This window comes from Pseudomonas sp. R37(2017) (genome assembly GCF_002113375.1).
GTDB lineage: Bacteria > Pseudomonadota > Gammaproteobacteria > Pseudomonadales > Pseudomonadaceae > Aquipseudomonas.
On record NZ_NEHO01000014.1, the window covers coordinates 115,343 to 159,662 of the forward strand.

Below are 44,320 nucleotides of genomic sequence, written 5' to 3' on the forward strand. Positions count from 1 at the left end.
TTTCCACAGTGTTTTCAGCTCTGTTCAGGTGGCGTTCGCCGCGGCGATTCGGGCAGGTGGCGAGTTTACCAGTTTGTCCTGACTAAAGGGTCAGCAAGCGTTCGCCGAGGCGACCGTTGGCGGCAAGCTCGAGGAATTCGTCACCCATGCGGCGGCTTTCCTCCATGGTCGTGCGCCAGTACTTCTGCCGGCTCGGGGCGTCGCCCATGAAGCGCTTGAAGTCGCTGCGGTCCGGCAGTTTGCCGTAGGGCAGGCGCGCCAGGTACTCCTTCGACGGCGCCAGCAGCAGTACGTTTTGCAAGCGAACCGGGCAGGCGCGGCGCCACGGCAGGGTCTTGTCGAACCAGCCGGGAATCACCCGGTCGGTGAAATGCGGGTAAAGCACGATGTCATTGCCGCTGTAAGGCAGGTCCAGGTGGTAATCCAGCAGGCCGCCGTCGCGGAAGGTGCCGGCGCCGGCTCCCGGCAGGTCGCGCACGCCTTGCATCACCATCGGGATCGAGCCCGAAGCCAGCAGGGCCTGGCGCAAGTTGCCGGTATCGAGGGCGACGAAGCGCGACGGGAAGTCGTTCAAGGCGTCGACCGGCGGCGCCAGGCGCGGGTCGTGGATGATCAGGCGTTCGAAGTGCCGGGCCAGCCGCGCCCGGCCGCGCAGGTTGTCGGCGATGACCGATGACAGGCCCAACCCCAGGCGGCCGCGATGATCGTCGGCGAGCAGGCCGTGGCTTTTGACCACCATGATGTTCAGGCGGTAATCGCTGTTGGTCAGGATCGAGGCGTCGCGACCGTCGAGCAGCTCATTGAGCATGCGCTGTGAGCTCTGGCTGATCTGCGCCATGGTCACGCCCTTGGCGAAATTCTGCTCGGTGTACAGCTGCCCGAGACGCCGGATGCCCTCGGCGGCGTCCGGCAGGCAGGCGCTGGCGAAGCGCCAGGAACCCACCGATGCACCAATCAGCGAGCGTTCCCGTGGTGCGGCCGGCAGCCACTCGCCGAACAGCGCCAGGTCCAGACCCTGAATCCCCAGCGCCTTCGGGCCACCGGCCGCGCCAGGCAGGGTGCCGACCTCGGTGGCGTTCAGGCCGTTGGCGCGGATGTGTGCGAAGGCACGCGGACCGGCCTTGAGGGTCAGGGAGGGGAATTTGATGTGGATGGCGGTCATTAGGGGCTCGATGTGTGGCAGCGGACAGATTATGTGGGAGGCGATGATGGCCATTCAGTTTCAATTAAGTTCAGCCGGTTAAGGTGGCCCGCCTGGACCCCGACAGAACGCTGAGGCAGCGCGACGCTGGTACCATAGTGGCTTTCAAGCAGCTCACACCACTGGCACCGACCAGGTATCCCGGTGATCGGCAGCGGGGCATCGACCGGGATCTGGAATTAGACGCTGTCAGCGGGCAGGTGCTCAAGGATCATCAGGATTCGTAATGAAGGTGTTTTTATTCAATCGATGCAGCGGCAGCCGGATGGCGCTGGTGCTCCTGGCATTTTGCTCGGTCGTGATGGCCCGTGACCTGGACCAGGATGAAGCGCTGCGCTTGCGTCAGCAGGGTGTGATCCTGCCGCTGGAGCAATTGCTGCAGCAGGCGATGGATCGCTACCCTGGCGCGAAACTGCTCGAAGCCGAGCTCGAACAGAAGCATGACGCCTACATTTATGATGTCGAGCTGCTGACCCCTGAAGGCGTGGTCCGCGAGCTGGACATCGACGCCACCACCGGCCGTTTGCTCAAAGACAAGGAAGACTGATCCATGCGTTTGCTTCTGGTGGAAGACCATGTGCCCCTGGCCGACGAATTGCTGGCCGGTCTCAACCGCCAGGGGTATGCGGTGGACTGGTTGGCCGATGGTCGCGATGCTGTGCATCAGGGCAGTACCGAACCCTACGACCTGATCATCCTCGATCTCGGCTTGCCGGGTGTGCCGGGGCTTGAGGTGCTGGGGCAATGGCGTGCGGCGGGGCTGGTCACGCCGGTGTTGATCCTGACCGCCCGTGATTCCTGGGCCGAGCGTATCGAAGGCCTCAAGGCCGGCGCCGACGATTACCTGACCAAGCCCTTTCACCCCGAAGAGCTGTTCCTGCGCATCCAGGCGCTGTTGCGCCGCTCCCATGGCCAGGTCAACCAGCCGACGCTCCAGGCCGCCGGGTTGCATCTGGATGAAGGGCGCCAGTGCGTTGTCCGCGAGGGGGCGGACATTCAGCTGACCGCCGCGGAGTTTCGCCTGTTGCGGTATTTCATGCTGCACCCCGAGCAGATCCTCTCCAAAAGCCACCTCGCCGAACACCTCTACGACGGTGAAACCGAACGCGATTCCAATGTGCTGGAGGTCCACGTCAACCACTTGCGCCGCAAGCTCGGCAAAAGTGTGATTGAAACCCGTCGCGGCCAGGGCTACCTGTTCGGCGGGCAAGCCCGGTGAGATCGATCCAGCGTCGCTTGAGCCTGGGCCTGATCAGCGTGATGGTGGTCGTTGGCCTGGTGCTGGCGCAAACCAGCCTGTGGCTGTTCGAAATGGGGTTGCAGCGCTACCTTGAAGCCGGGTTGCGCAATGACAGCGAGAACCTGCTGACGGCACTGGTGCGCGGGCCCCAGGGCTTGCAACTGGATGAGCGACGTCTGTCGCCAGCCTATCAGCGGCCGTTCTCCGGGCATTATTTCCGCATCGATTTCGCCGACGGCCATTGGCGTTCCCGTTCGTTATGGGATCAGGAACTGCCGCCGCTTGATCACCCCGGCCTGCACGACAACCTGCAACTGGGGCCGGAAGGGCAGCAACTGCTGGTATTGCGTACGGACTATCGACGTCTGGGACTGCCGATTTCCATCAGCGTCGCCGAGGACTACACCCCCATACGCGAAAGCTTCCGGCGCATGCAACAGATCGGCCTGGGCCTGGGATTGACCGGGCTGCTGCTGATTCTATTGCTGCAACGGATCACCGTGCGCCGTGCCTTGCGCCCGCTGGAGCAGGCGCGCGAACAGATCGCGCAGTTGCAACAGGGCCAGCGCTCGCAACTCGATGACCGGGTGCCGGTGGAACTGGAGCCGCTGGTGGCGCAGATCAACCATTTGCTGGCCCACACCGAAGACAGCCTCAAGCGCTCACGCAATGCCCTGGGCAACCTCGGTCACGCCTTGAAAACGCCGCTGGCGGTGCTGTTGAGCCTGGCTTCAAGCGAACAACTGGACGCGCACCCCAAACTGCGCAAAGTGCTCAAGGAGCAATTGGAGCAAGTCGGGCAACGACTCAATCGCGAACTCAATCGCGCACGGCTGTCCGGCGATGCGTTGCCTGGTGCGCTGTTCGATTGCGATGGTGAACTCCCCGGATTGCTGGCCACCCTGAACATGATCCATGGCGAACATCTGGCGCTGAGCTACCGCGCGCCGACCGGCCTGCAATTGCCCTGGGATCGCGAAGACCTGCTGGAACTGCTGGGCAACCTGTTGGATAACGCCTGTAAATGGGCGGATGCCGAGGTTCGCGTGAGTGTCGTCGAAACGGCGGGCGGGTTTGAACTCAGTATCGAAGATGACGGCCCGGGCATCCCCGAAGAGCGCCGTGACCAGGTGTTCAGTCGAGGGACGCGGCTGGACGAGCAAACGGAGGGGCATGGACTGGGGCTGGGGATCGTGCGCGACATCGTCGATAGCTGGGGCGGCAAACTGTCGTTGCTCGAAAGCGAGTGGGGTGGGTTGAAGGTTGTCATCGAGTTGCCCAGACACGCTTGAAGCCAGGCAAGGAGCCCTGTAGGAGCGGGTGCCCGCTTGCGGCATGCTCGCGATTGCGGTATGTCAGCCGCGATCAATGTCGACTGACACGGCCTCATCGCGAGCATGCTCGCTCCTACAGGACCCCGCTCAGGTGTGATGAATCTCCCTATCCTTGGTTTCCGGCATGAAGAAAATGCCCAGCACAGCCGTCATCACCGCGATGACGATCGGATACCACAGCCCGTAGTAGATGTCCCCCGTGGCCGCCACCATGGCGAACGCCACCGTCGGCAGGAAGCCACCGAACCAGCCGTTGCCGATGTGATAGGGCAGTGACATCGAGGTGTAGCGGATACGCGCCGGGAACAGTTCCACCAGCCAGGCGGCGATCGGGCCGTAGACCATGGTCACGTAGATCACCAGGACGGTCAGGAGCAGCAGCACTATCGGGTAGTTGGTCTTGGCCGGGTCGGCCTTCTCGGGGTAACCGGCCTCCTTGAGGGCGGTGGCGAGCGTGGCGGTAAAGGCGTCGTTTTTCGCCTTGAAGTCGGCGGCCGGCATGCCGGTGCCCTCGAAGCTCTCGATCACTTTGTCGCCAATGCGCACCTGCGCTACAGCGCCTGGTTCGGAGTTTTCGTTCTTGTAGGGGATCGCCCTTTTGGCCAGCACGGACTTGGCCAGGTCACAGGAACTGGTGAATTTGGCCTTGCCCACCGGGTCGAACTGGAAGGAACACTGGCCGGGATTGGCGATGACCGTGACCGGGTTCTTCTCCTGCGCAATGAACACATCGGGGTTACCGTACTGGGTCAGCGCATGGAAGATCGGGAAATAGGTCACGGCCGCGAGAATGCAGCCGGCCATGATGATGCCCTTGCGTCCGATGCGATCGGACAGGCCGCCGAACAGGACAAAGAACGGTGTACCGAGCAGCAGCGAGCCGGCGATCAGCAGGTTGGCCGTCTGCGCATCGATCTTCAGTGTCTGCAGCAGGAAGAACAACGCATAGAACTGCCCGGTGTACCAGACCACCGCCTGGCCGGCGGTGCCGCCGAGCAGGGCCATGATCACGATCTTGAGGTTTTCCCAGCGGGCGAAGGACTCGGTGAGGGGGGCCTTGGACGCCTTGCCCTCGGCTTTCATTTTCTGGAACACCGGTGACTCGCTCAGTTGCAGGCGGATGTACACCGAGACGATCAACAACAGGATCGACAGCAGGAACGGAATCCGCCAGCCCCAGGCCTCGAACGCTTCGGTGCCGAGAGCGGTGCGGCAGGCAAGGATCACCAGCAGCGACAGGAACAGGCCAAGGGTCGCTGTCGTCTGAATCCACGAAGTGAAGAAGCCGCGCTTGCCCTTGGGGGCATGTTCGGCCACGTAGGTCGCCGCGCCGCCGTACTCGCCGCCCAAGGCCAGGCCTTGCAGCAGACGCAGGCTGATCAGAATGATCGGCGCGGCTACGCCGATGCTTGCATAGCCCGGCAGCAAGCCCACGACTGCCGTCGAGACACCCATGATCACAATGGTGATGAGAAAGGTGTGTTTGCGTCCGATCATGTCACCCAGCCGGCCGAACACGATGGCGCCGAAGGGCCGAACGGCGAAGCCGGCGGCGAAGGCGAGCAGGGCGAAGATGAAGGAAGTCGTCTCGTTGACGCCGGCGAAGAAGTGCTTGGCGATGATCGCGGCGAGGGAGCCGTACAGGTAGAAGTCATACCATTCGAACACGGTGCCCAGGGATGAGGCGAAGATGACCTTGCGCTCCTCCCGGGTGATGCCGCGGTTGGGCGTGCTGCCCGTGGTTGCATTGTCGATTGCTGCCATGAGTATTCTCCGTCTTGCTCTTGTCGTAGGCCGGAGTTCCCACCAACACTTACCGCACCCTGGCCCTGAGGCTGATGTCATCGGATTACGGGTCTTGCTTTGAGGTTGACGCCTGGAAACGCTGCAAGGTTCCTGAAAGCATAATCGGCTTGCAGCAGATATCCACTTGCCACTATTTGTTTGAGCCACACGAGACCTGTAGGAGCGAGCATGCTCGCGATGGATGTCAACGATAACGTTGACATCCTGAATGAACGCGGTGTCTGTGCGTTCATCGCGAGCATGCTCGCTCCTACAGAGGGGATGTTTGCAGGGTTTAGACGCGGAACTGGTCCATCAAACTCTGTTGCTGGTTCGCCAGGCTGTTGAGCGACTGGCTGACCCGCGCCGATTCATTGGCCTGGCCCGACAGCGACTCGGTCACATCGCGGATGGTCGCGACGTTGTTGTTGATCTCCTCGGCCACCGCGCTTTGCTCTTCGGCGGCACTGGCGATCTGCATGTTCATGTCGTTGATCACGGTTACCGCGTCGCCGATCTGGCGCAGCGCCGTCACGGCCTGGCCAACCTGCTCGACGCTGCCCTGGGCCTGGCGATGGCTGTTGTTCATCGACCCCACCACCTCCTGGGTGCCGTTTTGCAGTTGTTCGATCACCACGCGGGTTTCTTCGACGGATTCCTGGGTGCGTCGCGCCAGGTTGCGCACTTCATCGGCCACCACGGCAAAACCGCGCCCGGCCTCACCGGCACGGGCCGCTTCGATCGCGGCGTTGAGGGCCAGCAGGTTGGTTTGCTCGGCAATCGCGCGGATCACCTCCAGTACCGTGCCGATCTTCTCGCTGTTGGCTGCCAGGCCTTCGACCTGGACCATGGCCGCGCTCATGTCGGCGGCGAGGTTGTCGATGCTGGTGGTGGTGCGGTCGATCACGGTCAGGCCCTGACGGGTCGCCTGATCGGCATCCCGTGCGGCATGGGCCGCTTGCGCGGCGCTGCGGGCGACGTCCTGGGCGGTGGCGCTCATCTCGTGGGAGGCAGTGGCGACCTGGTCCACCTGACGGTATTGCTGCTCCATTCCGGCGCTGGTCTGGCTGGCGATGGCGGACGACTGGTCAGCCGTACTGCGGGCGTCCTGCACCGAGCGTTTCACTTCGGCAATGATCGGTTGCAGCTTGTCGAGGAAGCGGTTGAACCAGCCGGCCAGTTGGCCCAGTTCGTCCTTCTTGTCGTAAGCCAGGCGACGGGTCAGGTCACCTTCGCCGCTGGCGATGTCTTCGAGCATGTGCGCCACGCCGAGAATCGGCCTGGTCACGCTGCGGGCCATCAGCCACACCAGTACCAGGCCCAGCAGCGCGGCGAGTACTCCCAAGCCGAGTTCCACCAGCGTGCCGGCGGTGTTGCTGTCATCGAGTTGTTTTTTCAGGGCTTCGGCGGGGCCGACCAGGACTTTCTCCGGCACGTCGAGCAGCACGCCCCAGGATTTGCCGCCGGGAATCGGCTGGAAGGGCGCCAATACCTTCAGTTGCTGATCGCTGTGCAGGCTGGCGGTTTTGCTGCTGGCGCCGAGCATGCGCAGCAGTTCGCCACCGCTGGTCTTGTCCACGGCATCCAGGCGCTGGCTGAGTTTGCTGGCGTCCGGGCTGTAGCCGGCGAGCAAACCGGCCGGGCTGATGATGCTGACGCTGGTCTGGCCGTCGTAGAGCTTCTTGCTTGCGCCCAGGCTGACGGCTTGCAGGCTGTTGAGGTTGATGTCCACCGACAGCGAGGCGATGACCTTGCCGTTGACCATCAGCGGGAAAACGATGCTGGTCATCAGCACGTTCTGGCCGTCGATCTCATAGAAGTAGGGTTCGATCACGCAGGGCTTGAGTGTGGTGCGCGGGCAGGTGAACCAGGCGTTGGCCGCTTCGCCGCTGGGGCCGGTGCTGGTGTCGGCCATGTCCTTTTCCGGCAGCGCCATCGAGGTCACCTTGCCTGGCGTCGGCTGCGACCAATAGAGGGCGAAACGGCCCTTGTCGTTGCTGCCCAGTTCGGCCTGGCCAGTGAACAGGTCGTCCTTGCCGTCCAGCCCGTTGGGTTCGAACACCAGGGACAGGCCGAGCAGCTCCGGGTTGGCCTGCAGGGCTGACTTGACCTGGCGGGTCAGGTCTTCGCGCAGGTCGAAGGCATCGAGAAAGCGCTTTTCGGCCTGCTCGCGCAGGAACAGCACCTGCCGCGAGAAACCGTGGCCGTATTGATAGGCGTCCATGAACTGCTGGCGAATCCCCAGCGCCTGGTTTTCGCCCTGGGATTCGATCCGCGCCTGGGCCGCCTCGGTCAGCATCTCCATGCTCGAGGTTTTCACCAGCGCGGAGCTGTGCTCCATGCGATACAGCGAAAGACCCACCAGCAGGGTCACGATGCCCGCCAGGCACAGCCCGGCCAGCAGGGTGATTTTCCATTGGATGGAAAGTTGTCTGAGCGACATGGAGACGTCCTTATTCGATAAATATCTGAGACTTTGCACTGTAGCGGCCGCGATTGCGTTTTCTTTATCCCGCCTATCAAACTCTTCCCCCTGTAGGAGCGAGCATGCTCGCGATGGTCGTCAACGATGATGATGGAAGTCTGATGCCCCGAGGTGTCTGGTCCACCATCGCGAGCATGCCGCAAGCGGGCGCTCGCTCCTACAGGTCATCATTTGCCATTACCTGGCTTTGACATGGGGGGGACTCTGCGGCACAGTGCGCGCCTTCTAATAAAACCCATTCCTTAATCCGCTGGCGGCTCTTCGCAGACTGCCGGACGGAGTCTTTTCGTTTGTCTCGAGGTAATGAAATGAATGCAGTGATTGCCGCGGTCGGCATCATGCTGGTACTCAGCCTGTCCCGCGTGCATGTGGTGATCGCCCTGATCGTCGGTGCGCTGGTCGGGGGCCTGACTGGCGGTCTGGGTATCGAGGCGACACTCAAGGCTTTCAACAGCGGCCTTGGTGGCGGGGCTACGGTGGCGTTGTCCTACGCTTTGCTCGGCGCTTTCGCGGTGGCGATTGCCAAGTCCGGCATGGCCCATGCGCTGGCCGACAAGGCTCTGGCGATGGTCGATCGCCAGCACGCCAGCGGCGGTGGCCAGGTCAAATGGTTGCTGATCGGCCTGCTCTGGGTCGTGGCCATCGCCTCGCAGAACATCCTGCCGATCCATATCGCCTTCATTCCATTGCTGGTGCCACCGCTTCTTTATGTGCTGACCAGGCTGCAACTGGACCGTCGCCTGATCGCCTGCGTCATGACCTTCGGCTTGATCACCCCCTACATGTTCCTGCCGGTGGGCTTTGGCAACATCTTCCTCAATGAGATCCTGCTGGCCAACGTCGCTCGCAGCGGTGTGGACATCAGCGGCATCAATGTCACCCACGCCATGGGCATCCCGGCCCTGGGCATGGTGGCGGGCCTGCTGATCGCGTTTGTCAGCTACCGCAAGAAGCGTGTCTACGACCTGGCCAGGATCGAGCAAGTCGAGCAAGTGGCGGTGCAATACAACCCGCTGAGCCTGATGGTCGCCGGCGTGGCCATCGCGGCGGCATTCATCATTCAATTGTTGCTCGATTCGATGATTATCGGTGCACTGGTAGGCTTCCTGATTTTCTCCGTGTCGGGCATCGTCAAATGGCGCGACACCGATGACCTGTTCACCGAAGGCATGAAAATGATGGCGATGATCGGCTTCATCATGATCGCAGCCTCGGGGTTCGCCGAAGTGATGAAGGCCACCGGTCAAGTGCAGACGCTGGTCGAGTCCTCGGCGGCGTACATCGATCACAGCAAGGGCATCGGAGCCTTGCTGATGTTGCTGGTGGGGTTGCTGGTGACCATGGGCATCGGCTCGTCGTTCTCCACCGTGCCGATCCTGGCGGCGATCTTCGTGCCGCTGTGCGTGCAACTGGGCTTCAGCCCCTTGGCGATCGTGTGCATCGTCGGCACGGCCGGTGCCCTGGGCGACGCCGGCTCGCCGGCGTCGGACTCGACCCTGGGCCCGACCTCCGGCCTGAACATCGACGGCCAGCACCATCACATCTGGGACACCGTGGTCCCGACCTTCCTGCACTACAACCTGCCGCTGCTGGCGTTCGGCTGGGTGGCGGCGATGGTGCTGTAACCCCGATACCCTCTGTGGGAGCGAGCCTGCTCGCGAAGGCGGCAGCACATCCAGCATCGATGTGACTGACACTCCGCTTTCGCGAGCAGGCTCGCTCCCACAAGGGATCTTCAGTGTCTCCGACGACCGCGTTCAACTTTTGTCCCGGCGTGCCGTTAAAGCGTTTAACCACGCCAACAAAATCAAAAGAGTGAACGTCATGCGCATGAGCCTCAAGGCCAAAGTCCTGTCCCTTGCCGTCCTCCCGGTGTTGCTGTTTGCGCTGGTCATCAGCCTGACCACGCTGTTCATTCTTCAGGATCAGGCGCGCAAGGAAGTCGAGCAGACCCGCGAACGCTTGCTCACCGATGCCAAGGCGACCTTGCAAGGCTACGTGGCCGTGGCCATGACCACGATCAAGCCGCTTTACGACGCGGCCGCCCCCGGCGATGTGGCGGCGCGGGCCCAGGTGATCAAGCTGCTGTCGAGCATCACCTATGGCAAGGAAGGCTACTTCTTCGGCTACGACTCCAACACCGTGCGCCTGTTCAAGGCCAATAGCCCCGAGGGCGTGGGCCAGAGCTTCAAGGACAATCGAGACCCGAACGGTGTCTACGTCAACCGCGACCTGGTGAAGGTGGCGAAGGACGGTACGCACTACCTGCAATACAGCTCGCCACTGCCCGGCAATACCCAGGTGCTGGTGCCCAAGCTCGGTTACACCGAATACCTGCCGAAGTGGGACATGGCGGTCGGCACTTCGGTCAACCTCGATGGCATCGAAGCGCAAGTGGCGGTGGTCGAAGCCAAGGTCCAGGAGCGCATGCAAGGCATGGTCCTGAGCATCGTCGGCGTGGCGCTCGTGGTGCTGCTGCTGATCGCTGCTGCCGGGATGTTGCTGGCCAACACCATTCTGCGTCCGCTGCATTTGATGAAAGACAATCTCGATGACATCGCCGCGGGCGAGGGCGATCTGACCCGTCGCCTGACCCTCACCAGCCAGGACGAACTCGGTGAACTGGCCGGCTCGTTCAACCGTTTCGTCGACAAGATCCACGGCCTGGTGCGGCAGATCACTGAAATGACTTCGCAACTGACCGGGCTGGTGAATCAGGTGTCCGACCAGGCCACTCGCTCGGATCAGGCCATGGAACGCCAGCGCCACGAAACCGATCAGGTGGCCACGGCGATCAACGAAATGTCGGCGGCGGCCCAGGAAGTGGCCAAGAGTGCGCAGAACGCCGCGGTGGCAGCCCAACAGACCGATGAAGAAGGGCAGGCCGCTAAGCGTGTGGTGGCGGGCAGCATCGAAAAAATCCATGCCTTGGTGGACGACATCCGCAGCAGCGGCGTCTCCCTCGACAGCCTGCAAAAAGACGTGTCGTCGATTGTCAGCGTGCTTGGGGTGATCCGCTCGATTGCCGAGCAGACCAACCTGCTGGCGCTCAACGCGGCCATTGAAGCCGCCCGTGCCGGCGAGGCCGGGCGCGGCTTTGCGGTAGTGGCCGATGAAGTGCGGGCGCTGGCCAGCCGCACGCAAATCAGCACCCAGGAAATCCAGGGCATGATCGACCGCCTGCAGGCCGGTACCCAGTCGGCGGTGGAGGCGATGCGTCGTTCCAGCGAGGCCGGCGATGGCACTTCGGCCCAGGCCAACGAGGCGGGTGCATCGCTGGACACCATGGCTCAGTTGATCGCCACCATCAATTCGATGAACGCGCAGATCGCCAGTGCCGCCGAAGAACAGACCGCCGTGGCCGAGGAAATCAACCGCAGCGTGCATCAGATTGCCGTGGCCGTGGACAAAGTCGCCGACGAAACCCAGCTCGGCGCGCAGACGTCGCGCAGCCTGGCCGACCTCGGTCAACGCCTGGGCAGTCTGGTGGGGCAGTTCCGGATCTGACGGGTTTGCAACCTGTGGGAGCAAGCTCCCACAGGGATTTGTGACCGATAGGAGGGACAGCCACTACACTTGTTTTGTGCATCCGAGCACTGGACGACCTTGCTAGAGGAGCCAGTTCCATGATTGACCGTGAAAGTATCTGCGATTGTCCGAAATGTTCCTGCAAACTCGGCGAACATCCGATTGCCCGCCACGGCAAGCATTACTGCTGTGAAGCCTGCGCCAAACACCATGAGCACGGCGAGGAGTGCGCCAATAAAGGCTGCAAGTGCTCACAGGGCTGACGGCATTCGCGACACGCCATAAAAAAGTGGAGCCTAATCCGGCTCCACTTCCAGCCTGAGGCTGCCGTCTTCCAGGCATTCGCTGCGGCGAACGGTGCCCTGCAAGCGCCGTCCCTCCACCCGCACCACCAGGGTCCTGGCTTGCTCAAGATCTTCCGGCAGGGGCGCCGGCACGCGTATGGCGAAGCAAAATGGGTCATTTTCGACCTGTTCCAGGCCGATCCGGCACTCGACGCTTCTGGTGGTGCTGCCCAAACCGTACTCCAACTGCGCAAGGCTGCTGACGGATTTCGCGGTCATTATCCTTCCCCCCGGCCCTGATGGTTGCCAGAGCTTAGTTCGCCGGCCGCCACTTGACGTTTTCCACGCCGAATTTTTCCGCCATCGGCTTGCTGGTCTTCTGCACCTTCTCGCGTCCGAATCGGGGGATTCGCCCCACCCCCGCGTCACAGCTCGCCCAATGCCAGGCTTCTGCGTTATCCATTTTTTCCAGTCGGATAATGAATGACTTCGGAGCGCCATGGAGGGTGTACTCAATGACGAACAATTTTGCGCTGTTCATAAACATCCTGTTTCTCCCTGTTGTACCTAGAAGGATCGCGCGCCATCGGGAAAATTCATTCGAATCTTCCCGATGGCGGCAGTTGCTGGCGACAAGCCCGGCGCCTCGTTACCATGCAGGCTTGCCGATCCCCAATGAACATTGACCATGGCCCTTGCCGCACCGCCCGACCTGAGTGACACCGATGTGCCCGTGCAACCGCTGGCCCGCACCTATCCGCGCGGGTTGTACATCGAGCCCCATGAGCACGTCTGGGGCCAGTTGCTCTATGCAATGAGCGGGGTGATGTGGGTCGAGACACCGCACGAGGCGCTGGTGGTGCCGCCGCAACGGGCGGTGTGGTTGCCGCCCGGCGTACCCCACGGGATTCGCGTGGTGTCTGACCTGCAGATGCGCAACATCTACCTGCGTCCGTCCCTGGCGGCGACCCTGGATGACAGTGTGCAGGTCATCGAGGTCGGTGGCTTGCTGCGAGAACTGATTGTCGGCCTGGTGGAGCAGGGCAACGACGGATCACCCGAGTATTACGACGCGTTGGTGGGCCTGGCGCTGCTGGAGCTCAAGCGGGCCAGGCGTTCGCTGCTGAAAATCCCGCTGCCGGACGATTCCGACCGACGGCTGATGAACCTGTGCCAGGCGGTCATGTCCGCACCCTCGCTGGAGATTGCGTTCGAACAGCACGCGGAAAATGCCGGTGCCAGCGTGCGGACCCTGGCGCGGCTGTTCAAGGACGGTCTGGGCATGGGTTTCGCCGAGTGGCGGCGTCAGGTGCAACTGGCGACGGCGGTGGCCGAGTTGATCCAGGGCGTACCGGTCAGCGCGATCGCCCGGGACCTGGGCTATTCGCCGAGCAGTTTCAGCGACATGTTTCGTCGTGAGCTGGGCGTTGCCCCCTCGCAGTTTCCCGTGGCGCAACGCCAGGACTGAATTGGCCGGCAGCCTGCTTTGGCCGAAATTCAGAAGTACTTGGCCGATGCCCGAACGCGTCGCCCTCTAGACTCTACGCATACCTCAAATTGCCCCGGAGTCTGCCATGAACCTCCTCATGTCACTGGCCATCGGTCTGGGTGTCGGTCTGCTCTACGGCGCCCTGGATTTTCGTTCTCCCGCACCCCCGGCCATCGCGCTGGTGGGCCTGCTCGGCATGCTCGCCGGCGAGAAACTCTGGCCGATGGGGCGAGAGCTGGTGGCCGGCTGGATCTCCTGAAGCCTTTTTTACCTGGTGGATATGCCCATGAAAGCTCTGCAATTCGATAAAACCGGTGATCTCTCGGCCCTGCGCTATGTGGAGGTGCCTACGCCTGTGCCCGGCGCCGATGATGTGTTGGTCGAGATCAAGGCCGCGGGCCTCAACCCCAGCGATGTGAAGAACGTGCTGGGACGCTTCCCCTACACCACCTTGCCGCGGATTCCCGGTCGTGACTTTGCCGGTGTGGTCGTGGCTGGCCCGCAAGCGCTGATCGGCCAGGAAGTCTGGGGGACGGGGCGGGAACTGGGCTTTTTCGCCGACGGGTCCCACGCGCAGTTCGTCAAGCTGCCGGCCAATGGCGTAGCGCTCAAACCCACGCACCTGAGCTTCGCCCAGGCCGCCAGCCTCGGCGTGCCGTACACCACGGCGTGGGATGCGCTGGAGCGCAGCCTGGTGACGGCCGAAACCCGCTTGCTGGTCATCGGTGGCGGTGCGGTCGGCAGTGCCGCGCTGGCCCTGGCCAAGGTGCGCGGTGCCCGAGTGCTGGCGGCCGCGCGGCGTGCCGAGCAGGTCAGGGACTTGCAGGAACAGGGCTATCAGACCTTGCAACTGGATAAACCCGAAGACCTCGGGGCCCAGGTCGATGCCGTGTATGCCGGCGGTGCCGACGTGATTTTCGACACCACCGGATTCTGGCTGCCGGCCTCTGTGCCTGCCCTGGCTGCGTTCGGCCGCATCGCAATCATCGCGGCGCCCGTGGACGGTCACGTGCAGTTGCCGGCCCTGGCGTTGTATCGCAAGGGCGGCTCGGTGGTGGGGATCAACTCGTTGCTGTACGGGGTACAGGCGTGTGCGGCGATGCTCGAGCAGTTCGGCCGCTTCTTCGACCAGGACCTGTTGCCATTGCCCCAGGGCTTGTTCGAGTCGCCATTGGCCGAAGGGCTGGAGCGTTACGCCGAAGTGGATCAGGGCAGCGGCGACAAGGTGATTCTGTTGCCTTGACTGCAATCAATGTGGGGGCACTGTTCACCCTGCATCTCCTACAAAGGAAAGGGTCCGTTGCTGTAGGATTAGCGACCTGAACTCCAAGAGGTGCCTCCATGAGCGAGCCGATTCGCCTGACTCAATACAGCCACGGCGCTGGATGCGGTTGCAAGATTTCTCCCCAGGTGCTGGAAGTGATCCTGGCCGGCAGCGGGGCGCAGAACCTCGACCCGAAACTCTGGGTCGGCAACGCTTCGCGTGACGACGCCGCGGTGTATGCCATCGACGAAGCACGCGGCGTGGTCTCGACCACGGACTTTTTCATGCCGATCGTCGATGATCCCTTCGATTTCGGCCGAATTGCCGCCACCAATGCCATCAGCGACATCTACGCCATGGGCGGCGATCCGTTGATGGCGATTGCGATTCTGGGTTGGCCAGTGAACGTGCTGGCACCGGAAATTGCCCGGGAAGTGATCCGCGGCGGTCGTTCGGTATGCGACGCGGCGGGCATCCCGCTGGCCGGTGGACATTCCATCGACGCACCTGAGCCGATTTTTGGCCTGGCCGTCACCGGTCTGGTGGAGAAGCGCCACATGAAGCGCAACGATACCGCCACGGCCGGTTGCCTGCTCTATCTCACCAAGCCCTTGGGCATCGGCATCCTTACGACGGCCGAGAAAAAGGGCAAGTTGCGCAACGCTGACATCGGCCTGGCCCGGGACTGGATGTGCACCCTGAACAAACCCGGCAGCCGCTTCGGCAAGCTCGACGGCGTGACCGCGATGACCGACGTCACCGGTTTCGGCCTGCTCGGGCATTTGGTGGAAATGGCCGATGGCAGTCAGCTCACCGCACGTATCGAATATGACCGCGTACCGCGCCTGCCGGGCGTCGAGTATTACCTGGAACAGGGCTGCGTGCCGGGCGGGACACTGCGCAATTTCGACAGCTACGCCAGCAAGCTCGGACGCCTTCAGGAGCTGCACAAACGCGTGCTCTGCGACCCGCAGACCAGCGGCGGCCTGCTGATTGCCGTGACGCCCGAAGGTAACGAGCAATTCCTTGGCGTGGCCGCCGAACTGGGCCTGAGCCTGGAACCGATCGGTGAACTGGTCGAGCGACAGAGCAACGCGGTCGAGGTGTCTTGATGTCTGTCGATTACACCGATTACCGCGACATCTTCATCAACGACCGGCCGATGATGGACACCCGCGCGCCGGTCGAATTCAACAAGGGCTCGTTCCCCGGCGTGATCAACCTGCCGTTGATGAATGACCATGAACGCCAACGGGTCGGCACCTGCTACAAGCAGCACGGCCAGCAAGCGGCCATTGTGCTTGGGCATCAACTGGTGTCGGGCGCGGTCAAGGCCGAACGCCTCCAGGCCTGGGCCGATTTCGCCCGGGCGCATCCCGATGGCTATCTGTACTGTTTTCGCGGCGGCCTGCGCTCGCAGATTGTCCAGCAATGGCTCAAGGACGAGGCCGGCATTGACTACCCACGGGTGGGCGGTGGCTACAAGGCCATGCGTACCTTCCTGTTGGATACCCTCGATCAGGCGGTTGCCCAGTGCGATTTCGTCCTGTTGGGCGGGATGACCGGCACCGGCAAGACCGAACTGCTCATGCAACTGAACAACACCGTGGACCTTGAAGGTCATGCCAACCACCGCGGCTCCAGTTTCGGCAAGCGCGCCACCGGCCAACCCTCGAATATCGATTTCGAAAACCGCTTGGCGGTGGACGTGCTGAAAAAGCGCGCCCGGGGCATCGAACAGTTCGTTCTGGAAGACGAAAGCCGCGCGGTGGGCAGTTGTGCGCTGCCGTTGCCGCTGTACCAGGGCATGCAGCAGTTTCCGATGGTCTGGCTGGAAGACAGCCTGGAAGGTCGGGTCGAACGGATCCTGCGCGATTACGTGGTGGATCTGTGCGCCGAATTCATCGACGTGCACGGCGAGGAGGGCTTTGCGCTGTTTTCCGAGCGGCTGCTGGCGAGCCTGAACAATGTGCAGAAACGCCTGGGTGGCGAACGTCATCGGCGCATGTTGATGTTGATGGAGGAGGCATTGGCGGAGCAGGCCCGCAGTGGCGCGGTGGATCTGCACCGGGGCTGGATCGATGGCTTGCTGCGCGAATACTACGACCCGATGTACGCGTTCCAGCGGGAGAAGAAAGGCGCACGGATCGAGTTTGCGGGGGAGCGGAAGGCGGTTCTCGAGTATCTGCGGGAGCGGGGTAGCCAGAAAGGTTGAGGGTGTTTTTGCCGGCCCCATCGCGAGCATGCCGCAAGCGGGCACCCGCTCCTACAATGGATTTGTAGTGCGCTCAAGAAGGCATGAACACTACAGAACCCTGTAGGAGCGAGCATGCTCGCGAAGAGGCCCGATCAAGCAACGCACAACCTCAAGTCGGACAGGTTTGCGCGCCATTATCCAGCCCCTGCTTGTACACATTGCTCTGCAAGCTGGCCTTGCCGTTGTGCCAGGTCAGGGTCAGCACATACAGCGAATCGTAGTCGCTGGACTCCCAGTCTTCGGTGATTTTCATGTTCTTGCCCGTGGCGTCGCCGGCGACCTTGTTGATCAGTTCAGGCAGGTAGCCGTGGGACCAGGCGGTGTAGATGACCGAGTTGTGATACTTGTCGTGAAGCAGTTCATCGGCCAGGTCACTGGTGTCATTGGCGGAGAAATCGATGTTCACCGGCAGGCCGAGCTTGATGGCGCTGGGGCCGATGGTCATCAGGGGGCGGATGTAGCTGTAGGAATTGTCGAACTCGCCTTCCTCGACGTTACGGGTCGGGTTCGCGGCAAACACGTAGTCGGCCTTGCCGAACTTTTCCGGCAGCAGCGTGGCCAGGTCGATGGCGCGGTTCAGCCCCTGGCAATTGAGCTGGCCCAGGCCTCCGGCGGGTTTTTCCCCGTGGCGCAGGAACACCAGCGTCTGGGTGCCATCGATCGGTTGGGCGCGACTCAGGCCGGATTCCAGCAACAGGAACACCGCGCTGACCACCAGCAAGGCGGGCAACAGCAGATAAGCGCGATGTTTAAAAGGTTTGGCAGTGTTGAACAGGTTCATGAATAAAAGGTTCTTCAGCGCAATTCGGTTAAGGCTGACAAACCTTTACACCACGATTTTCCTGCGTCGGGTGTTTTCCATGTCGTTGAAACCGGTCCGTTCTCAAAGCGATGCTGCTCAGAGTCCTCTGAGCCCGTTTGGTTCGATTCCGGTCGAGAGCGCAGCAATGTACCGGTAACCTTCAACGGTTTGCAGTGAAGGTTATCGACAGGATGTTGCGGATTTATTGACAAGCTACACCTGATGGCGTCGAAAACGTCGTGATCTCTGTTGATCTCCTCTATCAGTGAGAATGATGGCGCCAAGGGCTCGCTGAGCCGATATCTCCATTATGATCGTCACTCTCAATGTCTTCTTGGATCCAGCCCATGACCGATCTGTCCGCATTCCCCATCACCCGCAAATGGCCTGCCCAGTACCCTGAGTGGATCCAACTGTACTCTTTGCCGACACCCAATGGCGTCAAGGTCTCGATCATGCTCGAAGAGATCGGCCTGCCCTATGAGCCTCATCGGGTCGGCTTCGACACCAACGACCAGATGTCCCCGGAATTCCTGTCCCTCAATCCCAACAACAAGATCCCGGCGATCCTCGACCCCCAGGGTCCGGACGGCCAGCCGCTGGCGCTGTTCGAGTCGGGCGCGATCCTGATCTACCTGGCCGACAAGAGCGGGCAACTGCTGGCCCGGGAATCGGCGGCACGCTACGAAACGATTCAGTGGCTGATGTTCCAGATGGGCGGTATCGGCCCGATGTTCGGCCAGCTCGGCTTCTTCAACAAGTTCGCCGGCAAGGACTACGAAGACAAGCGCCCCCGCGATCGCTACGTCGAGGAGAGCAAACGCCTGCTCAAGGTGCTCGACGGCCGGCTCGAAGGGAGGGACTGGATCATGGGCGAGCGCTACACCATCGCCGACATCGCCACTTTCCCGTGGGTGCGCAACCTGATCGGCTTCTATGAAGCGGGCGATCTGGTGGGCATCCAGAATTTCCCTAACGTCACGCGGGTGCTCGAGCGCTTCCTGGCACGGCCGGCGGTGGTGCGCGGATTGCAGATTCCAAGCCCGGTCGCGGGCTGATACACCGCATCACCTGTGGGAGCGAGCCTGCTCGCGAAGGCGTAGTGTCAGGCGACATTTATAGTGACTGACTCACCGCCTTCGCGAGCAGGCTCGCTCCCACAGGGGATCTTTGTTGGGTCAGGAAACGCCAAAAAACGACCGGATCCCGTGATCGCGGAAATACCGTTCGATCACTTTCGGGTCCGAGCACGTCTCGGCGATCGCGACATAGGTATCGGGGCGCAACAGATAAAAGCCGTTGCGCCCCAGGCCCGCCACTTCGAACGCCGGTCGCCAGTCGAACACCTGCAGCGGCAGATGGTGTTCCTGGCACCAGGCGATCATCTCGTCGCTGGTGTCGCCATAGACATGCACCTGCCAGGTCAGGCATTTGAGCGTTTCAAAATTATCCCCCTCACCGTCATGGGCCCAGGGCAGCCGATCACCGCCATGCACATGCCCGGCAACGCCCGTGCTCAGCGGCATGCCACGATAATTCAGGGTGATCTGCGAGACCGTGCGAAACAGGAACTGGCGGGAGGTCTCGAACGAGGTCATTTTCGGCAACAGGTACGGGGCCAGGCGTGTGCGCAGCAAATCGGCAATCGGCCCGTCGGCGGTGACGAAAGTGAAGACCCGGTCGGTGGTGGCCACCAGTTTGCGAGCGAAGGCGATGCGCTCGGTTTCATAGGTGTCGAGCAGCCTGGCCTCGGCTGCACCGCTCAACACGGCCGCGAGTTTCCAGGCCAGGTTGATGGCATCGCCAATCCCGGTGTTCATGCCCTGGCCGCCCGCCGGACTGTGGACGTGGGCGGCATCGCCCAGCAAAAACGCCCGACCGTTGCGAAAGTGATCCGCCACCCGGTGATGCACGCGGTAGGTCGAAAACCAGTTCAGTTGCTCGATCTGCACCTTCATATGCTCGATGGCCCGGCTGCTGACGTCCTCGAAGCGCAGGGTCTCGGCGTGTTCGGCACGCTCGTCGCGAACCGTGCCGATCAGACGGGCTCGACCACTGTCTCCCAGCGGAAACACGGCGAGGAAGTCCGCCTCGTCGAGGTCCACATGCAGTTCGCCGTTGAAGGTCGGGCCGCTGGCCTGCACGTCGGCGACGTAGAAAATCTGCTGGTAAGTGCCGCCGGGAAATCCGGTATCCAGGGTCTTGCGCACAATCGACCGGGCACCGTCGCAACCGGCCAGGTAACAGGCTTGGCAGGTTTCCAGCTGACCATCGGGCAGGCGCAGTTCGGCCGTGATGCCGTCTGCGGTTTGCTCGAAGCCTGTCAGTTCAGTGTCGCGTTCCACCGTGATGCCGAAGGCTTCCAGGCGCTCGATCAGCAGCCGTTCGTGTTCGTCCTGGGGGAAAATCTCGAGAAACGCGTAGGGCGTCAGCCCCTCGCCGATCTGGCTCAGTGGCAAGCGCGCCACCGGCTCGCCCTTGACCCAGAAGTTGCCGGCCAGCACTTGATGGCCATTCTGCACCACGGCGGCGTCCAGTCCGAGCTGGCGATAAAGCTCCAGCGTCCGCGCCTGGACGGCCAGCGCCCGGGACGTGGTGCCCGGAGTCGAGGTCTTGTCGACAATCCGCACGCGAACGCCCAGTTTGCTCAGCCACAACGCCAGGACCAGCCCGGTCGGCCCGGCGCCGATGATCAACACGTCGCTTCTGTGCATGATCCTGTCCTCTTCGGTGTATGGATCAAGTATGGTCCAGTCGGGGAAGGCAGCCACCAACAGCACCATAGCCTGGAGCCTGCCATTGGTCGTATGGTTAGCCCGGACCAATGGAGTTGAATGGAACGACATGCAAATCAGATTGATCTCGAGCATCGCCGCTTTGTTGGTACTGGCCGGTTGTGGCAGTCAACGGACCCAGGAACCGGCGGCGCGTACGCCGGTTCAGGTGAAGGCCGAGATTGTGCGTCTGTTGCCGGCGAAAGCTGCCGACCCCCAAGGGTGGGCCACGGATATCCAGGTGGCATTCACCGCGCAGGATATCTCGCCGACCACGCAAAACCTGTGCTCGGTGCTGGCCGTGACCGAGCAGGAGTCGACCTTTCAGGTCGATCCGAGTGTACCGGGCCTGGGCAAGATCGCCCGCGACGAGATCGACCGTCGCGCCGCCAAGGCTCACATTCCCGGCCTGCTGGTCAGTGCTGCGCTGAAGCTCGATTCGCCCACGGGCAAAAGCTATAGCGACCGCCTGAACGCCGCGCGCAGTGAAAAGGAACTGAGCGCCATTTTCGACGACTTCATCGGCATGGTGCCGATGGGCAAGACCCTGTTCGGCGGCTTCAACCCGGTGCATACCGGTGGGCCGATGCAGGTCAGCATCGATTTTGCCGAGCAGCAGGCCAAGGGCTATCCGTACCCGGTGCGGGGTTCCATTCGACATGAGGTGTTCACCCGGCGCGGCGGCATGTATTTCGGCATTGCGCATCTGCTTGGGTATCCGGTGAGCTACCCGCAGCCGTTGTACCGTTTTGCGGACTTCAACGCGGGTTGGTACGCCAGTCGCAACGCGGCGTTTCAGAACGCGGTGAGTCGGGCTTCCGGTATCAAGTTGGCGCTGGATGGCGACCTGGTGCGCTACGGTTCGATCATGCCCGGCAGCACGGAGCTGGCCGTGCGTAGCCTCGGCAAGCAACTGGACATGCGCAATCCGACGATCCGCGAGCAACTGGAGGAGGGCAACACCCTGGCGTTCGAAAACAGCAAACTCTATCGACGGGTTTTCGAACTGGCTGAAAAGGCCGAGGGCCGGCCGTTACCCCGGGAGGTGTTGCCCGGGATCATGCTGCAAAGCCCGAAAATCACCCGCAAACTCACCACGGCGTGGTTTGCCAATCGGGTCGATGAACGTTACCAGCGCTGCATGGCGCGGGCAGGACTGTAATCTCGGTGGATGAGACCCTGTAGGAGCGAGCATGCTCGCGATGGACGTTAACGATTACGCGGGTTTACTGGATAAACGCGGCGTTCTTGAGTCCATCGCGAGCTTGCTCGCTCCTACAGGGGATCTTCGGTGTGTCGGGTTATTCCCCGCGAATGTACTGCTCCAGCTGCTTGATCAGCTCCGCCTGTTCGGCAATGGCTTCCTTGACCAGGTCGCCGATCGACAGCAGACCGATCAATTTGCCGCCTTCCACCACTGGCAGGTGACGCAGGCGTTTGTCAGACATGATGCCCAGGCAGGTATCCACGGTTTGATGGGTGTCGACGGTAATCACTGGCGACACCATGATGTCGCGTACCGGCGTACCCACCGACGAACGGCCGTGCAGCACCAGTTTGCGTGCATAGTCCCGTTCGCTGATGATGCCCAGCACTTCACCGTTGTCCACCACCAGCAAGGCGCCGACGTTTTTCTCGGCCATCTTCATCAGCGCTTCGAGCACCATGTGATCGGGTTTGATCTGGTGCACTTCCTGATTTTTCTGATCTTTGAGCTTGAGCAGTTGGGCGACGGTTTTCATGGTGGTTACTCGGGTGTTGTCGTTGTTCATGAAGAATCGTAGACGCAAGCCTTCAGGGCAAGGGCGAAAGCGGCAGATAACACGCAAAAAACGTCATTCGACGGTTTTTCCCTGGCAACCCCCCACATTTCAAGCCAGCACCTTTGCTGTGGGAGCGAGCCTGCTCGCGAAAGCGGTTCAACATTCAACGATGATGTTGGCTGTAATACCGCCTTCGCGAGCAGGCTCGCTCCCACAGGATCGGTGTCTGCCTGATATAACGGTTAGAATCCCCCTCTGAATCAACGTTGAGGTTTCCAGTGGTGGATCTACAGCAGGGCTTCGTCCTGACCCGGCATTGGCGCGATACCCCGGCCGGTACGGAAGTCGAGTTCTGGCTGGCGACCGACAGCGGTCCCCGGCGCATCCGCCTGCCCCTCCAACCGTCGGTGGCGTTCATCCCCGCTGAACAGCGTCAGGCGGCCGAAAGCGTTCTGCACGACGAGAAAAACGTCGAGCTCAGGCCGCTGGCCCTGCTGGATTTCGACCATCGCCCGGTCCTGGGTCTTTACTGCCGGCTACACGGGCAGTCGATGCGCCTGGAAACCGCGCTGCGCCGGGCCGGTGTCGAGGTGTTCGAAGCCGACGTGCGCCCGCCGGAGCGCTACATGATGGAACGCTTCATCACCGCGCCGGTGCGTTTCAGTGGCACGCCGAATGCCGAGGGCCTGCTGCTCGACGCCCAGATGAAAGCCGATGCCGATTACCGGCCGAGCCTGAAACTGGTGTCCCTGGACATCGAGACCACCGCCCAGGGCGAGTTGTATTCCATCGCCCTGGAAGGTTGCGGCGAGCGTCAGGTGTACATGCTCGGCCCGCCCAATGGCGACGAAAGCCAGGTGGATTTCCAGCTCGAATACTGCGATTCGCGGACCCTGTTGCTGAAAAGACTCAATGACTGGTTTGCCCGCTTCGACCCCGACGCGATCATCGGCTGGAACGTCGTGCAGTTCGACCTGCGGGTGCTTCACGAACACGCCCGACGCCTGGCGGTGCCATTGAAGCTGGGGCGTGGCGGCGAGGAAATGCAGTGGCGCGAACATGGCAGCGGCAACCATTACTTCGCCTCAGCCGCTGGTCGCCTGATCATCGACGGTATCGAGGCCCTGCGCTCGGCAACCTGGAGTTTCCCTTCGTTCAGCCTGGAAAACGTCGCGCAAACCTTGCTCGGCGAGGGCAAGTCGATCGACAACCCGTACCAGCGCATGGACGAAATCAACCGCATGTTCGCCGAGGACAAACCGGCGCTGGCCACCTACAACCTCAAGGACTGCGAACTGGTTACGCGGATCTTCGCCAAAACGCAGCTGCTGACCTTCCTGCTGGAGCGGGCCAGCGTCACCGGTTTGCCGGCCGATCGCATGGGCGGTTCGGTAGCGGCCTTCACTCACCTGTACATGCCGCTGATGCACCGTCAGGGTTTCGTTGCGCCGAACCTCGGTGGCAAGCAGCCCCAGGCCAGCCCCGGCGGTTTTGTCATGGATTCGCAACCGGGGCTGTACGAATCGGTGCTGGTACTCGATTACAAGAGCCTCTATCCGTCGATCATCCGCACCTTCCTGATTGACCCTGTGGGGCTGATCGAGGGGCTCAAGCATCCTGACGACAGCGAGTCGGTGCCGGGTTTTCGCGGTGCGCGCTTTTCCCGCACCCGGCATTGCCTGCCATCCATCGTCGCGCGGGTGGCCGAAGGCCGGGAAACCGCCAAGCGCGAACACAACGCGCCGCTGTCCCAGGCGCTGAAAATCATCATGAACGCGTTCTACGGCGTACTCGGCTCCAGCGGTTGTCGGTTTTTCGACACGCGCCTGGCTTCGTCGATCACCTTGCGCGGACACGAAATCATGCTGCGCACACGGCAATTGATCGAGGCCCAGGGGCATGCGGTGATTTATGGCGACACCGATTCGACGTTCGTCTGGCTGCGTCGCGCCCATGGCCAGCAGGAGGCCGCACGGATCGGTCGCGAGCTGGTGGAACACGTCAATCAGTGGTGGCGCGAGCACGTACAGCGGGAATACGGCTTGCAGAGCGTTCTCGAGTTGCAGTTCGAAACCCACTACAAGCGTTTCTTGATGCCGACCATTCGCGGTGCCGAAGAAGGCAGCAAAAAGCGATATGCCGGCTTGGTCACCCGTGACGATGGCAGCGACGAAATGGTCTACAAAGGCCTGGAAAGCGTGCGCACCGACTGGTCGCTGCTGGCCAGGCAATTCCAGCAAGAGCTGTATTCGCGGATCTTCCTGCGCAAGCCCTACCGGGATTATGTGCGTGACTACGTGCGCAAGACCCTGGCCGGTGAGTTCGATGACCGGCTGATCTACCGCAAGCGCCTGCGCCGCACGCTCGACGACTATCAGCGTAACGTGCCGCCCCATGTGCGTGCGGCGCGCCTGGCCGACGAGTACAACGACCGCCAGGGCCGCCCGCGGCAATACCAGAACGGCGGCTGGATCAGCTACGTGATCACCGTCGCCGGCCCTGAGCCGCTGGAAGTGCGCAGCGCGCCCATCGATTACGACCACTACATCACCCGGCAACTGCAACCGGTGGCGGACGCGATACTGCCCTTTGTCGACGACGACTTCTCAACCCTGATTGGGGGGCAACTGGGCCTGTTTTGAGTCCAGCAGCGACAAGGTCCAGTCATCCAGGATGCCATGGAAGTATTGGTTCAGGGCTTGCTGGAAAAGGCTGTCGGCGGCGGCGACCTGGGCAAACAGGGTCATCGAGGAATGAAACTTCAGGTCGTCGGGATGACCGAAAATCCCGGCCACCGAGCGCTCCCTGATGTTCAGCACTTCCTGGGTACAGGTGCGCAGCCGGGCGCCCAGCAACGGGTGCTCGAGGTAGGCCTGGGCTTCCTCCCGCGAGTGGATGGCAAAGCGGCGTGACATCTCGCTGCCGCCGAGCCCGGCAAACTGCGGAAAAATGAACCACATCCAGTGACTGCGCTTGTGCCCGTTGTTCAGCTCGGTTTGAACCCGGTCGAACACAGGGTCCTGAGCCTTGAGAAAACGTTGCAGGTTGAACGGGTCCTCGTGGTCGGTGCTTCTCATGGCGAAGCTCTCCGGCAGACTGCGGTGGTTCAGACCATGGCCAGCCGCTGCTTGCGTTTTGGCGCGTGAAACGCTTGGTCCAGCGCCTCCAGATCCCCGGCGTCGAGCTGCAATCGGGCAGCCTGGGCATTGAGCCGCACATGCTCGGGACGGACCGCTTTGGGGATGGCGATCACGTCGTCCTGACGCAGAATCCAAGCCAGCGCGACTTGTGCCGGCGTCATGTCGTGTCGGGCGGCCACCCGTTTGAGCGTGGCATTGGCGAGCATTTTTCCACCCTGGCCGATCGGGCAGTAAGCCATGACCGGCAGCCGCTGCCGTTGACTCCAGGGCAATAGATCAAATTCTATGCCGCGCTGCTCCAGATTGTAGAGCACCTGATTGGTGGCGCAGGCGGGGGCATTCAGCTCCTGCAGGTCGTCGAGGTCGAAATTGGACACCCCCCAACGCACAATCTTGCCGGCTGCGCGCAGGCGTTCGAAGGCATCGACGGTTTCTTCCAGGGGGTACTGGCCGCGCCAATGCAGCAGATACAGATCGATGCAATCGGTGCCCAGCCTGCGCAGGCTTCGCTCGCAGGCCTGGGGGATACCCTGGCGGCTGGCGTTGTGCGGGTACACCTTGCTGACCAGAAAGACGCTGTCGCGCTGGCCGGCGATGGCATCGCGGACCACTTCCTCGGCACCGCCCTCGGCGTACATTTCAGCGGTGTCGATCAGGGTCATGCCCAGTTCGATGCCCAGGCGCAGCGCCGCGACTTCTTCGTTGTGCCGTGAGCGGTCTTCACCCATCTGCCAGGTCCCCTGGCCGATAACCGGGACATGGGTGCCAGCCAATTCAAGCGTGCGCATGCAAACCTCCTTCATGGATACCGATGTAATTTCAGTGGGCAGCAGAATAGTCCATCGGTTCCCCCGCAGGGCTTGCCGCGTACTGCGATCCTTTGAGCGGGACCTTGCCGGTGATCGATTGCTTTGCGCCGATACTGCACTTTTTGCAAATGTCCGGCTCTATCCATGGCAGCCTGCGGCGATCCCCACCGTCGGCCCATGCCCAAGTCCAGGAACCCATGGCTCGAGCTTCACCCACGATCACCACACACATCCGCCGTCGTTGCCTGCTGTTGGCCGGTCTGTCGATGTGCTTCGTCACCGGTTGCAGCCAGCAGCAAGGCGGCGACATCATCGACCAGATGCGCGAAGGCAACCCCCGGGAGTTCCTGCAAACCAGTGTCGACCGCATGGCCACCCTGACCATGCGTGACAACCTTGACAGCCTCTACCTGCTGATGAGCAAGCTCTACCTGCGCAACCCCGATGAGCTGAAAAAGTCCGGCTTCCTCGATGCCCGCACGGCCGGCAAGCAAGTGCGCATGGCTATTGAGCAGCAGCAACCCTTACCGACCCTGGGCGGCAAAAAGGACCTCGCGGCCCTGCGTTTCGCCATGAGCCCGGAGTTTCTCGGCGATCGGGTCGGGGCGTTCATCTATGCCATCGGCAGCATGCTGGTGACCGCCCATGGCAATCGCCTCGAGTTCTACATGACCGATACGATCAACCCGGTATTCGTCGGCAATGCCGCGCGCAACATCGAGATCGCCACCTGGATACTCGGCCAGCGGCAGAACAAAGAGGGCCAGCCCCTGTTGTTCTCCAACGAGATCTCGGAGGAGGGCAGCAACCTGAGTTTCGCCGTCGAGTTCGGCAAGATCGTCGCCCGGCTGGACCTGTTGACCCAGATGCTCGACGAACGCTACCGGCGCATCGGCCTGAATTATGCGCAGAGCCTGCTGTTCCTGAATTTCCTGCCGGTGCAATGAATCCAGTGGTTATCCCTGTGGGCGAGAACCCTGTGGGAGCGAGCTTGCTCGCGATGGCGGTGTATCAGTAGACATTGATGTTGACTGACATTCAGTCATCGCGAGCAGGCTCGCTCCTACAGTGAGGCGTGGTGCTTCCGGTATAAAGATAGATCGCATCGATATAACTGGTTATAAGAAAAATCGCTATGCTGCGGACCAGATTTCCCCTGCGATCTTTGTGGACGTATTCATGGATTTAGTGAACATCGGGTTGGTCGTTGCCGGATTGGTGGTGGGCTTCATCGTCGGTATGACCGGGGTGGGTGGCGGGTCGTTGATGACCCCGATCCTGCTGTGGTTCGGCATCAACCCTGCGACGGCGGTCGGTACCGACCTGCTGTACGCCGCCATCACCAAATCCAGCGGTGTACTGGTGCACCGCAAGAACAACAACATCGACTGGGCGATTACCGGTTGGCTGACCCTTGGCAGCGTGCCGGCGGTGGCGTTGACGTTGTGGTTCCTCAGTACCTTGCACTCCAGCCCCGATGCGATGAACGCGATCATCAAGCAGGCTCTCGGCTTTGTGTTGTTCGCCACGGCGCTGGCGATTCTGTTCAAGAAACGCCTGCTGGATTTCGCCCACAAACGTGCCGGTGGCAGCTACAACCCCAGCGGGTCGCGCCTCAATGTCCTGACGGTCATCACCGGCCTGGTCCTCGGTACCATGGTTGCGCTGACGTCCATCGGCGCCGGTGCACTGGGCACCGTGGCACTGTTCATTCTCTATCCGATGCTGCCGACCCGTCGTCTGGTAGGCACTGAAATCGCCCACGCCGTGCCGCTGACCCTGGTCGCAGGCCTTGGCCATGCGAGCATGGGCAACATGGACTGGCATGTATTGGGTTACCTGCTGGTGGGCTCGTTGCCGGGGATTTACCTGGGCAGCCACCTGACCGGGCGCATTTCCGACGAACTGCTGCGCCCTTGCCTGGCGACCATGCTGTTGTTGATCGGTTACAAGCTGGCGTTCTGATCCAGGCCGCCACGCCAGCTTCATTCGCGGGTGAATATTTCCAGCAGATGCCCGTCCGGGTCATCGAAATACACCCGCCGTCCTCCCGCATAATCATTGATTTCCCCTGATCGCTGCTTGCCCGGGTCGGCCCACCATGGCTGACCGTTGGCTTGCAGGCGCGCGAAGGCCGCATCGAAATCCTCGTCGCTCATCAGGAATGCATAGTGCTGGGACGCTATCGGCGGGTCGTTGTCGTAGAAATCCAGCGATACGCCGTTTTCCAGTTTGACGATCAGCATGGGCCCGAAAGGTTGAGGGGCGGGCAGGCCAAGGAGGTCAGCCAGGAAGTTCGCCGAAACCTGCTTGTCCCGGCACCAGACGATGGTGTGGTTCAACTGAGCGCTCATGCACAAGTCCTCGCGACGGATCAGGCGGGTGGTCCTGAGTCTTCAGATTAGCCCAGGCTGTTGCGCAATGACCGCCCTGACCTAAGCTTGGGGCAAGGCGAAAATTTTTTGCAGTTCGTCACCCGGAACAATCGCCGCGATGCGCAATCATTAGAGCGTGGATATCAAAAAGGAGATGCGCATGCTCATCAGGTCACTGACCCTGGCTACCTTGCTGGCGATTGCCGGCCCATTATTCGCCGCTGATGACGGCTCACCGCTGGACATGGACAAGGGCAGGGCCCGACCCCTGATCGTCATCGCCCCGAGTACAGTTGATCCGGCCTGGGTCAGCCTGAAAAAGTCGCTGGATGAGCCAGCCAATCGCAAAGGTTTCACCGATCGCAGCATGGTGCTCTACACGGTGCTCAATCTGATGGGCCAGCGTGATGGCAAGGACCTCGGGCCGCAGGACACGGCGGCGCTGATCCGCTCCCTCAAGCTGGGTGCCGGTGCCAAGACCAAGGTGATTCTGGTCGGCAAGGACGGCGAAAAGAAACTTGAACAATCCGACGCCTTCAAGCTGGACGAGATTTTCAGCGCAGTGGATCAGTTGCCGGCGGCCGAGAAAGAGTTCACGGCGACAGTGGCCGCGCCCGTAGCGGAAGCCGAGCCAGCGGCCAAAGGCACCAAACCCGGAAAAAACAGTAAACCGGCCAAGCCCGCCAAGCCGCCTGAAATGCCGGATGATTGATTCCTTTTCAGCGCAGCAGCGTTACCCGTATCTGAAGAGTCGCTGAGTCTGGCTCAAGGTTGAGCCAGAAATTGCTGGATGACATTGACCAGCACGGGTGAAAACGGCTGAAGGCATTGAGCCGCATCGGGAACCTTCAGATCCTCCAAAAGCAGGCTCAGGAATTCTTCGTCTTCAAATTGCAGGTCTTCGGGAAGTACGCTCTGGCTAAACATGAGTGCATCAACCATCGCTTTTCGTTTGCCAACAAGTCCTTTGTTACTTTGCTCGGTATGACCCAGATTCAATGTCTGGATTGATACCTTGGCTCGCTCGGTTTTCCCCTCGACCAAGCCGGACAAGTAGAATTTCAATTCGGACTCGCATTCGCCCATCAAGGGCGTAAGCGGCAACACTCGTGTTCCTCGACCATGACCGCATTGATGAGGGCGCTGGCAACTGGCGACGATGTTGGAAAAGTCCAGCGTTCGATTCGGCGCATGGTCCTGGGCTTCAATATGTTCGTTATGGGCATCATCGATCGTAATCGACTGGCAGCAATACGCGCATAAACCGTACTGTTCCGAGATGCACGATGCTCGAACGAGCCGTCTTTCATCCGGTGGCAAATCCTGATAGCGCGAGGTCTTGTTTGAGTGTTTGAAACGAGTCAACGATGGCGGCTCCATGCCTTTGTCGATCTTACGCACGGCGCAACTCCAACTTGCGAATCAACAAGGCCGCCTTCGCCAGCTCCAGATGTCCCTCTGGCAACTCCAGCGAGAGCTCGGAGTACAGTTTTTTCGCACCGTCCAGATCACCATCCTGCAAATGCTTGAGCAATAGATTCAGGCGTTGTTGCACTTCGCTGTTGCGCACATCGGTGTCCATGACCTCCAGCAACACCTGATTGGCATCCAGCCCATACAGGCCTGATTGTTCATGCAGTTCCCCGTCATTGAGCACGTAGCACAGCACGTCTTTCGCGTCGCTGATGACCAATGGCGAGTGAGTGGTCAGGACGAACTGGCAATTGGGGAAGGTTTCGCTCAACTGTCGAATCAGGCGGCGCTGCCATTTGGGGTGCAAGTGCAAATCGACCTCATCGATCAGGACGATGCCGTCACCCTCCAATGGGTTGTCCAGAGACTGGTTCATCATCGCCAACCGGCGAGCGATGTCGCCGACCAGCGCCATCATCGACTTTTCGCCCTGTGAGAGCTGGGAGACGTTAAGTGTCGCGCCGTCCTTGTCGATTGCCATGTGCAGGCGTGGTTTGCGCTGCACTCGCAAGTTGCTGAAGCCGGGCATGAATGCGGCGATAGCTGAGCGAACAGCAGTCAATTGACGGTCGCGGGATGAAGCCTTCAATTGGGAAAGGGTTTTCCATATGTCACTGTCCTTGCCGAATTTTGCGGAAATTTCGGCCAATGCAGTGGCGGAGACGCCGGTTTCGTTCTCGCTGTCTTCGCGTTCTCGGAACCATTCGAAGAATCGACGGAAATCGACGCCACGATTCAAAGCGTTGTCGTAGCCGTCGAGTTGATCAAAGGTGTGTTTGGTACGGATTTTTAGCGGGATTTCGAGAACAGAGCGTTCGACGGGGTAGTAAGCGATCAAAGGGAGTGAGGCGTTGTCATCTGCTGTCAGTTGGTTGCGGTAGTGATCAGCCAGGCGAGTGGCATCCACTAATTCGCTATGCAAGGCAGTTTTTCGACCCTGCTTGCCACGGGCAAGACTCCAAATGAACAAAACCTCTTCGATGGCGGCGTCGGGAAGATTTGATTGTCTTTGTGAATAGTCTGTTACGGCAATCGTGGTGACAGTGGATTTGGCACCGTTTCGAATATCGTCTTCTGCAATATGACTGCCACTGCCTTTTTCTGTGCGGATTCTGGCAACTAACCAGCTCAGTGAGGTGGCGAGAGATTTTAGAAGTGTGGTTTTCCCTGCACCGTTGTTCCCCACCAATATCGTCACATTCGAGGAGTGGTTGGGTGTCGGGGCGAAGTGAATGTGCATATCGGTAAACCGACCGACATCCTTTAGCATGAGACTTCTGATTTCCATTACAACGCCCTTCGAGGGTCAGTCGGTTTGAGTACTTGAGCGCGCATTATGTCATTCCCGGCCACGGATTGATCCGATGCCGTTCGCAGGCTTGGGAGGTCCATTAGATACAACGGTTTCACCTGCATCACAACGGTCATGAGCAAAAAGATGTTTGTAACTGGCTGCTCAGAAAATCGAGCGTAGGCAAAGGACTTCAATTGCGTCGGAAGTTTCCTGCATGACGTGGCGCACCCCGTGAACTGGTGCCTGTTGGGTCATCTCGATAACCTTCTTCAGCCGCTGCAAAATCAGCGGCCGGATGTGGAAGTCCGTTTTCAGCGAAAGAGATCAACGCCATAGAGCGCATGTCGGCATTTTTTTATGTCAACATTGCTGCGTTTTGGTGGCTGTGCGCGGGGCACTTTCGAGTGCGCCGGGTTTGGTACTCTTTCCCTGGTCTTCCACACCTGCGTACAGCTACCACCTTATTTGTGGAAATGAGATGGGCAGCTCCTTGAAAACAAAAAGAGCGCCGCACATGAAAAAGATCACGCCCGATCCCCCTGAGTCTTCAACCGATTCCGATCTCCACGTCCCACTCTCCGACATCACCGAACCCGCCGTCAGCGCCCGCTTGCGCAACCCCAAACACGCCGACCCGGTCAGCCACATCTTCACCATCCTCCCAAACGTCGACACTCCAACACTGCTGTGCCACGCCTGCGAAACCCTCGCGTCCCTGAACGTGCTGGTCACCGATCTCGCCTGTAACCTGGAAAGCTCCAACCGCAACGTGGCGCTGTCGATTCAGCAATTGGCAGTGGTGGGCGAATTGTTGGTGAACCGCGCTCTGGACAATATCGATCCGCCCGAGGGTGCGCCGACAAAGTAAAAAAGGCGACCTTCAGAGGTCGCCCTTATCTATAGAGAAGGCAGCAAGGTTTATTGGGCAAGCGCACTCAAAACCTGATGAGCGATCCTGATCCGCTGCGCATTGGGATAATTCTTGTTGGCCAGCATCACAATGCCGATGCCCTTCGATGGCACGTACGCCACGTAAGCACCAAAGCCACCGGTTGAGCCGGTCTTGTTGATCAGTATGTTCTGCGGTTGCGCTTGTGGCGGGTTCAGCCATTGGACTTTGTGCGCCTCCATGGCCATCGGCGTGGAGTTGCCTTCCAGCAAGCGCTCCAGTGTGATCGGGTAGCGATACATCTCCCAGCCCAGGCCCTGGGTCATGTCGCCAACGGTGTAGTAACCGCTATGGGTCAAGGCGATGGCTTGTTGCAATGGCTTTTCCAGAGACGCCGGTTTCATGTTCGCACCGACATAGTCCAGCAAGTCCGCCGCGCTGGTCTTTACCCCGTACGCCTCGGAATCCAGCGCCCCCGGAGTGACCCGTACCGGCTTGCCGTCCTTGTTGTAGCCCTGGGCATACAGCGCCATCTGGTCCGGCGGCACATGCACGTAGGTGTGCTTGAGGCCCAGTTTCGGCAGCAGGGTTTTTTCCATCAGCCCGTCGAACGGCTGGCCCATGCTTTGCGCGGCAAGGTAGCCGAACAGGCCCAGGCTGGGGTTCGAATACAGTCGGTGGCTGCCGGGGGCGTAGAGCGGTTGCCATTGTTTGTAGTAGCCGAGCATTTTGTCGGCCGAATCATATTCGGCAGGGAATTGCAGGGGCAGGCCGCCAGTGCTGTAGGTACCCAGTTGCAGCACGCTGATGTGGTCGAACGCACTGCCGCGCAAGGCTGGCAGGAGCTGGCTGGCCTTGTCCGCCAGCGACAGCTTGCCCGTGGCCTGGGCGTAAGCGGCGAGGGTGGCGGTGAAGGTTTTGCTGACGGAGCCGATCTCGAACAGGGTGTCTTGGGTGACAGGGCGGCCGGTTTCAGTCGAGGCAACGCCATAGTTGAAGTAATGCGCCTGGCCGTTGACGGTGACGGCCACCGCCATGCCGTGAATGCCTTCGGCCTGCATCACCGGTTGCACGGCGGCGTTGACCACTGTCTCGATTTGATCCTGCGCCATGCATTGGCCCGCGGCGAATATCGCCATGCAAGCGGCGATGGTTTTCAGCCTGTCCATATTGGTTTCATCCGTCGTTGATTCAGTTGCGCGCCATTTTAGGCGGATAAGCGCCAGGCTCCGAGCGCTTTCTAAAATCGGCCGCCAGCAGACGGCCGCGCGCAACCTTTGATTCAACGCTCCAGGCGATTCAACGCACCAGGCACGGCCGCTTGTTATCGAACTTCCAGCCGGGAATCAGGAACTGCATCGCCACGCTGTCATCCCGCGCCCCCAGGCCCATGCCTTTGTACAGCTCATGAGCCTTGGCCACCTGATCCATATCCAGTTCCACCCCCAGCCCCGGTTTCTGCGGTACCTGCACGCAGCCGTCGACGATTTGCAGCGGGGCCTTGGTCAGGCGCTGGCCGTCCTGCCAGATCCAGTGGGTGTCGATGGCCGTGATCTCGCCCGGCGCGGCCGCCGCGACATGGGTGAACATCGCCAGGGAAATGTCGAAGTGGTTGTTGGAGTGCGAACCCCAGGTCAGGCCCCATTCGTGGCACATCTGCGCCACGCGCACCGAACCTTGCATGGTCCAGAAGTGCGGATCGGCCAGGGGGATGTCGACCGATTGCAACTGGATCGCGTGGCCCATCTCGCGCCAGTCGGTGGCGATCATGTTGGTCGCGGTTTTCAAGCCCGTGGCCCGGCGGAACTCGGCCATGACTTCGCGCCCCGAGTAACCGTTTTCCGCCCCGCACGGGTCTTCGGCATAGGCCAGCACGCGGTGTTGATCGCGGCACAGGCGGATGGCCTCTTTCAGTGACCAGGCACCATTGGGGTCGAGGGTGATGCGTGCCTCGGGGAAGCGTTCGGCGAGGGCCGTGACTGCTTCGATTTCGGCATCGCCACTGAGTACGCCACCCTTGAGTTTGAAATCCTTGAAACCGTAACGGGCATGGGCGGCCTCGGCCAGGCGCACCACGCCTTCGGCGGTCATGGCTTGCTCATGGCGCACGCGGAACCAGTCGTTGTCGGCGTCGGGCTCGCAGCGGTAGGCAAGGTCGGTCTGCTTGCGATCACCGACATAAAACAGATAGCCGAGCATCTTCACTTCATCGCGCTGCTGGCCTTCGCCGAGCAGGGCGGCCACCGGCACGTCCAGGTGCTGGCCGAGCAAGTCGAGCAATGCGGCTTCCAGGCCGGTGACGGCGTGAATGGTGATGCGCAGGTCGAAGGTCTGCAAGCCGCGGCCGCCGGCATCGCGGTCGGCGAAAGTCTGGCGTACCTGATTGAGGATTTTCTGATACGTGCCAATCGGGCTGCCGATCACCAGGCTGCGTGCGTCTTCGAGGGTCTGGCGAATCCGTTCGCCCCCCGGTACTTCACCGACGCCGGTGTGGCCGGCATTGTCCTTGAGGATCACGATGTTGCGGGTGAAAAACGGACCGTGGGCGCCGCTGAGGTTGAGCAACATGCCATCGTGGCCGGCCACCGGAACCACTTGCATGCTGGTGATGATCGGGGCTTTTGCAGTGTCTTGAGCGTTCATTTTCCAATCCTTAAAAAAGCGCAATTCAGGCGTGGTTGGGCGTGGACTTGGCCAGCGCCACGGCGGGGGCGGGCTTGGGTGTGTTGCGGGCGGCGAAGACGATGATGGCGGCGATGATCGAGGTCGCGGCCAGGCCGTACAGCCCGCCCTGAATGGAGCCGGTGCGTTGTTCCAGCAGGCCGAAGGTGGTCGGCGCAACGAAGCCGCCGAGGTTGCCCACCGAGTTGATCAGCGCGATGACGGCAGCCGCGATTCGCGCATCCAGGTAGGCCTGGGGGATCGGCCAGAACAGTGACGAGGCCGACTTGAAGCCCAGTGCCGCAAAGCAGATCGCAACGAAGGCGAAGACCGGCCCGCCGGTGGTGGACATGAACATCCCGGCGGCCGCAATCAGCAGCGCGGCGGCGACCCAGGCCTGCTGGTATTTCCATTTGGCGGACAGGGACGCGAAGGCGTACATGCCGACAATCGACAGCAACCATGGAATGGAGTTGAACAGCCCGACCTGGATGTCACTCAGGTCGCCCATCTTCTTGATGATGCTCGGCAGCCAGAAGGTCGCGGCGTAGATGGTCAGTTGGATGAAGAAGTAGATCAGGCAGAACAGGATGATCTGGCGGTCCTTGAGCAACTTGCCCAGTGACGGCTTGATCGGCGTCGCCGCTTCCCGGGCCAGTTGTTCATCGTCGATGGCCTTGACCAGCGCGTCCTGCTCTTCGCGGCTCAGCCATTTGGCGTCCTGGGGCCTGGAGTCGAGCCAGAACCAGACGAACACGCACAAGCCCACCGAAAACATGCCCTCGATGAAGTACATCCATTGCCAACCGTGCAGGCCCAGCCCTTCGATTTGCAGGAGCAATCCGGACAGCGGACCGGAGATCAACGACGCGACCGCCGAACCACTGAGGAAGATGGCAATTGCCTTGCCACGCTCCACACCGGGCAACCAGCGGGTGAAGTAGTAGATCACCCCGGGAAAGAACCCGGCTTCGGCCACGCCCAACAGAAAACGCAGGATGTAGAAGTGGGTTTCGTTCTGGATGAACGCCATGCCTGCGGCGACCAGGCCCCAGGTCAGCATGATGCGGGTCAGCCAGATACGCGCGCCGACTTTTTGCAGAAGGATGTTGGAGGGCACTTCGAACAGCGCGTAACCGATGAAGAACAGCCCGGCACCCAGGCCATAGGCGGCAGCGCCAATGCCCAGGTCGTGTTCCATATGGGTGCGGACAAAACCGATGTTCACGCGATCAATGTAATTGACGATGAACATGATGACGAACAGCGGCAAAACGTGACGTTTGACTTTGGCGATGGCGGACTTCAGCGCTGAATTGGCGTCGTCGTGCATCCCGGGGGTGGATGTATTCACTGCGTTTTCTCCCACTCGTTATTTTTATGCGGGGTGAAGCTGGGTGCTGCGTTGTTGATAGACATCATACAACTACGATTTTTCATCGTGCAACCCTGTTCGTCCAACAAAATGGCGCTTTTGTAGAGTGTTTTTATTCTTGTTGCGGTGCTGGCAGGTGTTTGTTTTGGCTAAGTAGGGGCGTGTTGTTGAGTGTTGTCATACAAGTTTGGCAAGATTTTCCGGGATTCCCGCCCAGTGCGGTGCTACGATTCGATGGCCCAGATTTGCGGACACCCTCATGCAAGAAGACCTCGAAATACCTGCTCGCAAGCGCAGCCATAACCTGGCCCATGACCTGGTGGAGAAGCTGACCCAGCGCATCCTGCTCGGCCAGATGCTGCCCGGTGACAAGTTGCCGTCGGAGAACACCATCGTTCAGGAGCATGGGGTCAGCCGCACGGTGGTGCGTGAGGCGATCTCGAAGTTGCAGGCCTCGGGGCTGGTGGAAACCCGCCATGGCATCGGCACGTTTGTGATCGAGCGTGCTGCGGAGCAAGGGCTGCGGTTGAATGTCGATACGGCGTTGGGGGTGCGCAGCATTCTGGAGTTGCGCATGGGCCTGGAAACCCAGGCGGCTGCACTGGCGGCCACTCGCCGCAGCGATCTGCAACTGGCGCAAATGCGTGAAGCGCTGGATGACTATCAAAGCCTGCTGGCCAACAACGACAGTTGTGTCGAAGCGGACCGGCGTTTTCATCTGTTGATTGCCGAAGCCACCGGCAATCTGTGCTTCACCGAGATCATGCAGCACCTGGGCAACGCCATGATCCCGCGCACCCGAGTCAATGCCGCCGAGCGTGGCGCCGTGGACTTGAGCAAGCTGGGCCAGTTGGCCAATCTGGAGCACGAAGCGATCCTCAATGCCATCAAGCGCCAGGACCCGGACGCGGCGCGGGCGGCGATGTGGCTGCACCTGACCAACAGTCGCGACCGGTTTGCGCCCAGTTGATGGTCAGTGACACCGAGTCATCGTTCTTCGCGAGCAGGCTCGCTCCCACAGGAGATGTGTAATGTTCATACGATCAATGTGGGAGCGAGCCTGCTCGCGAAGGCGTCAGTCCAGGCAATAAAAAGCATGGATCAGACTCGGGCAACCTGAGCAATCACCACCCGCCGTTCCAGATTCAACGCCAGCACACTCGCCAACACCACCAGCCCGCCGACCACGATCATCAGCGTTGGCTGCTCGCCAAGGGCACAAGACGCGATCACCATCGCCGTCGGCGGCGTCAAATACAGCGTCATCGTCGCCCGGCTCAGGTCCACATGGGCCAGTACATAAGCCCAGGCCAGGTACGCGAGGGCACTGGGGAAAATCCCCAGGGCGATCACCGCGAACTGCACGTGCACCGGCGCGGCAGTGACCTGATCTGTCAGGCCTGGCAGATAAACCAACAGCAGCACCGTCCCGGACCACACCGTGCAGCACACCAGCGTCAGCCCGTCGTAACGCCCGGTGTGATGCTTTTGCAGGGCAAAGTAGAGGCTCCAGGACACCGCCGCCAACAGGATCAGCAAGCCGTGGGCGTCGATGCTGCCCAGGCCATGATCGCCGGCCACCACAATCAGCACGCCAAGCAAACCGAGCAGCACACAACCCCAGCGCCACAGGCTTACTCGATCCTTGAACACGAAGCGCGCAATCAGCGTGCTGAACAGTGGCGTGGTCTGGGCCAGGACGCTCGAAGCGCCAGCGCTGACACCCTGCTGCCCGAAGTTGATCGCCACGTGGTGCAGGCTGACGGCAAAGAAACCCAGGCCGAACATCAGCGGCAGATCGCGCAAACTCGGCAGGCGTATGCCTTTGAATATCGCGACCACGGCCATGAATACCGAAGCCAGCAGGAAGCGCAGGAGCGCCAGGTGCACGGGGTCGTAGGCCTGCAAGCCGATATGGATGCCGGTCGGGGAATAGCCCCAGCACGTCACGACAAATGCCATGGCCAGGATGATTTTCCAGGGTGAAACGGGGGAGGGTGTGAGCGGCGTCATGGGGGTGCACCTGTGGGCTGATGCACCGAGTATCGGAAAGCGCATAATTCGCCACAACTGACTTATACTGCGCTAATCGTTCACTTTTGGTGATGTATGGAGCTGGCACAGATTCGCATGTTCAAGACCGTGGCCGACGTCGGCAGCATCGCCCGCGCGGCTGAAGTGCTGCATTGCGTGCCATCGAACATCACGGCTCGCATCAAGGCCCTCGAGGCTGAACTGGGTGTCGCGCTGTTTCTGCGTGAGGGCCGAGGCTTGCGCATCAGTCCGTCGGGGCAAACCTTCCTGGCCTACGCCGCGAAAATCCTTGCCCTCACCGCCGAGGCCAAGCGTGCGCTCGACCCTTGCGCCGAACCCTCCGGCCCGTTGCGCATCGGGGCCATCGAGTCCTCGGCCACCGGGCGATTGCCGCGCCTGCTGGCGAAGTTCCACAAGCGATTCCCGCAAGTGGCGCTGGAGTTGACCACTGGCACCTGGGCTCAGTTGCTCGATGACACGCTCAATCACAAGCTCGACGGTGCCATCGTTGCGGTCGACGTCGAGCGCTCGCACCTCAAGCGCACGCCGATGTACCGCGAAGAGTTGCTGTTGATCGCCTCGACATCCCTCGGACCGCTGCACGATGTGGCGGACTTGCATGACAAGACGATGTTCCTTTGGCCCCAGGGATGTCCGTACCGGGCGGCGATGGAGCATTGGTTGTTGCGCAATGGGCTGGCACTGCCGATTGTCAGCCTGGCCAGCTATGGCGCGATTGTCGGTTGCGTCAGCGCCGGGGCCGGCGTGGCGCTGGTGACCAAAGGGGTATTCGATCAATACGCCAAGGGCGCCGGGTGCGTAGCCTTTGAGTTTCCCGAACTGACGGCAATCGAGAGCCTGTTCTACTGGCACGAAAACGCCGGGGTGCATCCGGCGCGAGAGGCGTTTGTGGCGATGCTGCGCGAGGAATTTGCCTGACACGGTACCCTGTAGGAGCGAGCATGCTCGCGATAGCGTCGGCCCATCCGGCATTGATGTGCCTGACAGTCCGCCATCGCGAGCATGCTCGCTCCTACAGGGTTTGGTGTAAATTTGAAGGTCAGTTCACACCCACATCCCGCATCAACAATCCAAATTCCAGTTCCACCGCGTCCGGTATCGGCAAATACACCGTGTGCCCATCCCCCGGTGCAACCTCGATCGCTTCGCCCTTGGCGTTCTGCAACTGATGCAGGTCGAAGTGGAAGTTGCCCTTGGGCGTCATCAGTTCCATGTGGTCGCCCAGGCCAAAGCGGTTTTTCACCTTGATCTCGGCCAGGCGATCCCGGCGCTGTCCCGTCAGTTCGCCGACAAACTGTTGCCGCTCCGACACTGAGCTGCCGTTCTGGTAGTTCTGGTATTCGTCATGCACATGCCGGCGCAGAAAACCTTCGGTGTAGCCGCGTTGGGCGAGGGATTCCAGGTCGGTCATCAGGCTGCGGTCGAAGGCTCGGCCCGACACCGCGTCGTCGATGGCGCGGCGATACACTTGGGTGGTGCGCGCGCAATAAAAGTGCGATTTGGTCCGGCCTTCGATTTTCAGGGAGTGCACGCCCATGTGCGTCAGGTGTTCGACGTGCTGCACGGCACGCAGGTCCTTGGCGTTCATGATGTAAGTGCCGTGTTCGTCTTCGAAGGCCGGCATCTGTTCGCCGGGCCGATTGGCTTCCTGCAGCAGGAACACCTGTTCAGTGGGTGCGCCGATGCCCAGGGTCGGTTCTGGCTCGAATGTCTGCACGATCTCGCCAAGCTGGTTTTCCATGGCCGGTTGCGCCGAATATTTCCAGCGACAGGCATTGGTGCAACTGCCCTGATTGGCATCGCGCTTGTTCATATAGCCCGACAGCAGGCAGCGCCCGGAGTAGGCCATGCACAGCGCGCCGTGCACGAACACCTCCAGCTCCATGGTGGGCACGTGCTCGCGGATCTCGGCGATTTCTTCCAGCGACAACTCCCGCGAAAGGATGATCCGGCTCAGGCCTTGCTGCTGCCAGAACTCGACACTCGCCCAGTTCACCGTATTGGCCTGCACCGAAAGATGGATCTGCATCTGCGGGTAGTGCCGGCGCACCAGCATGATCAGGCCGGGGTCGGACATGATCAGCGCATCCGGGGCCATGGCGATCACCGGTTCAAGGTCCTTGAGGAAGGTCTTGAGCTTGGCGTTGTGCGGTGCGATGTTCACCACCACGTAAAAGCGCTTGCCCAAGGCCTGGGCTTCACGAATGCCGAGGGCCAGGTTGGCGTGGTCGAATTCGTTGTTGCGCACCCGCAGGCTATAGCGCGGCTGGCCGGCGTACACGGCATCGGCGCCGTAGGCGAAGGCATAACGCATGTTTTTCAGGGTGCCGGCGGGGGCGAGCAGTTCTGGCGCGGAGAGGTTCATGGCGGTGTCGGTCGCAAAAGCCGCACAGGGTAAAGGCCCCGTGGCGATGGTTTATTGATCTGGATCTATGCCTGATCGATAAAACGCTGGCATTCGCGCGAGCCGTAGCGGACTGAACCGCGGGTGCAGCTGACTCAGGCGCTGAGCCGGCCGGACTGGCCGCTGCCGATTTTTTGCGACAGCGCCTGGGCGGCGGGCAGCGAAGTGAGCGGGCCGCTGATCTGCACGCCGTCCTGTACCAGATACCAGCAGGCGAGCATACCCAGCTCTCTGAGCTGTGGGGGGACGGCGCTACCGATAACGGACATGATCTGAACCTTGGACATGACAAGTACCTCCATCAATCTGTGGAGCTACTTTAAGGTCCGGGGGCCTTGAGGGGTAATCAACGCTTTCGATAGTGGTCATTGATGCCAGAGGGGGCAAGCGACCGTTGGTCGGTCAGTTGACCACCTGATCGAGCATATGCACCACTTCCTGCTCGCTGAGCAGGCCCTTGCGCACCAGGCTTTGCGTCAGCAGCGAGAGAAACTTGGCGCTGCGATGACCTTCCAGCTGCTTGAGTTCGGTCAGGGCGTTGTACACCTTGCTGGAGGTGCACAGACCGACGATGCGGTGCGGGTTTTGCGTTGGCATGTGGTCGTCCTTGTTGTTATCAACCTGTTATCGACGGACAGCAGCGAGCTTGCGCAACTGTGATGACAAAAATATGACCGTTTGATGCCGCACGGCAGAAAACCGGTCGTGTCCATCTTGCCAACTTTCGCCGTGCGCACTGTCCCGATAGCGACCTTGGCGAGATTTATCCAGACCTCGGGCATCCATGTCAGGCCAAAATGCGATCAACTGTAGGAGCGAGCCTGCTCGCGATGGTCGCCAACGATAACGCTGGAAGCCTGGTGCCCCGCGCTGTTCCTGCATTCATCGCGAGCATGCTCGCTCCTGCAGAGGGCAAAAAAGCCCCGCGTTATCGGCGGGGCCGGATGAACTGGTTACCAGCGACCGTGGCGGTAGTAGCCGCGTGGCGGGCCGTAGTAGTAACCATGGGGTGGTCCGTAGTACACCGGGGCCGGACGGTAGTAGATGGGTTGTTGCACATAGACCGGGGCCGGTTGGTAGTAGACCGGAGGCGGTGGTGCGTAATAAACCGGAGGCGGTGCCGCGTAGACCGGTTGCGGCGCGACATAGACCGGGCGGTTGGCGTTGATCAGAGCCGAGCCGACAATGGCAGTACCGACGATTGCGCCGAACACCGCTGGGCCCTGCCAGTAATTGCCACCACCATGGGCTTGCGCCTGTCCTGCGATAGCGAGGGCGCCGATCAGCAAGGCTACTGTGGGGATTTTACGGATCATGATAGTTCCTCGGTTCTTCAGCCCGGCGCCTGTGTCTGCGATAGACCCAGGGATTGTCGCGGGGATACTTCTAAGACAGCGTATTTCTGAAAAACAGCACGGCCACCAGGTAAATTTTGTGTAAGGTCTGTACCGACTTTCTTACCGACCCGTGTAAGTCCGTTGGAACAGGCTTACATGATCGATCAGAACCCGATGGAGGGCTAATCCCGTCCATCCGAAAAGTGCATTCGAAGGAGCTTTCCCATGCAGATGAACCCCAACAAAGACACCCAGCTGTGCATGTCCCTCTCAGGGCGTCCCGGGAACTTTGGCCTGCGTTTTCACAATCATCTGTATGAACAACTGGGCCTGAATTTTTACTACAAGGCCTTTGCCAGCCAGGACCTGACGGGGGCCGTTGCCGGCATTCGCGCCCTGCGGATTCGAGGCTGTGGCGTGTCGATGCCGTTCAAGGAGGCCTGCATTGCCCTGGTCGATGAACTCGACGCCTCTGCCGCCGCCATTCAATCGATCAACACCATCGTCAACACAGATGGCCATCTCAAGGCCTACAACACCGATTACATCGCCGTTGCCCAGTTGCTGGAAAAGCACCAGGTGCCCAAAGACTCGACCTTTGCCTTGCGTGGCAGCGGCGGCATGGCCAAGGCCGTGGCGAGCGCCTTGCGCGATGGCGGCTATGAAAACGGCCTGATCGTCGCCCGCAACGAGCGCGCGGGGCAGGCGCTGGCGCAGTCGTTGGGGTATGAGTGGCAGGCGGAGTTGGGCAGTCGTCGTCCGCAGATGCTGGTCAACGTCACGCCCATCGGCATGACGGGTGGGCCGGAGGCCGATCAACTGGCCTTTGAACCTGACGTGATCGAACAAGCGCAGACCGTGTTCGATGTGGTGGCGATTCCCTCGGAAACACCGTTGATCGTGCGTGCTCGTGCCGAAGGCAAACGGGTCATTACCGGGCTGGAAGTGATTGCGATCCAGGCGCTGGAGCAATTTGTGCTTTATACCGGGGTGCGGCCAACGGATGAGCAATTCCACAAGGCCGTGGCGTTTGCCCGCAGCTAGGAGAGGCAAGTTCAGCCTGCCCGCGATAGCGTCGGTCCATTCGGCATTGAGGTGACTGACAGTCCGCCATCGCGAGCAGGTTTTGTGGCGATCACACATGCCCGTCAGTCCACGTCCCCCTGTGGGAGCGGGCCTGCCCGCGAAAGCGTCGGCACATCCGGCATGAATGTGACTGACAGTCCGCCATCGCGAGCAGGCTCGCTCCCACAGGTTTTGTGTCGATCAGGCTATTCGAGCCGGGCCAGCCTTTCTTCCAGTGCGGCAATCCGTGCTTCCAGTTCTTCGATGCGCTCTACCGAAACCCCGCTGCTGCTGCGTTCGGAAGGGTTTTGCCGTGCGGCCATGATCGCCTCGATATCCGCCGGGTCGCCCAGGGCGTGGGTGTAGCGGTCTTCGCGCTGGCCGGCTTGACGGGGTATCAGCACGGCCAAACCCCGGGCAATCAGGCGTTCGAGTTGATGCACGACCTGTTCGGCGTCTTCGAACTCATGCATGCGGCCGCTGCGGGTCAGCAGTTCATTGACGGTCTGCGGGCCGCGCAGAAACATCAGCCCGGTCAGGATCACCTGCGCCGGCACCAGTTCCAGGGCCTTGTCGACCTTGTGTTCCCAGCGGTCGGCGCGGCTGCCCATCACCAGCCTGGCGAAGCCGCGTCCTTCGAGGGCGCGCAGGCTCTGGCCGACCTGGCCGGGGGTCAGGTTCATCACCGGCTCGCGGCTGGTTTTCTGGTTGCAGGCAATCACCAGGGCATTGAGGGTCAGGGGATAGGTTTCCGGGCTGGTGGCCTGTTTCTCGATCAACGAACCCAGAATGCGGATTTCCGTACTGTTGAGCCGCGGTTCGTCGAAGGTCGTTTCTTGTTCAGTGCTCATGGTTGTGAGTCCTTACCCGGTTCGTGGTTTTCTTTCGCGTGGATGCACTTTAGATTGACAGGCGCCAATGGCAATCGAATTTGTTGCTCCGCTGTGCGAAAGGACAAAAAGTGCATGAAATGTTAACGCCTTTTTTACAAATGGCCGGGCACCGTATGCGGGGTCGCGCGCGAGTGCGTCCATAGGGCGGGATATTGTTGGCGTCATCGCCCTGAATAGTTGAACCCTGCATCGAGTCGGCCGGTGTACTACACCTTCATTCGCCTCTGCTTAAAAAATCCAATAAAGGCGAGAGTGACTCCATGAGCCAAGACATTTTTGTATCCGTACTGATTCCCGCCAAGAACGAAGCGAACAACCTCAAGCCATTGCTCGAGGAAATCCGC

The 44,320-nt window shown here is 60.9% G+C and carries 44 protein-coding genes and 4 pseudogenes (1 of these 48 only partly in view); 24 read left to right on the forward strand and 24 right to left on the reverse strand.

All coding sequences use genetic code 11. From position 1 onward, the window contains the following. Together queD and CAG47_RS20910 are read right to left on the reverse strand one after the other, a co-directional pair. Positions 1-7: the 5' portion of a 6-carboxytetrahydropterin synthase QueD gene (queD, locus tag CAG47_RS20905; RefSeq protein WP_046042818.1), read on the reverse strand. Its footprint begins 350 nt before the window's first position; only the first 7 of its 357 coding nucleotides appear in the window; the start codon lies at positions 5-7; the stop codon falls past the left edge of the window. 75 nt (positions 8-82) lie between these two features. After that, complete coding sequence (locus tag CAG47_RS20910; RefSeq protein ID WP_085726925.1) at positions 83-1,162, reverse strand: hypothetical protein; 1,080 nt, start codon at positions 1,160-1,162, stop codon at positions 83-85. Positions 1,163-1,254: 92 nt separating this feature from the next. Between CAG47_RS20910 and CAG47_RS29085 the strand changes: the two are divergent. The 4 genes and pseudogenes from CAG47_RS29085 to CAG47_RS20930 all read left to right on the forward strand — a co-directional run. After that, positions 1,255-1,428, forward strand: a pseudogene (locus tag CAG47_RS29085) (peptidase); the annotation flags it as partial. Then, complete coding sequence (locus CAG47_RS20920) at positions 1,428-1,748, forward strand: PepSY domain-containing protein (protein ID WP_085726929.1); 321 nt, start codon at positions 1,428-1,430, stop codon at positions 1,746-1,748. The pseudogene CAG47_RS29085 and the gene CAG47_RS20920, both read left to right, overlap by 1 nt. A 3-nt stretch (positions 1,749-1,751) precedes the next feature. Beyond that, entirely contained in the window at positions 1,752-2,420 is a 669-nt protein-coding gene (locus CAG47_RS20925) for a response regulator transcription factor (RefSeq protein WP_085726931.1), read from the forward strand. Next, the gene (locus CAG47_RS20930; protein WP_085726933.1) at positions 2,417-3,733 is read left to right on the forward strand and encodes a sensor histidine kinase; all 1,317 of its coding nucleotides are present in this window, start codon (positions 2,417-2,419) and stop codon (positions 3,731-3,733) included. The genes CAG47_RS20925 and CAG47_RS20930 overlap by 4 nt, the downstream gene beginning before the upstream one ends. Positions 3,734-3,862: 129 nt before the next feature. Here CAG47_RS20930 and CAG47_RS20935 read toward each other — a convergent pair whose 3' ends face one another. The 3 genes and pseudogenes from CAG47_RS20935 to CAG47_RS29440 form a co-directional block, all read right to left on the reverse strand. After that, positions 3,863-5,539, reverse strand: a complete 1,677-nt coding sequence (locus CAG47_RS20935) for an MFS transporter (RefSeq protein WP_085726935.1) — start codon at positions 5,537-5,539, stop codon at positions 3,863-3,865. A gap of 316 nt (positions 5,540-5,855) precedes the next feature. Further along, positions 5,856-6,611 carry a methyl-accepting chemotaxis protein gene (locus tag CAG47_RS29435; RefSeq protein WP_371917229.1) on the reverse strand — a complete coding sequence of 252 codons (756 nt, stop codon included), beginning with the start codon at positions 6,609-6,611 and terminating at the stop codon, positions 5,856-5,858. Positions 6,612-6,713: 102 nt separating this feature from the next. After that, a pseudogene (locus tag CAG47_RS29440) lies at positions 6,714-8,003 on the reverse strand (HAMP domain-containing protein); the annotation flags it as partial. A 350-nt stretch (positions 8,004-8,353) separates the two neighbouring features. Between CAG47_RS29440 and CAG47_RS20945 the strand changes: the two are divergent. The 4 genes and pseudogenes from CAG47_RS20945 to CAG47_RS20955 all read left to right on the forward strand — a co-directional run bounded on the left by CAG47_RS20945 (position 8,354) and on the right by CAG47_RS20955 (position 11,836). Then, positions 8,354-9,670 carry a Na+/H+ antiporter family protein gene (locus CAG47_RS20945; RefSeq protein ID WP_085726939.1) on the forward strand — a complete coding sequence of 439 codons (1,317 nt, stop codon included), beginning with the start codon at positions 8,354-8,356 and terminating at the stop codon, positions 9,668-9,670. Positions 9,671-9,875: 205 nt separating this feature from the next. Next, positions 9,876-10,694, forward strand: a pseudogene (locus CAG47_RS29445) (cache domain-containing protein); the annotation flags it as partial. 102 nt (positions 10,695-10,796) lie between these two features. Then, positions 10,797-11,552, forward strand: coding sequence for a methyl-accepting chemotaxis protein (locus tag CAG47_RS29450; RefSeq protein ID WP_371917230.1), 756 nt, complete (start codon positions 10,797-10,799; stop codon positions 11,550-11,552). A 119-nt stretch (positions 11,553-11,671) separates the two neighbouring features. Continuing rightward, positions 11,672-11,836, forward strand: coding sequence for a metallothionein (locus CAG47_RS20955; protein WP_085726943.1), 165 nt, complete (start codon positions 11,672-11,674; stop codon positions 11,834-11,836). 33 nt (positions 11,837-11,869) lie between these two features. Here the strand turns inward: CAG47_RS20955 and CAG47_RS20960 are convergent, their stop codons facing one another. Together CAG47_RS20960 and CAG47_RS20965 are read right to left on the reverse strand one after the other, a co-directional pair. After that, positions 11,870-12,136 (reverse strand): hypothetical protein, encoded by a 267-nt coding sequence (locus CAG47_RS20960; protein WP_085726945.1) that lies wholly within the window; start codon positions 12,134-12,136, stop codon positions 11,870-11,872. Positions 12,137-12,170: 34 nt separating this feature from the next. Continuing rightward, positions 12,171-12,398, reverse strand: a complete 228-nt coding sequence (locus CAG47_RS20965; protein WP_057714008.1) for a DUF6555 family protein — start codon at positions 12,396-12,398, stop codon at positions 12,171-12,173. Positions 12,399-12,545: 147 nt separating this feature from the next. Here CAG47_RS20965 and CAG47_RS20970 point away from each other — a divergent pair, with 147 nt between their 5' ends. The 5 genes from CAG47_RS20970 to mnmH all read left to right on the forward strand — a co-directional run bounded on the left by CAG47_RS20970 (position 12,546) and on the right by mnmH (position 16,825). Further along, the gene (locus CAG47_RS20970; protein WP_085726947.1) at positions 12,546-13,325 is read left to right on the forward strand and encodes a helix-turn-helix transcriptional regulator; all 780 of its coding nucleotides are present in this window, start codon (positions 12,546-12,548) and stop codon (positions 13,323-13,325) included. A 106-nt stretch (positions 13,326-13,431) separates the two neighbouring features. Next, a complete protein-coding gene (locus tag CAG47_RS20975) occupies positions 13,432-13,605 on the forward strand; it encodes a DUF1427 family protein (protein ID WP_085726949.1) in 174 nt (57 codons plus the stop codon). 27 nt (positions 13,606-13,632) lie between these two features. After that, positions 13,633-14,589, forward strand: coding sequence for a zinc-binding alcohol dehydrogenase family protein (locus CAG47_RS20980; protein ID WP_085726951.1), 957 nt, complete (start codon positions 13,633-13,635; stop codon positions 14,587-14,589). 98 nt (positions 14,590-14,687) lie between these two features. Continuing rightward, positions 14,688-15,722: a selenide, water dikinase SelD gene (selD, locus tag CAG47_RS20985; protein WP_085726953.1), complete on the forward strand. Its 1,035-nt coding sequence runs from the start codon at positions 14,688-14,690 to the stop codon at positions 15,720-15,722. Then, positions 15,722-16,825, forward strand: coding sequence for a tRNA 2-selenouridine(34) synthase MnmH (gene mnmH, locus CAG47_RS20990; RefSeq protein WP_085726955.1), 1,104 nt, complete (start codon positions 15,722-15,724; stop codon positions 16,823-16,825). The genes selD and mnmH overlap by 1 nt, the downstream gene beginning before the upstream one ends. Before the next feature lie 151 nt (positions 16,826-16,976). On the opposite strand, the gene CAG47_RS20995 is transcribed toward mnmH, so the two are convergent. Further along, positions 16,977-17,648 carry a histidine phosphatase family protein gene (locus CAG47_RS20995; protein WP_085726957.1) on the reverse strand — a complete coding sequence of 224 codons (672 nt, stop codon included), beginning with the start codon at positions 17,646-17,648 and terminating at the stop codon, positions 16,977-16,979. Between the two features lie 368 nt (positions 17,649-18,016). Here CAG47_RS20995 and CAG47_RS21000 point away from each other — a divergent pair, with 368 nt between their 5' ends. Then, complete coding sequence (locus CAG47_RS21000) at positions 18,017-18,727, forward strand: glutathione S-transferase family protein (protein ID WP_085726959.1); 711 nt, start codon at positions 18,017-18,019, stop codon at positions 18,725-18,727. 120 nt (positions 18,728-18,847) lie between these two features. Here CAG47_RS21000 and CAG47_RS21005 read toward each other — a convergent pair whose 3' ends face one another. Further along, positions 18,848-20,383, reverse strand: a complete 1,536-nt coding sequence (locus CAG47_RS21005) for an FAD-dependent oxidoreductase (protein WP_085727021.1) — start codon at positions 20,381-20,383, stop codon at positions 18,848-18,850. Between the two features lie 130 nt (positions 20,384-20,513). Between CAG47_RS21005 and CAG47_RS21010 the strand changes: the two genes are divergently transcribed. After that, positions 20,514-21,605: a DUF1615 domain-containing protein gene (locus tag CAG47_RS21010; protein WP_085726961.1), complete on the forward strand. Its 1,092-nt coding sequence runs from the start codon at positions 20,514-20,516 to the stop codon at positions 21,603-21,605. A 139-nt stretch (positions 21,606-21,744) separates the two neighbouring features. Here the strand turns inward: CAG47_RS21010 and CAG47_RS21015 are convergent, their stop codons facing one another. Continuing rightward, positions 21,745-22,185 carry a CBS domain-containing protein gene (locus CAG47_RS21015; RefSeq protein ID WP_085727023.1) on the reverse strand — a complete coding sequence of 147 codons (441 nt, stop codon included), beginning with the start codon at positions 22,183-22,185 and terminating at the stop codon, positions 21,745-21,747. Positions 22,186-22,487: 302 nt separating this feature from the next. On the opposite strand from CAG47_RS21015, the gene CAG47_RS21020 reads away from it, so the two are divergent. After that, positions 22,488-24,848, forward strand: a complete 2,361-nt coding sequence (locus tag CAG47_RS21020; RefSeq protein ID WP_177409048.1) for a DNA polymerase II — start codon at positions 22,488-22,490, stop codon at positions 24,846-24,848. Here CAG47_RS21020 and CAG47_RS21025 read toward each other — a convergent pair. Both CAG47_RS21025 and CAG47_RS21030 read right to left on the reverse strand, forming a co-directional pair. Next, positions 24,813-25,283 carry a DUF1810 domain-containing protein gene (locus CAG47_RS21025; RefSeq protein ID WP_085726966.1) on the reverse strand — a complete coding sequence of 157 codons (471 nt, stop codon included), beginning with the start codon at positions 25,281-25,283 and terminating at the stop codon, positions 24,813-24,815. The genes CAG47_RS21020 and CAG47_RS21025 overlap by 36 nt on opposite strands. Before the next feature lie 29 nt (positions 25,284-25,312). Further along, positions 25,313-26,134 carry an aldo/keto reductase gene (locus tag CAG47_RS21030; RefSeq protein ID WP_085726968.1) on the reverse strand — a complete coding sequence of 274 codons (822 nt, stop codon included), beginning with the start codon at positions 26,132-26,134 and terminating at the stop codon, positions 25,313-25,315. A gap of 218 nt (positions 26,135-26,352) precedes the next feature. On the opposite strand from CAG47_RS21030, the gene CAG47_RS21035 reads away from it, so the two are divergent. Next, the gene (locus CAG47_RS21035; RefSeq protein WP_085726970.1) at positions 26,353-27,102 is read left to right on the forward strand and encodes a hypothetical protein; all 750 of its coding nucleotides are present in this window, start codon (positions 26,353-26,355) and stop codon (positions 27,100-27,102) included. 232 nt (positions 27,103-27,334) lie between these two features. Beyond that, complete coding sequence (locus CAG47_RS21040) at positions 27,335-28,120, forward strand: sulfite exporter TauE/SafE family protein (protein ID WP_085726972.1); 786 nt, start codon at positions 27,335-27,337, stop codon at positions 28,118-28,120. 20 nt (positions 28,121-28,140) lie between these two features. Here the strand turns inward: CAG47_RS21040 and CAG47_RS21045 are convergent, their stop codons facing one another. Beyond that, positions 28,141-28,509: a VOC family protein gene (locus CAG47_RS21045; RefSeq protein WP_085726974.1), complete on the reverse strand. Its 369-nt coding sequence runs from the start codon at positions 28,507-28,509 to the stop codon at positions 28,141-28,143. Positions 28,510-28,690: 181 nt separating this feature from the next. Here CAG47_RS21045 and CAG47_RS21050 point away from each other — a divergent pair, with 181 nt between their 5' ends. Further along, positions 28,691-29,242, forward strand: coding sequence for a DUF4174 domain-containing protein (locus tag CAG47_RS21050; protein ID WP_085726977.1), 552 nt, complete (start codon positions 28,691-28,693; stop codon positions 29,240-29,242). Between the two features lie 53 nt (positions 29,243-29,295). On the opposite strand, the gene CAG47_RS21055 is transcribed toward CAG47_RS21050, so the two are convergent. Both CAG47_RS21055 and CAG47_RS21060 read right to left on the reverse strand, forming a co-directional pair. Next, on the reverse strand, positions 29,296-29,931 hold the full coding sequence (locus CAG47_RS21055) for a retron system putative HNH endonuclease (RefSeq protein ID WP_085726979.1): 636 nt from the start codon (positions 29,929-29,931) through the stop codon (positions 29,296-29,298). Continuing rightward, positions 29,924-31,291, reverse strand: coding sequence for an AAA family ATPase (locus tag CAG47_RS21060; RefSeq protein WP_085726981.1), 1,368 nt, complete (start codon positions 31,289-31,291; stop codon positions 29,924-29,926). Before CAG47_RS21060 ends, CAG47_RS21055 begins: the two co-directional genes overlap by 8 nt. A 520-nt stretch (positions 31,292-31,811) precedes the next feature. Here CAG47_RS21060 and CAG47_RS21070 point away from each other — a divergent pair. Further along, a complete protein-coding gene (locus tag CAG47_RS21070) occupies positions 31,812-32,165 on the forward strand; it encodes a DUF6124 family protein (RefSeq protein ID WP_085726985.1) in 354 nt (117 codons plus the stop codon). Between the two features lie 50 nt (positions 32,166-32,215). Here the strand turns inward: CAG47_RS21070 and ampC are convergent, their stop codons facing one another. The 3 genes from ampC to CAG47_RS21085 all read right to left on the reverse strand — a co-directional run bounded on the left by ampC (position 32,216) and on the right by CAG47_RS21085 (position 36,201). After that, a complete protein-coding gene (gene ampC / locus CAG47_RS21075; protein WP_371917231.1) occupies positions 32,216-33,325 on the reverse strand; it encodes a class C beta-lactamase in 1,110 nt (369 codons plus the stop codon). Positions 33,326-33,485: 160 nt separating this feature from the next. Further along, complete coding sequence (gudD, locus tag CAG47_RS21080; protein ID WP_085726989.1) at positions 33,486-34,829, reverse strand: glucarate dehydratase; 1,344 nt, start codon at positions 34,827-34,829, stop codon at positions 33,486-33,488. Positions 34,830-34,854: 25 nt separating this feature from the next. After that, positions 34,855-36,201 (reverse strand): MFS transporter, encoded by a 1,347-nt coding sequence (locus tag CAG47_RS21085; RefSeq protein WP_085726991.1) that lies wholly within the window; start codon positions 36,199-36,201, stop codon positions 34,855-34,857. Positions 36,202-36,481: 280 nt separating this feature from the next. Between CAG47_RS21085 and CAG47_RS21090 the strand changes: the two genes are divergently transcribed. Further along, on the forward strand, positions 36,482-37,192 hold the full coding sequence (locus CAG47_RS21090; protein ID WP_085726994.1) for a FadR/GntR family transcriptional regulator: 711 nt from the start codon (positions 36,482-36,484) through the stop codon (positions 37,190-37,192). Between the two features lie 131 nt (positions 37,193-37,323). On the opposite strand, the gene CAG47_RS21095 is transcribed toward CAG47_RS21090, so the two are convergent. Then, positions 37,324-38,235: a DMT family transporter gene (locus tag CAG47_RS21095; RefSeq protein WP_085726996.1), complete on the reverse strand. Its 912-nt coding sequence runs from the start codon at positions 38,233-38,235 to the stop codon at positions 37,324-37,326. Between the two features lie 96 nt (positions 38,236-38,331). On the opposite strand from CAG47_RS21095, the gene CAG47_RS21100 reads away from it, so the two are divergent. After that, on the forward strand, positions 38,332-39,195 hold the full coding sequence (locus tag CAG47_RS21100) for a LysR family transcriptional regulator (RefSeq protein ID WP_085726998.1): 864 nt from the start codon (positions 38,332-38,334) through the stop codon (positions 39,193-39,195). 121 nt (positions 39,196-39,316) lie between these two features. Here the strand turns inward: CAG47_RS21100 and yegQ are convergent, their stop codons facing one another. The 4 genes from yegQ to CAG47_RS21120 form a co-directional block, all read right to left on the reverse strand. Further along, positions 39,317-40,642, reverse strand: coding sequence for a tRNA 5-hydroxyuridine modification protein YegQ (gene yegQ / locus CAG47_RS21105; protein ID WP_085727000.1), 1,326 nt, complete (start codon positions 40,640-40,642; stop codon positions 39,317-39,319). A gap of 134 nt (positions 40,643-40,776) precedes the next feature. Continuing rightward, positions 40,777-40,968, reverse strand: coding sequence for a hypothetical protein (locus CAG47_RS21110; protein WP_085727002.1), 192 nt, complete (start codon positions 40,966-40,968; stop codon positions 40,777-40,779). Positions 40,969-41,083: 115 nt separating this feature from the next. Beyond that, positions 41,084-41,278: a hypothetical protein gene (locus CAG47_RS21115; protein WP_085727004.1), complete on the reverse strand. Its 195-nt coding sequence runs from the start codon at positions 41,276-41,278 to the stop codon at positions 41,084-41,086. A gap of 356 nt (positions 41,279-41,634) precedes the next feature. Continuing rightward, positions 41,635-41,997 (reverse strand): hypothetical protein, encoded by a 363-nt coding sequence (locus CAG47_RS21120; RefSeq protein ID WP_085727006.1) that lies wholly within the window; start codon positions 41,995-41,997, stop codon positions 41,635-41,637. 246 nt (positions 41,998-42,243) lie between these two features. Here CAG47_RS21120 and CAG47_RS21125 point away from each other — a divergent pair, with 246 nt between their 5' ends. Then, positions 42,244-43,062, forward strand: a complete 819-nt coding sequence (locus CAG47_RS21125; protein ID WP_085727008.1) for a shikimate 5-dehydrogenase — start codon at positions 42,244-42,246, stop codon at positions 43,060-43,062. 227 nt (positions 43,063-43,289) lie between these two features. Here the strand turns inward: CAG47_RS21125 and CAG47_RS21130 are convergent, their stop codons facing one another. Then, positions 43,290-43,934 (reverse strand): YceH family protein, encoded by a 645-nt coding sequence (locus tag CAG47_RS21130; RefSeq protein WP_085727010.1) that lies wholly within the window; start codon positions 43,932-43,934, stop codon positions 43,290-43,292. Positions 43,935-44,236: 302 nt separating this feature from the next. On the opposite strand from CAG47_RS21130, the pseudogene CAG47_RS28315 reads away from it, so the two are divergent. Then, a pseudogene (locus CAG47_RS28315) lies at positions 44,237-44,320 on the forward strand (dolichol-phosphate mannosyltransferase); the annotation flags it as partial.

Coding starts and splice junctions, on each gene's coding strand:
- CAG47_RS20910 (WP_085726925.1), bottom strand. CDS start 1,162: ATGACCGCCATCCACATCAAATTCCCCTCCCTGACCCTCAAGGCCGGT.
- CAG47_RS20920 (WP_085726929.1), top strand. CDS start 1,428: ATGAAGGTGTTTTTATTCAATCGATGCAGCGGCAGCCGGATGGCGCTG.
- CAG47_RS20925 (WP_085726931.1), top strand. CDS start 1,752: ATGCGTTTGCTTCTGGTGGAAGACCATGTGCCCCTGGCCGACGAATTG.
- CAG47_RS20935 (WP_085726935.1), bottom strand. CDS start 5,539: ATGGCAGCAATCGACAATGCAACCACGGGCAGCACGCCCAACCGCGGC.
- CAG47_RS29435 (WP_371917229.1), bottom strand. CDS start 6,611: ATGGAGCAGCAATACCGTCAGGTGGACCAGGTCGCCACTGCCTCCCAC.
- CAG47_RS20945 (WP_085726939.1), top strand. CDS start 8,354: ATGAATGCAGTGATTGCCGCGGTCGGCATCATGCTGGTACTCAGCCTG.
- CAG47_RS29450 (WP_371917230.1), top strand. CDS start 10,797: ATGGAACGCCAGCGCCACGAAACCGATCAGGTGGCCACGGCGATCAAC.
- CAG47_RS20955 (WP_085726943.1), top strand. CDS start 11,672: ATGATTGACCGTGAAAGTATCTGCGATTGTCCGAAATGTTCCTGCAAA.
- CAG47_RS20960 (WP_085726945.1), bottom strand. CDS start 12,136: ATGACCGCGAAATCCGTCAGCAGCCTTGCGCAGTTGGAGTACGGTTTG.
- CAG47_RS20965 (WP_057714008.1), bottom strand. CDS start 12,398: ATGAACAGCGCAAAATTGTTCGTCATTGAGTACACCCTCCATGGCGCT.
- CAG47_RS20970 (WP_085726947.1), top strand. CDS start 12,546: ATGGCCCTTGCCGCACCGCCCGACCTGAGTGACACCGATGTGCCCGTG.
- CAG47_RS20975 (WP_085726949.1), top strand. CDS start 13,432: ATGAACCTCCTCATGTCACTGGCCATCGGTCTGGGTGTCGGTCTGCTC.
- CAG47_RS20980 (WP_085726951.1), top strand. CDS start 13,633: ATGAAAGCTCTGCAATTCGATAAAACCGGTGATCTCTCGGCCCTGCGC.
- selD (WP_085726953.1), top strand. CDS start 14,688: ATGAGCGAGCCGATTCGCCTGACTCAATACAGCCACGGCGCTGGATGC.
- mnmH (WP_085726955.1), top strand. CDS start 15,722: ATGTCTGTCGATTACACCGATTACCGCGACATCTTCATCAACGACCGG.
- CAG47_RS20995 (WP_085726957.1), bottom strand. CDS start 17,648: ATGAACCTGTTCAACACTGCCAAACCTTTTAAACATCGCGCTTATCTG.
- CAG47_RS21000 (WP_085726959.1), top strand. CDS start 18,017: ATGACCGATCTGTCCGCATTCCCCATCACCCGCAAATGGCCTGCCCAG.
- CAG47_RS21005 (WP_085727021.1), bottom strand. CDS start 20,383: ATGCACAGAAGCGACGTGTTGATCATCGGCGCCGGGCCGACCGGGCTG.
- CAG47_RS21010 (WP_085726961.1), top strand. CDS start 20,514: ATGCAAATCAGATTGATCTCGAGCATCGCCGCTTTGTTGGTACTGGCC.
- CAG47_RS21015 (WP_085727023.1), bottom strand. CDS start 22,185: ATGAAAACCGTCGCCCAACTGCTCAAGCTCAAAGATCAGAAAAATCAG.
- CAG47_RS21025 (WP_085726966.1), bottom strand. CDS start 25,283: ATGAGAAGCACCGACCACGAGGACCCGTTCAACCTGCAACGTTTTCTC.
- CAG47_RS21030 (WP_085726968.1), bottom strand. CDS start 26,134: ATGCGCACGCTTGAATTGGCTGGCACCCATGTCCCGGTTATCGGCCAG.
- CAG47_RS21035 (WP_085726970.1), top strand. CDS start 26,353: ATGGCTCGAGCTTCACCCACGATCACCACACACATCCGCCGTCGTTGC.
- CAG47_RS21040 (WP_085726972.1), top strand. CDS start 27,335: ATGGATTTAGTGAACATCGGGTTGGTCGTTGCCGGATTGGTGGTGGGC.
- CAG47_RS21045 (WP_085726974.1), bottom strand. CDS start 28,509: ATGAGCGCTCAGTTGAACCACACCATCGTCTGGTGCCGGGACAAGCAG.
- CAG47_RS21050 (WP_085726977.1), top strand. CDS start 28,691: ATGCTCATCAGGTCACTGACCCTGGCTACCTTGCTGGCGATTGCCGGC.
- CAG47_RS21060 (WP_085726981.1), bottom strand. CDS start 31,291: ATGGAAATCAGAAGTCTCATGCTAAAGGATGTCGGTCGGTTTACCGAT.
- CAG47_RS21070 (WP_085726985.1), top strand. CDS start 31,812: ATGAAAAAGATCACGCCCGATCCCCCTGAGTCTTCAACCGATTCCGAT.
- ampC (WP_371917231.1), bottom strand. CDS start 33,325: ATGGCGATATTCGCCGCGGGCCAATGCATGGCGCAGGATCAAATCGAG.
- gudD (WP_085726989.1), bottom strand. CDS start 34,829: ATGAACGCTCAAGACACTGCAAAAGCCCCGATCATCACCAGCATGCAA.
- CAG47_RS21090 (WP_085726994.1), top strand. CDS start 36,482: ATGCAAGAAGACCTCGAAATACCTGCTCGCAAGCGCAGCCATAACCTG.
- CAG47_RS21095 (WP_085726996.1), bottom strand. CDS start 38,235: ATGACGCCGCTCACACCCTCCCCCGTTTCACCCTGGAAAATCATCCTG.
- CAG47_RS21100 (WP_085726998.1), top strand. CDS start 38,332: ATGGAGCTGGCACAGATTCGCATGTTCAAGACCGTGGCCGACGTCGGC.
- yegQ (WP_085727000.1), bottom strand. CDS start 40,642: ATGAACCTCTCCGCGCCAGAACTGCTCGCCCCCGCCGGCACCCTGAAA.
- CAG47_RS21110 (WP_085727002.1), bottom strand. CDS start 40,968: ATGTCCAAGGTTCAGATCATGTCCGTTATCGGTAGCGCCGTCCCCCCA.
- CAG47_RS21115 (WP_085727004.1), bottom strand. CDS start 41,278: ATGCCAACGCAAAACCCGCACCGCATCGTCGGTCTGTGCACCTCCAGC.
- CAG47_RS21120 (WP_085727006.1), bottom strand. CDS start 41,997: ATGATCCGTAAAATCCCCACAGTAGCCTTGCTGATCGGCGCCCTCGCT.
- CAG47_RS21125 (WP_085727008.1), top strand. CDS start 42,244: ATGCAGATGAACCCCAACAAAGACACCCAGCTGTGCATGTCCCTCTCA.
- CAG47_RS21130 (WP_085727010.1), bottom strand. CDS start 43,934: ATGAGCACTGAACAAGAAACGACCTTCGACGAACCGCGGCTCAACAGT.